A 57,671-nucleotide genomic window follows, 5' to 3' on the forward strand; every position below is an offset into this window, starting at 1 on the left:
ACCGACGGGACCGAATTTAAGACCAAGAGCACCTATGGTGAGCCAGGTGCCACCTTGCGTCTCGACATTGATCGCACCACCCACCCAGCATGGGTCGGCGGTAGCCAGCGCGCACGGGAAGGTGGCCAGCTGGCCAAGTTCCGCGATCGTTTTGCTGGTTTTGGTCTGGAAACCTAATAGGTTCCAGGGCTTACGCCCGCATTTCTTGATCAAGCCGTGAAATGCGCAGATAGAGCGCGCGGCTGCGATCCATCAAATTGGCCAGGCGGTCTGGGGTGAAGTCCCGGTCCGCCTGTTCTCTTTCCAGGGTATCGGCATCGCCGCCGGGCATCGCCCCATCGGTGGGCAGGGCATATTCCTCACTCTGCAGCGCCTCGGCCGGGATTTCACCGGCGGCCACCGCCTTACTCGCCATTAGCCAGGCCATTATCTGGGTCAACCGTGCCGTTACCTGCATAGTGTAATGGCTCAACCGCAGCCGCTGCTCTGGCTTAAGGTCACTACCCAACTCCCGATAACTCTTCGCGAAGTCTTTCGCATCGAGAAGCATCTCCATCGCCTCATCATAGGCGCTGTCGAGGGGCAGCATGCTTGCCGCTGCTGGTTGATCTGTATCCGCCATGAAGGCTCCTTCCGCACAGCTTACCCGGGGCGTTGGTTGGGCCTGTTCTGATCACAAATGATCGGGCCAAAGATTGCGCCCAGCCTACGATGGCCAAACGGTGATTGATAGCGTGGCAACGGTTAAGGATCCCGAAATTCAAGGCCGCAAAAGGCCAACCGGGTTTCATGGGCCCACCCTTGAAAAGCCAAAAATCCTCACTTTATCTAGCGTGTAGGCGATGCCGCTTAGCGGGTCGTGACTACACACCAAATGACCGGTGCCGAATGGTCGGGCCGGCCTTAAAACTTTGCTTCTTATGAAGGAGGTTACCCATGCGTACCTACGATCTATCCCCCCTATTCCGTTCCACCGTTGGATTCGACCGGCTCAACCGCATGCTGGAAAGCGCGGCTGGCCTTGATGAGGCCCCATCCTACCCCCCCTACAACATTGAGCGGCTGGGTGAGAATGATTACCGGATCACCATGGCGGTCGCTGGCTTTGGCCGCGACGACATCGACATCACGGTGAAAGAGCATTCCCTGACTGTCACCGGCAAAGGGAAGAACACCGGCAATTCTGACGGCGTTACCTACCTACATCGCGGCATTGCGAACCGTTCGTTTGAGCGGCGGTTTGACCTCGCCGAGCATATTGAGGTGGTCGATGCCGACCTTACCGATGGCATGCTGAACATCACGCTTCAGCGTGTGGTGCCAGAGGCGCTGAAGCCTCGCACTATTGAGATCAAAACCGACACCCCACAAAAGGTGCTCGACAATGATGGCGGCAAAAAAGCTGCCTAATCATCGATAAGCTAGAGACAGAAACGCCCGGGTCATGCCCGGGCGTTTTTCGTTGATCTCATGCCGTCGACTATCAGGCCACGAGCCCATCGATCATGGCGTCCAGGGTGTCATCTGGTGCCTCAATCATGACCATATGGCCGATACCTTGAAGCGTGGTGACCTTGGCCCCGCCAGGCACAGCTTCCATCGCTTTCGCCAGTTTCTGCCCTGCGCGGGCCGGGGTCATCTTGTCCTCAGTGCCTAGAACCAGGAAAGCGGGCTGGCTAACCGCCGCTGCCTTATCCATGCCACCTGAAAAATCGTTGCAGGCTTTGAGGTCGTGATAGAGCACCCCGGAAGAGGCACCGATAGTGTTCTGCATCAGACGCTGACCACCGCCCAGCATCCATAGGCCGGGACCACGATGGCCACCGAACTGCCCCGGCGGGCCAAAGCCCCAACCGGTGACCATATCGATCGCCTCTTGCTTATCCTCAGCCGCCGCATCTAAGAGCGCCTGGTTCACCGGCATATCCGCTGCCGTACCAACCAACCCAATTGCCGATACATGCTCTGGTTTCCGGGCTGCCAAATCCAGTGCGATGAGAGAGCCCATGGAGTGCCCAATCATGGCGCCCTGATCGATGCCAAGGGCCGCCATGGCACTAACAATCCAATCGCCCATCGCCTCAATCGAGGTTAATGCGGGCCCCTCACTCTTGCCATGCCCGGGCAGGTCCAGCGCCAGCACGTTGCGACCACGATGGGCAAAGTAGCGGGTCTGCAGCGCCCAAACGGAATGGTCCATGCCAGCACCGTGAATGAACACCACGGTTGGCTGCCCCTTCACAAGGTCACGACCGCCAGTGGCCGCGAAGGCCTGCTTGTTATCAACCTCAAACAACATGGCCGCTTACCCTTTCAACGCGGCGCGCAGGCCGTTCTTAAGGTCGGTGATGATGTCGTCTGCATCCTCAAGGCCCACGGATAGGCGGATCATCTCTTCACCGATACCGGCCTTCTGCAGCTGCTCTGGCCCCATCTGGCTATGGGTCGTGCTGGCCGGGTGAATGACCAGGGTCTTGGCATCGCCAACATTGGCCAGGTGGGAGACAAGCCGCAGCGCCTCAATAAACCGGCGACCGGCAGCACGGGCATCGCCATCAGCACCGGCCTGGATGCCAAAGCTGACCACCGAGCCCGCACCTTTCGGCAGCAGCTCTTGCGCCAGTTTGTGATCCGGGTGGTCAGGCATGGTTGGGTGCCAGACCCAGGCCACACCCTTCTCATCCGCCATCGCCTTGCTCAAAAACTCGATCACCTTAGCGGTATTGGATTGGTGGCGTTCCATTCGCACCGGCAAGGTCTCAATGCCTTGCAGCAGGGTGAAGGCCGCATGGGGGTTCAGCGCTGGGCCAATATCGCGGAGGCCCTCAGCACGGGCGCGCATGCAGAATGCCTGGGGTCCAAACTCTTCCCAGAAATTGAGGCCGTGATAGCCGGCGTAGGGCTCGGTCAGGGTTGGGAACTTACCGCTCGCCCCCCAATCAAAGGTACCACCATCAACCAGCGCACCACCCATGGAGACGCCATGGCCACCCATCCATTTAGTCAGCGAGTGAACCACTAAATCAGCCCCCAGCGAGATTGGTCGCTGCAGGTAAGGCGTCACAAAGGTTGCATCGACCATCAGCGGAAGGCCGGCATCATGGGCAACTTCTGACAGGGTCGGGATGTTACTAACCTCGAGCCCCGGGTTACCGATAGATTCCGTGTAGACTAATCGCGTCTCTGGCTTAATCGCCGCCTTAAAGCCCTCAATATCATGGGGGTGGACGAAGGTGGTCGTGATGCCAAAGCGGGGCAGCGTGTGGGTAAAGAGGTTATGCGTCCCACCGTAGAGCGCATGGGATGACACGATGTGCCCTCCCTGGCCCATCAGGGTCATGATGCCAAGGAACAGGGCGGCGTGACCCGTCGCAGTACAGACCGCACCAACACCGTGATCTAGGGCGGCAACACGTTCTTCCAACACTGCAACGGTCGGGTTTGAGATGCGGGAATAGATGTGGCCAGCACGCTCAAGATTGAACAAGGCCGCGGCATGATCCGCATCCCGGAACACATAAGAGGCGGTCTCATAAATCGGGACGGCGCGTGCACCATGCACCGGGTCTGGGCGCTGGCCCGCATGCAGGCTCAGTGTCTCCATTTTGAGGAATTGGTTGGCGGTCATTGGAACCCCACTCTTGGCTTGTTCGATGTTGCCCGCACGCTAGGCGGCAGGGGGCAACAGCGTCAAGCACAGACCAGCGAAACCAACCTGGGGACCATGCAGCGAACGTCAGAGGGGGTAGGACGACGCACCATGATCCTTGGGGGTGCAGGAGGGGGGATAATGCCAACCACGGCGCGTCGTCTGATCACAGGCTAAGACGCAACCCATTGATGATTGGTAAATCACCACACGAAAAAGGCCGGAATGTAAGGCTGGGGTACTCAGCGGGCCGTTTGAGTGCCTTGTCTAGGCAGCGCCGATCTGCTCATGCGGCGGACCAAAGGATTGGAAGCGGAGGCGTCGCTCATCCTCATTGTCTTCCGGTGGGTTGTCCCGCAGCTCTTCATACTCAGCCAGGGTGGTCTTATGACCCGACCATTGCTGGTCATCCAAGACGGGGAGGTCATCCGTTGCCACGGCCAGCTGAGGCGCCAAGGTGTTAAAGAGGCGGAAGACAGCCGCATAGCAAAGTTTCGCCATATCATAGCGATCGGCACCGGCCGGTACCTCAAAACGCTCAACGCCGATAATCGGCCCTGCATCAACCAGCGCCTCAACCTTATGCGAGGTCGCACCAAACCACCGGGCCTTACGATAAACACCCCAAGCCTCTGGATAGCGGCCAGGGAAATTTGGTGGGCCGGGGTGGAAGTTGTAGGCGGTCTTCTTGAACTTATTCAGCAGGTCACGCTTGATAATCACACCGGTGGTGAAAGCAATCACCCGTGCCTCATAACCCGTCTGCTTAGAGAGATGCTCAAGCTCTTCATGAGTCTCGGCATGGTGCAGCTTAACCTTTGGGTTCAGCTTGGCCAGATGGTTTGCCAGCGCTTTGTATTCGCGGCTGCCGGTGAGGAGGATGATATCGGTCAACATGATGCCGCTAGCAACCATATCCGTATCCCGGGTTCAACCGAGAAACCGATAATGGTGTCGACTTTCTGATAACGGTTTATGGAAGCGCGCGGCGTTGGACCGGTGCTTCTTCACCTGGGGCGACAGGCTCGGCCCCGTTCTCGCCCAACCGAACTGTGGGCAAACGTTTCGGCTGATCACCCAGTGCTTCAGCAGCAGCGCCGCGCAGGCGGCCCCAACGATCATTATCGTTGCCGTTCTGATCAGGCTCGCCGCCCTCATTCGGGCCCATAACCAGCTTGGATCGGCCAAGATGCTCAATCGGGTTAGCCCAGTTGGCTTCCCAGGTGCTCTTCTTCCCGACCTGCGGCGCATCTTCCTGCAGCCAAGCATCAGCAGCGCGGCGGCCCAACATCTTGAGATCTTTTAAGAAGCTAGGGCCCGTATTGCTCTTCGCTGTACGGCTGTACCGGCGCATTTGTTCGGCATCAATGATGCGGTGCATGCGTTGTGGGCGCACATCTTTCGTGGGCTTCAACATGCCGGCATCAAACAAGTGATTCAGCTGCTCAATGGCGCGTAGCTCGGCAACCAGCGCCGAGTTGAACATCAGCCTGTTTGCCGTATTCGCAATATCGCTTTTGCTGGTTGGTTTATCATCCAACCGGAACGAATTGATCTGAACTAAGACAATATCGTCGGTGTCATCAAAACGGAGCGCTTCCAGGGGTGGGTTAACCATGTACCCGCCATCCCAGAAATACTCGCCGTTGATCTCAACGGGATGGAAAACGTCAGGCAAGGTTGCCGACGCCATAACCGCATCAACGGAAATTTCATCCCCGTGGAAAACCTTTGGCTTGCCCTTGGTGACATTGGTGGCACCAACGAAAAGCCGGTCGCTTCCCTCTTTGCTCAAAGCATCGCGAAGCACATCGAAATCGATCGTGTCTTCCAGCAAGTCGCGAAGCGGGTTTTGGTTCAGCGGGTTGAACTGTTGGGGTGACAGCACGCCCTGCCACATCTCAATCCATTGATGGACCGGGTTGTGATCCAGATCCGGGCTGCCCGTTAGTTGGGTTGAGATCTCATGCAGCGTGCTGAGAATGTTGCGCCGGGACACGCCCGTCCAGAAATCGTCGAGAAGCTTGCGCGTCCCCTCTGGGCCTAGAGTTTCAAGCCCGTAGACCAGAACCGCGGCGTTCATGGCGCCTGCGCTGGTGCCACTAACGGATTTGATATTGATCTCGCCGTTTATCTGCGCTTCCAGCAGGCGATCAATCACCCCCCAGGTGAAGGCACCATGGGAGCCACCGCCCTGCAGTGCGAGGTTTACGTCGCGCGCTGTGCTTGGCTTATCGGCGATCGCCTTGCGGACTGTCTTGCGCTTCATGCGCGCACCCCGCCTGTCGCGGGCTGGTTGATGCCGGATGGCTCAACTGAGATTCCTGGTGCGCCAATAGCCACTGGGTGGGCTTCCTTGCGGATCCGCGTTTCCTCCAACATCCAAATCAGCGCGAGATCGAACGCGATAAGGATGGTCTGCCAGGCCGGTTATTTTTTTGTGGGGGTAGGCCCGGGCCGACAGTCCCTACAACCTATCGGGCTAAGATGAAAGAGCGCATGATCAAGCCCAGCAATCACGCAAAAATGTGAACAAAGGCGAGGGCCAAATCAGCTTTTGAAAAAGGCGTCGGCCGCTGATTTTTGCGAGCGTTTCTTGGTGATCTCTGCCTCCAGCCGCTCAATCTCAGCCTTGAACTCTTCAACCATCTCTTCCAACTCACCGACTGAGACGGTGTCTAACGGCATGCCAACGGTGAGGGTTGGCTTCGGCTTTGGCGGTTCATCCCAGCTCATGGATCGCGAGTCCTGTTGTTCATATTGGTCATCTGACGTCGAGAAACTTGATCTTATCGTCGTAGATGTCGATAACAACCGCCATCCATGACAGCTCAACCAAGCGCTGTTTTAGCGTAAGCCGGTGGCACCCCCGCCGGCGGCCCTGGAATTTGAAGGAATGACAGCAATGTCCAAACCACTTATGCCGAAAGCGACGGCCGTTTGGCTGGTCGACAATACGACCCTGACCTTTGATCAGGTTGCGGCATTCTGTGAGCTACACCCGCTGGAAGTGCAGGCCATCGCCGATGGTGATGTGGCCGGTGGCATTAACGGCGCCGACCCAATTGCCAATGGCACCCTGACCGCTGAAGAGATTAAGCGCTGTGAGGAAGATCGCGCGAACCGCCTGGTGATTGCCAAGCGTGACCTGCCCAAGCCATCCAGCCGACCAAAGGGTCCGAAATACACCCCGGTTGCCAAGCGCGGTGATAAGCCCGATGGCATTGCCTGGTTGGTGAAATTCCACCCTGAGCTGAAGGACAGCCAGATCGGCCGCCTGATTGGCACCACCAAGCCAACGATCACCGCCGTTCGTGAGCGGACCCACTGGAACAGCCAGAACATCAAGCCACGCAATCCGGTTCTCCTAGGCCTTTGCACCCAGGCAGACATGGATAAAGAGGTGATCAAATCCGGTGGCAAGACGGATGCTGAGCAGCCACCAGAAGATAAGATCGATAACTATGTTGAGGATGTGCCGATCGATTACTAATCGGCACTTGGCCCCTAAACGGGCCTGAAAATTCGATCCAGAAAAGCAAATGGCCGGTCTCCGAACCGGCCATAGGCTTATCTAAACCTAGTCTTGAGCGATGCCCGTCAATGGGTCCCTAGCCGCTCTATCTCATCTTTAATTCGGAGCTTTTCGCGTTTTAGTCGACGGACCGTCGTGCTGTTTGGCCATGGGCGCTGTACTTCCGAGGATAGTTCCTGATCCACCACAGAGTGCCGTGACCGCAGAGTCTCGATCCGTTGAGCAATCGACATTACGCGCCTCCTTCTCGTTGTTGACGACAGTTTATTCTTGCTGGCGCGGACGCGCCTGGATGGCATTTGTTTCCCGCAAAGACCATCTTGCGAAATAGTATAGCTACAGATTGGGTATCGACGCCATATTCACAATGGCGACTCGGCTTTTCGCACCCGCGAAGGATTGGGGATAAGCTGTGGATGGAATCCAGGCGCAAGCAGCTGGACCGCTGCCTTAACAGGCGCAGATGCCCATTGCTGCACCGCCCAATACGACCGGGATTACAGCAAGATATAGCAAAAAATTAGCGGGACTGATTTAGCCAGTTTCGGCCAGTGGCTTTGATGGCGCCATATCACCCAGGCAGATACCAAGGCCACGGGCGGTCTGTACTAGGCCGCTTTCTGGGTCGACAGCTTGGTAATGGGCGATGGCATCTTCGATGGCCACATCTATCACCTGACGGTTTTGCCAAGCGACCATGCGGTCCTCTTTACCCTCGGCGATAAGGTCGACGGCGCGGGTACCAAAGGCACTGGCAATCATCCGATCCTGCCAGCTTGGCTGGCTGCCACGTTGAACGTGGCCGAGGACGGTAACCCGGGTCTCTGCGCCAGTAGCGGCGGCAATCTTCTCACCCAGATAATCACCGATGCCGCCCAGGCGACGCTCACCGCCGGTGTACTCGACTTCCAGCTTCTCGCCCTCAACGGTTTCAATCGCCTCAGACACGACAACCAGTGAGAAGTTCCGGCCACGCTGGCGGACTTGCGCGATCTTCTCGGCAATATGCTCAAGCTTGTATGGGATCTCTGGGATAAGGATCACATCTGCACCACCGGCGATACCGGCGGATAGGGCGATGTGACCGGCGTCACGGCCCATCACCTCAAGCACCATCACACGGTCGTGGCTGGCAGCGGTTGGCTGCAGACGGTCCATTGCTTCGGTCGCAACGGAAACTGCGGTATCGAAGCCAACGGAAACTTCCGTCAGGCCAAGATCGTTATCAATGGTCTTTGGAATACCAATCAGCTTAATGCCACCTTGCTGGGCCAGCTGACGCAGGATGGCGAGGCTACCATCGCCACCGATGCCAATCAGGCTATCGAGGCCAAGCTCTTTAAAGCCCTCAATGATCTCACCAGAACGGTCCTTCTTGCTGCCATCAGGCATTGGGAAGGCAAAAGGGTTACCCTTGTTGGTGGTGCCGAGAATGGTCCCACCGAGGCGCATAACATGGCCATCAAAGTCACGGATGTTCAGGTTCTCATGCCGCGTTGGGCGGTCGAGGAGGCCGGCGGTGCCGTTATGAAGGCCAATCACATCCCAACCATAATGGTAGGCGCGATACACCACGGCGCGGATCACCGCGTTCAAACCGGCGCAATCGCCACCACTGGTCAAAATTCCGATGCGTTTCGGGGCCGACATCTTGTTGCTTTCCTCGATTAATATTAGGCAAGCGCATTGTTAAACACTGCCGCTTTAGACTGGGCAGAGGGCGCGCCGCTTGGCTTGTAAGAGGGCGAGCCGGATGGGTCAACTGCCGAATGGCTTGATGGCCCCAAGGTTTAGCAGAACTGTTTCTGGCGTTTCGGCCGATTTTTCACTATATACCGGGCACCCTTTTTTAGAGCGCATCATGACCCACCTAACGCCAATCGACACCACGGACGAGCAGGACAAAGTCCATGCCCGCCTCGAGGAACTACGGTCTGAGCACCGCGACCTCGATGATGTGATTGAGCAGCTGAGCGCGGAAGGGCCGTTCAACCAGCTACAAATCCAGCGGCTTAAGAAGCGCAAGCTGATGCTGCGTGATCTGATCGCCCGCCTGGAAGATAGCCTCGTCCCGGACATTATTGCGTGACATCCGACAATCTGAATCGCGATCCGGTGCCCTCCCCCGACGGCGCGCCGCAGATCGGTATTATTATGGGCAGCCAATCCGATTGGCCGACCATGCGTGCCGCCGCCCTCTCACTCGCTGAGCTGGGTGTGCCGTTTGAAACGCGGGTCGTGTCAGCCCACCGCACCCCTGACCGTATGTTCGACTACGCCAAAAGCGCGAAGGAACGCGGCCTGCAGGTGATCATTGCCGGTGCGGGTGGCGCCGCCCACCTGCCAGGCATGGTGGCCAGCATGACTACCCTGCCCGTCTTTGGCGTGCCGGTGGAGAGCAAGGCTCTCAGCGGCCTCGACAGCCTGTTATCAATCGTTCAGATGCCCGGTGGCATTCCGGTTGGCACCCTGGCCATTGGTACAGCAGGCGCCAAGAATGCGGGCCTTTTGGCAGCATCAGTGGTCGCACTCAATGATGAGGCGGTCGCCGCCAAGCTTGAGCAGCATCGCGCCGCCCAGACCGCCAGCGTCGGCGACGATCCAGCGGGCTAAACCCATGGCCAACACAATGGGGCACAAGCATCTAGCCCCCAATTCAACCATTGGCATTCTAGGCGGTGGCCAGCTGGGCCGTATGGCTGCCCTAGCCGCGGCCAATCTTGGTTACCGCTGCCATATCTTCACGCCTGAGGCTGATAGCCCAGCCGCCCAAGTCTCAGCCGCTGCGACGGTTGCCAGCTTCGATGACCACAATGCGCTAACCGCCTTTGCCCAGGCGGTCGACGTGGTGACACTTGAGTTTGAGAACGTGCCACCGGCAGCGGTTGAATTTCTGGCCCGCACAACACCGGTTCGCCCAGGCGCCGATATCCTCCGCCTAGCCCAGCATCGGGCGCTTGAGAAAACTGCGGCTGTTGAGCATGGCCTGACCCCCGTACCATGGAAGCCAGTCACAAGCCTGGCCGAGCTTGAAGCCGCACTGACCGATATCGGTGCACCGGCGGTCCTAAAGACCTCCCGCCTCGGCTATGACGGTAAGGGACAGCGGATGATTGAGACCGCTGAACAGGCCGCTGACGCTTGGCAGGCACTCAACACCGATGATGCTGTGTTGGAGAAACGGATCGATCTTGCCGGTGAGATCTCTGTCATCACTGTCCGTGGCCTCGATGGGACGGTGCTCGCCTACCCGCCTGGTGAGAACATTCACAAAGACCATATCCTGGACACAACCCGGGTCCCGGCACAGATCCCAGATGCGCTGGTAAGCAAGGCAACTGAAGATGCCAAGGCCCTGGCTGATGCCCTCGGCTACATCGGCGTTTTGGGTGTTGAGTTCTTCATCGCCCAGGATGGGTCGCTATACTTCAACGAAATGGCGCCACGCCCTCATAACTCGGGCCACTGGACCATGGATGCCGCCATTACCAGCCAGTTTGAACAGCAGGTTCGCGCGGTCGCCGGACTGCCCTTAGGGCCGGTTGATCAGCGCTGCCCGGTGATCATGGAAAACCTGGTCGGTGACCCCACCGAGCGGGCCGAGGCAGCAACGGCAGACCCACGCGGTAAACTGCACCTCTATGGCAAAGCCGAGGCGCGGGCCGGACGTAAGATGGGGCACATCAATTGGCTCGATTGCCAAACCGTACCGGACACGCCAGGCACGGAATAAGCGCCATGCGCACCGCCCGGCTGGGCAAGGGCGCAGGATTGCAATAAGATTTCGCAATGCAGCACATGAATGCAAACACGTTGAGCGGCCAAGATCCGGCCATTGCCGCCGAGATTGGCGAGACCCGCTCCGTCTGGATTTCAGACCTTCACCTTGGCACCAAAGGCGCCAAGGCTGAGGCCGTGCTGCAATTCCTTAACAACCTAGACGGGGTTGAGCGGCTTTATCTTGTCGGCGACATCGTTGATGGCTGGCAGTTGCGCAAGCGCTGGTATTGGCCAGAAAGCCATGAGGCCGTTATGGCGCGCATCCGCGATATGGCTACCGCCGGTACTGAGATTGTGTACCTGCCTGGCAATCACGACGATTACCTGCGTCGCTTCCAGCGTGACCCTAACGGGCTGTTGGTGGCCGATGAATACGTGCATGAGGCAGCCGATGGCCGCCGCTATCTGATCCTGCATGGTGATCAGTTCGACCTGATTGTCCGCTATGCCAAATGGCTCGCCCATCTTGGCGACCGCGCCTATGTCTTCCTGCTTTGGTTCAACCGTTGGTTTGAAACTGGGCGGCGACAGATGCAGGCCAGTGCCCGCTGGTCTCTCTCCGCTTATCTCAAAGGCCAGGTGAAATCAGCCGTTGAGTATGTCAGTCGCTACCGCAAGGCGTTGAAGCTGATTGCCAAAGACCGGCAGGTCGATGGCGTGATCTGCGGCCACATCCACCGCCCTGAAATTCGCGATTTGGGCGGTGTCCTCTATTGCAATGACGGCGACTGGGTGGAAAGTTGCACCGCCCTGGTGGAACGCCCAGACGGCCAAATGGATCTAATCCGTTGGCATGAGGTGCTAAAACAAGCGGCAAAGCGTTCAGAGCAGCTCGCCGCGTAAACGCCGACCGGCAACACACTCGTTAGCACCAAGCATCTCTTAAAGGCCCCTGATCCCGTGCGTATCATCATCATCTCCGATGCCTGGCGACCGCAGGTCAATGGCGTGGTGCGCACGATTGAGCGCACCATCGATGTGATCGAAGCTGAGAGGCATGAAGTGCAGGTCATTGGCCCCAGTCTGTTTAAGACAATGCCAATGCCAACCTATCCTGAGATTAAGTTGGCGCTGTTCCCCTACCGCAAGCTTGCCCGCATGCTGCGCGACATGCCGCGCGCCTATACCAAGATCCATATCGCGACCGAGGGGCCGCTGGGCTGGGCGGCGCGCCGGTTCTGCCTGAAACACGGCGTGCCGTTCAGCACCGCCTATCACACCAAATTTCCTGAATATGTTGCCGCCCGCATTCCGGTGCCACTCGCCTGGACCTATGCGCTGGTCCGGCATTTTCACCGCGCCTCGGTCAGTGTCATGGTGGCGACGGACACTCTTTGGCGCACGCTGGAATCCTATCGCTTTAAGAATCTTAAGCGCTGGACCCGCGGCGTTGATACCGAGATGTTTCGCCCGCTACCGCCGGTGGATGGGTTGGACCTACCCCGTCCGATTGCGACCTATGTTGGCCGGGTGGCGGTTGAGAAGAATATCGAAGCCTTCCTCGATGCCGAGTTTGAGGGCAGCAAGCTCGTTGTGGGCGATGGCCCCGCGCTTGAAGATCTTAAGCGCCGCTACCCGGACATCACCTTTGTTGGCGCCAAACATGGTGAGGAACTGGCGCGCTACTACTCCATGGGCGATGTGTTCGTCTTTCCGTCCCTGACCGATACATTTGGCCTTGTCATGCTTGAAGCTCTGGCCTGCGGTGTGCCGGTGGCTGCCTTCCCCGTCACTGGCCCGTTAGACATCTTGAAAGACAGTGATGTGGCCGTCCTCAACGACGATTTAGCCCTTGCGATGCGCGAAGCACTGCCACTGGACAAACAAGCCTGCCGCGACTTTGCCATGGGATACTCCTGGGAGGCGGCGACGGCACAATTCCTGAGCAACCTTCCACCCGCCCAACCGATTGGTGAAGGCAGTCCATGACCGCACTTCTGTCCATCTATCGCGGTGCGACCAGTGCCAGCGCGCCAGCGCTGAACTGGCTGCTACGCCGTCGGGTGGCGAAGGGAAAGGAAGTGCCGACCCGGCTGAACGAACGCCGGGGCATTAGCGACAAGACAAGACCAGACGGCCCGCTACTCTGGTGTCATGGGGCCAGCGTTGGTGAGGCGTTATCGGCCCTACCCCTGCTGCACCGCCTTGCTGAGGCACACCCACAACTGACGCTATTGGTGACCACCACCACCGTGACATCAGCTCAACTGATGGCTGAACGGCTACCAACCAGCGCTATTCACCAGTTTGCCCCTTGGGACCACCCGACTTGGGTCGCCCGCTTCATGGATCACTGGCAACCCGATGCCGTGTTGTGGCTGGAGTCAGAGCTCTGGCCAAACGCACTAGCCGCGATCAAGGCGCGGCAAACGCCGGCCATGCTGCTGAACGCGCGGATATCTGACCGCTCATTCTCCCGGTGGCAGTACCTATCGGGCACGGCATCAGAGATGTTGAGCAGCTTTAAGGAATGCCTGCCCCAGTCCGATGCAGATGGGCAGCGGCTAGAGGCGCTTGGGGCCCAATCAGTATCCAGCCTGGGCAACCTCAAATTCGGCGCCCCGCCATTGCCCGTTGATATGGCCGCACTGGACGCCATGCGCGGGGCGATTGGTGGGCGAACCATCTGGCTTGCGGCCTCAACCCACCCAGGGGAGGAAGAGGCGGTCATCGCCGCGCACAAACAGCTGGCGAAGAAGCATAGCGATATCCTGACAATCCTGGCCCCCAGACACCCACAACGTGGTGGTGAGATTGCCAACCTTGTTCAACGCTCCGGTTTGACCGTTGCCCAACGCAGCACCGGCGCCCTCCCCCAACAAGACACTGGTATCTACCTCACCGATACGCTGGGCGAGATGGGCACGCTGTTCACCCTATGCCCTGTCGTGTTTATGGGCGGGTCCCTGGTTCCCATTGGTGGCCACAACCCGATTGAGCCAGCGCTGTTTGGCTGCGCCGTTCTACACGGCCCGCATATGGAGAACTTCCGCGCAATCCGCGATGCAATGGCGAACGCCGATGCCGTGGAGGCCGTGGCCAACGACACCGCGCTTGGTAACAGCCTGGCTGCCCTCCTAGACAATCCCCAGGCCGTCGCCGATCTCGGCAAGCGCGCCAAGTCGATGGCACAGGATGAGGCCACCGTACTTGACCGGGTTGAGGCCCGCGTCACCTCAATGCTTGCCCCATTGCTGCTGAAGACGGCGGCAGCATGAGCCTGACCACCCCATCCTTCTGGTACGCACCACCTGGCCTGCTAAGCACCTGCCTGGCCCCTTTGGGTTGGATGTATGCCAGCGTGACCGCACATCGACTGAAGCGCCCAGCACAGCGCCTAAGCGTCCCGGTTATCTGCGTTGGTAACCTAACCGCCGGTGGCGGTGGGAAAACGCCCCTCGCACGTTTTGTGTATGGGCGGGCTAAGGCGTTGACGCCTGATGCGACGCCCCATTTCCTAAGCCGAGGCTATGGCGGCACCCTTCCCGGTCCAGTCCAGGTCAATACCGAGCGGCATACCGCCGATCAGGTGGGCGATGAACCACTACTGCTCGCAGAGAACGGCCCTTGTTGGGTCGCAAAGGACCGTCATGCCGGCGCGCAAGCGGCAATTGACGCAGGTGCCTCACTGATCATTCAAGATGACGGCATGCAAAGCCCAGTGCCGCCAAAGGATCGCACCCTGCTGACCGTAAAAGGCCATCGTGGTTTTGGAAATGGCCAGGCCATCCCGGCGGGCCCGCTGCGTGAGAGTATGGCGAAGGGTATAGCCCGAGCCGATGCCTTAATCTCAGTTGGTGAGCCGGAGCATTCAAGCTTACTTGGTCTGCAGCTGATGGTTGGCCAGTATCAGGCCGATCCTGACGCCATCGCTCGACTTCAAGAGGGACGCTGGGTCAGCCTTGCTGGCATCGCTGACCCGGCGAGCTTTGCCAACCTACTTACGAGCCAAGGTGTCGATATTGTTGATCGGATCGAATTGGCAGATCACGCGCCACTCTCCGATGCCGATATGACGGCCTATGCCAAGCGCGCTAGCGAACAAAATGCCAAGCTGGTGGTGACCGAGAAGGATTGGGTACGCCTAAGCCCCGAATGGCGGGCACAGGTTAAGCATCTACCAATCTCTTTGGTTTTTGATGATGAGGCCTGCCTCGATCACCTGCTGAAGCCCCTACTATCTCCAGCGATGGAGGCTCAGCATGGCACGTGATGGCAGACGCCCTGTAACACCAGTTGAGCGGTGGGTGACCTACCCCCTGCAGGCAATTCCTGTTTATCTGCTGTTCGGCTTTTTCTGGTTATTGCCGACCGATTGGGCGTCTGCCCTTGGCAGTTGGCTGGGACGAAAGATTGGACCACGCCTGGGCGTCACCAAACGCGCACGTCGCAACCTGACACGCATGATGCCAGAGATTGAGGAGGCCGAGCGCGAGGCCATCATCCTCGGAATGTGGGATAATCTAGGCCGCACGGTTGCCGAATACCCGCATCTGAAACGCATCTGGGATCAGGCTGAAAGGCGGATCGAGCGGGTTGGTTTTGAGCATCTGAACAAGATTACTGAGAACGCAACCCAATGCGTCATGGTCTCTGGCCACCTAGCGAATTGGGAGGTGGCCCAGGTTGGGGCACGGCGCTACGGCATCGAACTCGGCTTCATCTATCGACGCCTCAACAACATCTACGTGAACCCGCTGCTACTGTGGCTACGTCGTCATGCCAGCCGCATCTTCTTCTTCAAAGGCGCAGAGGGCGGCAGGCAGGCCCTGGCCCATTTGAAGAAGGGCGGCAATCTCGCCCTGCTGATCGATCAGAAGCTGAATGAGGGCATCCCCGTACCCTTCTTTGGCGTGCCGGCGATGACCGCACCAGCGGTTGCCAGCTTCACCTTCAAGTTTGAGACCGCCCTGCTAATGATCCGGACTGAGCGGCTAGAGGGTTGCCGGTTTCGGGTAACCGTCATGCCACCGATTGAGCCAGAGGTCACCGGTGACCGGCAACACGACACGCTGGTCCTGATGACCGAGCTGAACGCACAGCTGGAAGAGTGGATTAAGGAGCGGCCAGAACAGTGGCTGTGGCTTCACAACCGCTGGCCCGCCGAGGCGTTTACGGAGCCGAAGGCATCAGTCCTCGACGGTGACACCGAAAAGGTCACAGAGGAAGCGTAGCTCACCGCTAAAGCCGCGACCGAGGGCGCGGAAGGACCACTTATTCTCGCCGCTGCGCAGGATCTCTCCAAACACAAAGGCCGTCTCGGTGGATGACTCCTCACGCAGGTCATAGCGCGCGATTTCTTTGTTGGTCTGGGTGTTAACAAGGCGCACGAATGAGGCGCTGACCATCCCAAAATTCTGTTCCCGCTCTTCAGCCTCATAGATTGAGACCGCGATGGCGAGCTTTTGCACATCTTCCGGGATCATGGAGAGGTTCACGTTCAGGAACTCATCATCCCCATCACCCACACCTGTCCGGTTATCCTGGGACAAGGTGATAGAACCGCATTCTGATTCCATCTGATTGTAGAAGATGATGTCGGCGCTGGAACGCACGCGGTTGCCCGGCCCAAGCATGAAGATTGAGGCATCGAGATCGATCTCTTGCCCCTTCTCATCACTCGCATCCCAACCGAGACCAACCAGCAGGTCATTCAGTTCGGGATCGGCATCTGCCAAATCAATTTGATCGCCGCGGCTTACCGAAACAACCATAGCTCACACTCTCAATACCGGCCCAAGATCGGCATCACTGCCCAATCTCACTTAAACAATGGTGGCGTGATCCACCAACTCCAACATCGGCAAATCATGGGGTTTATTGCCATAGCCCCAAATCTCATCAAAGGGGCCCTGTTTGGCAATCCATGCCTCAACCTGCCGCTTCTTTTCTTGGCGGACACAGTTACCACCATCAAGCCGCCCCGTCAGGTTGCCTTTACCATCAACGGCTAATTCCGTTCCAATCACGGTGATATCTGATCCAAAGCGATGGGCAACGAAGTGCTCGGCCGCCAAACGGGCGGCACCCGTTGCAACGAGGACGGTTACATCATCCTGCTTGTGCTTATTGAGCGCGTTCGGCGCCAGCTGCTTCCAGCGCAGCCTCGGCGCTACCCGTTGGGCCATCGAAACTGCGTAATCAACCGGTACGCCAGACAGGCAGGGGATTTGGAGCGCTTCTTTAAACACGGTTCGGCGATCGGCGCCCTTAGGGGCAGTAAAACGTGCCCAGCTTGCCTGGCGCAAAGCTCGCGCAAAACGAAGGCGCCCGGCAATACCAACCAACCAGGGCACCAGCGTATCGCCCTTGGTTAGCGTGTTATCGAGATCAAAAACCGCCAATTGGCGCGCCATGATGCCAATCCCTGGATGGCTGTGCCTTGTACTGTCTCTCTAGCCCAGACCCAACTAACCACCAACCGCCGGTTGGACTGCGGTTGTGTAGTACTCAGCCCCGATAAAGCTCAGATATCCGAGGAGCATCACGATGCCTAACAGGCGCGGTAGATGTTGGGTCACCAACACCCAGACCGAGAAGGCGACAGTGGTGCCGACCATCACATAGAGGCTCAGACCGAGCAGGTGTGGATCAACGGCAATAGGCGCGACCAGCGAGGTAATGCCGATGATGGAGAGGACGTTGAAGACGTTGGAGCCAACGATGTTGCCGAAAACCAGGTCCAGCTCTTTCTTACGGATCGCAACGATACAGGTCGCCAATTCCGGCAGGGACGTACCGAACGCGACGACGGTCAGGGCAACCACAGATTCAGGTACGCCAATCGCGTTTGCGGAGACAATGGTACCGCGCACCAGCATCTCGGAGCCCAGGCTGACCCCAACCAAACCGAGGAACAGCGCCATCATACAGGCGCGCATATTGGGGAAATCCGCCTCATCCACCTCTTCCGGTGGCGGCAGCTTATTCTTCTGGGCCTCAACATACTGATAGATCACATAGCCGATCAGAGCGGCCAGCATCAGCCCGCCCTGCAGTCGGGTGATTAGGCCAGTAAACATCGCAATGACCAGCACCGCCGTTGCCAGCAGCATGACCACGATGTCCCGTGTGACCTCACTCCGCTTAACGGTCAGGGGGGCCAAAACGGCGGTTACGCCCAGGATAAGCAAGATATTGGCGATGTTTGAGCCGACCACATTACCGATAGCAATGCCGCCAAACCCCTTCAAATTCGCGTTTACCGAGACCAGCAGTTCAGGCAGCGACGTCCCGAAGGCAACGATGGTGAAACCCACCACCATCGGCGGAATGCCAAACTGCTTTGCGATGTAGATTGAGCCATCGACAACGGCACCACCGCCCTTAACCAACAGGTAGATCCCTAAACCAATCGCCCCTGCCGACAAGAACAACAGATCGGCAAAGCTGAGAGAGATACTATCGGGCATCTAGGGTCCTATCTCATCGCGCCGCTGCGACGGACATCCGTGGCAGGCTATGGGCTGGCGATGTGGTGTGTGGAAGAGTTCGTCGAGGAAACGACCGGCACAACATAATGTGGTGCCGTTAGTCCTTGCTGCCAATCTCCCAGCGGAGACCGAATCCATAATGCTCATCCAGATCCTTATGGGTCCGGAAATACTGGTTCAGCTTCTTCACTTCGAACGCGTTGTTCTTGTTCTCAAGCATGGCGATGGCGCACATGCCCCGATCACTCCGCGCATTCTCAAGCTCAACCATGATCGGCTCTTGGCTAGGGACCAGAACTTGGGCCAGGCAGTCGATCAACGACCAGTTCGGCACGCCGTCATAAATATAGGCAAAGATGCAAACCCGCTTGATATCGGCCCAATGGTCGCCATTGATGCGGATCGTCTCACCAGCGGAGCCGCCGGTCCGATCATCCTTATCCAACTCGATATATGGCTCAGCACCGAAGGCGCCATACATGTCGCCAAGCGCCTGAATGCAACCCAAATAGCCATCATTCAGTTCGAACAAGCAGCCCAAATCCAGGTCGATGTCAGAGCCCTTGCCCTTATCGGCCTTATCACTCCACATGAGTTTGACTTGAATTTCGCCAAAGGCACCGGCGGCACCCGATACGCTTACGCTTTGCCCTTGATCCAGGGTCGTGGTCATGGCGCGTCCATCGATTGTTAGAAAGCCGCCCGGGCGGATCGCCAGCGGTGCGGGATAGGTAAGACCCTGAAAGTTCTAGCAGTCACCGATATGCTTGTCATGCCTTCCCGTGCTGCACCGCAAGCATCGAAATAGGACAGCCAGTCGCAGGCAACGCAGCTAAGCCGTTTTGGTCATTGCCGTTTCCATGAAAGCGGCGCAGTCTCCGGCCCGATCAGCCATCGTAGATGCATTGCCGCCCAAGATGCCCCAGGGCCTGAAAGCCTACCTTCACTTTATCGCCAGCCACCCATCCTTGCTGGTTTTTGGGATGGCGATGACCTTCTGCTCCAGCTTTGGACAAACCTTCTTCATCAGCCTGTTCAATGAGCCCCTGCGCGAGGCGTTCAGTTTAAGCCATGGTGAGTTCGGCGCCATCTATCTCGCCGCCACCTGCCTAAGCGCCGCAACGATTATCTGGGCCGGATTGAAGGTCGATGATGTTGAGCTGCGCCGCTACACGACCATTGTCCTGCTGGGCTACACCGTGGCGGCGGTTTTGATGGCGACAGCGATCCATCCGATCATGCTGTTTATCGCCCTGTTCGGCCTTAGGCTGACTGGTCAGGGGCTGTTTGGGCATATCGCGACCGTGACCATGGCCCGTTATCTGGGCCCCAATCGCGGTAAGGGCCTCAGCGTTAGCGCCCTTGGCATGCCATTGGGGGAGGCATTTTGGCCGCCTGCCATCACGCTGCTACTGGTTAGTGCTGGCCTACATTGGCGTGCCAGCTGGTTGATGATCGCCGGATTTCTTGTGCTGATCATCCTGCCGGCAATCTGGCTGTTACTGCGGGGCCAGGGGCAACGTGATGCCGCCCTTGCCGCTGAACGCGCCGAGCAACCGAGTGAGGGCAAACGGATCAAGCAGAGCGAACTGATCCGTGATGGTCGGTTCATTGGCATCATGCCCTATATCCTGGCGCCACCCTTTATCCTGACCGGCATCTTCTTTCACCAACAGGCCCTGGCCACCGATCGCGGCTGGCCTCTCGCTGAGATGGCGGCCTTCTTTTCCCTCTACGCTGTGGGCTCCCTCAGCGCCTCACTCACCATTGGACCGATTGTCGATAAGCTTTCAGCCACCAAACTGGTGCCGATCACCTGCATCCCCTTGGCCCTGGGCATGACCATCTTTGCCAGTACGGATGCGAAGCTGGGCGGTGCCCTACTCTTCCTTTTGGCGGGCATCTCAACCGGGACGGCGATCCCGATCCTGAATGCCATGTGGGCAGAGGTTTACGGCCTTGCCGATTTGGGGGCCGTGCGGGCACTGGTCTCTGCCTTGATGGTGCTATCAACGGCAATTGCGCCGCCGATCTTTGGCATAGCTCTGGATTATGGCTATGGCGGCAGCGCGATTGTCGGCGGTGCCCTTGCCTATCTGGCCGGTGCTTACCTGCTAATGCTGACCCAATACCCAAGACTGAAGGCAGGTGCGGCCACCAGGGCTGCGAGTGCTTAAAGTAGCCAATACAGCAATCGATAAACCAAAGGCAAAAATCTATCTAATTTAGCCGCAAATATAGCACGCTTTACAAATGTTGCGCCGCGCCAATTACTAGGTCAAATAGATGATCTAGGCGTATTGGGGAGCGTTATGGATAGATTTTTATTTAATAGCCAAATATTTTGGCGCCTTGGCTTCTTGACCTTACTTCTACTGCTTGCTGGTCCCGTGCATGCACAATCGCTGCAGGACCCGTCCACGGGCGCAGAGCCCGCAAGCCTGGTCGCACCCACCGGCTTTGGCGATGATGACCTAACCGGCACCCGGTTACTGGAAGAAGAAGTAGAGGAAGAGCAGCCCGAGGTTATTCGGCGTATCCTTCGCCTCGGCCCCGCACAGGCCCGGATTGTTGAGCTACCCCGGCCAGCAGGTGCCGTGATCGTTGCCGCCCCTGACACGGTCAGTGCGGTGCTCGATAGCCCACAGCGGTTGCTGCTGATCCCACGCCAGCTCTCTGCGACCTCCCTCACCGTGCTTGATGACCTGGATCGCCCGATGCTCGAGGCACAGGTGATCATCTCTGGTCGGAATAACCGAAGCCTACGGGTCACCCGGGGCTGCCCAACCGGTAGCCGCTGCCCGGAATCCACCGTTGAGTTCTGTGCCGGTGATTGCATCACCCTGCCATTGCTGGCGACCGCGCCAGCCAACCCCAGCATCAACGGCACTGAACCCAACGCTGCCGCGAACAGCGAGTAAGGGGAAGAATGATGACCCATATCCAGCTGACACAGCCCCAAACCACTGGCCGGACCTGGCGCCGCAATGGTGCCGTGGCTCTGCTATTGCCATTGCTTGCCGCCTGTAATGCGGCGACCGCACCGGGTGAACGCTCTGGCCTCCACACCAACGGACCGGTCGGTGATTCCGACGGGATTTTCGCTGGCCCACCTGTGCCCGTGCCAGAGAGTAAAATCCTAGGCGATGCGTTCGAGCCGAGCGCCAACAGTGATTCTCTGCCGCCCTCTGAGGTGGCACAGGCCCTGCCCGGCGTGATTGAAGAGCAGGCCCGCAGCGCGGTCGCCCGCAGCGATTTCAGCGCAGCAGCCGCTTACTACGCGCTGCTCTACTACCGCGATCAACGGGATGAGCGGCTGGCCATCAAATATGCGGAGGCCCTGCGTCGCTCAGGCTCTGCCGATCAAGCCTTGGCGGTTCTTAAACCATTTGCCGAGCCAGAATCCGCGACGCCGCAGGCGCTGATTGCCTATGCCAAGGCAAACCTAAAGGTGAAGCGTCTGGCCGCTGCGGTTCAATCCGCCCGCTGGGCCGTTGATGCCGACCCCACCCTGGCTGAAGCCTACCATGTCCTGGCAACCACCCTGGACGCCATGACCAATCACCGGGAGGCCCAGGCGGCGTATCAGTCAGCCCTGGCCCATGGCATTGGCGATAGCCACCGAACCCTAAATAACCTCGCCATGTCCTACGCCCAGAGTGGGGAGCTAGCGATGGCGCAATCTAGCCTTCGCCAAGCGCTGCAACTGGCCGGTGATGACCCCACGGTTCAGGCCAACCTGCAGCTGGTCAGCACCATGGCAAGCCAGCAACGGCTGAAGCCCATGCTTGCGCTCAGCCTGCCAACCAGGACTAGCGGTGAGCCCGCCGAACCAACCCGCCATCCACGCCGTGAATGGGCGGTGGATCGGGGCGCAGATCCGCGCAGCTTCCAAACCGGAACGTTTGAGAGCTTTGATCGCCTGGTCCTGCCACGCCTGGCACCCGGCGCGATCAGTGTCGAGAATGATGATGGATTGGTAACGGTCAAGCTGCCCGCCACCATCGTCGCCAACCTGCCAAAACTGACCAAAGAGCTGGAGCGTTCGGTTGAGACGATCACCATGCAAGGTGACGCAAAGGGCATTGCCCTGTCCTTCCAGCTGAAGCCGGATGTGGCGATCTTTGAGCGGGCGGTGGAAGATCGGATGGCCATAGACTTCCTGATCGACCCTGCGGAAGCTAGCAGCAACCAGCAAGCATCCCGGTAGGCGCCGCTATCTGTCCGTGTTGGGCAATACCTAACTAGACGCTATGGTGCGGGGACCTCAATGACCGCCGCACCATGAGCTTGTTCAATGGATCGCTTCACGATCTTTGGCGACCGCCGATCCGGCAACTGCCTTAAAGTTCTCTATACCGCCCGACATTTGGATCTCAGCTATGACTGGGAAGAGATCGATATCATGGCCGGTGAGAGCCGGGATGAGGCCTTCCTTGCCATAAACCCATGGGGTCAGATACCGGCGGTGCGGTTCAGCGATGGCCGCGTATTAACCCAATCTAACGCCATCACCCTGCATCTGGCTGAGGGTTCTGCGCTGATCCCAAGCGAGGCTTTCGCCCGCGCCCAGATACATGAGTGGATGTTTTGGGAACAATACAGCCACGAACCTGCCATCGCGGTCCGACGGTTCATGAAGATCTATGCCAACAAGGCTGATGATGAGATTGAGCCAAAACTTCTGGATCGGGGCTATGCCGCCCTCGACCATATGGAAGCGAGCTTGAGCAAACGTGATTGGCTGGTTGGCGGTTCAATCTCACTCGCTGATATCGCGCTGGTGGCCTACACCCAATATGCAGGCGATGGCGGGTTCGACCTTGGCCGTTATCCGGGCATCAGTCGTTGGATTGCGCGCACTGGCAGCGTGATTGATCTCAGCGCCACGCCTTAACCCCTAGAAGGTCTGCATCACCTTGATGATGGCGGGGCCCAGGATGGTGACGAACAGGCCGGGCAGGAAGAACAGGATCATTGGTACGGTGAGCTTGGCGGGCAAGGCGGCAGCGATCCGCTCAGCCTTCGACATGCGCTGATCACGTAGGTCACCGGCGAGTGTCCGTAGCGCGCGGCCAAGCGATGTACCGTATTTCTCAGCCTGGATCAGGGTATTGGCGAAGGTGCGGGCCGAGGGTTCGCTGATCCTAGTGGCGAAGTTCTTAAACGCGCCAGAGCGATCCCCCAGCAGGGCAAGCTCAGCACTTAACAAGCCCAGCTCCTCCCCCAACACGGTGGATTGCTCCTCAATCTCATGGGCAACACGGTCGATGGCGGCCTCAACACTGAGCCCACCTTCAACACAGACCAGCATCAGATCGAGGGCGTCGGGGAAGTTGTTGGCGACCTCATCCTTCCGTTTCTGCGCGGCGTTAATCACGAACAGCAATGGCAGGAAGAAGCCGAATACAGCGGTAGCGACAATGATCCCCATCCGCTCGGTGTTCGAGATGTCAAAGCCAGTGGTGTAGATGAAGGCCAGGACCGCCATGATTGCCGGGGCCGCCAACCGGGCCGTCATGTAAATCAGCGCTGCACGCGGACTGCGATAACCAGCGGCGGCGAGCTTCTCTCGCGCGCTTGCAAGACCGGCATAGCGTTCGATCTGAAACAGCTCAGCCAGGCTCTGCGAGGCGTTGCGGCGGATCAGGGCGGCATTTGCCTCCATCTCCTGCCGCTGGGTGGCAGCAAGGTTGCGTCGCCGCTCAACCACCACGGCCTTTACCCGCTCGCGCTGATCAGCACGGTCCAGCAAGGGGAGGCCAGCATAGATAACCGAGATCATGGCCCCGGCAGCGGCGGCCCAGGTCCAGATCTCGCCGCTCTCAATGAACTCTGAAAAGAACTCAATCATGGGCGCCTAAACCTTGAAATGGATCATCTTAGCCATGACCCCGATGCCAATGATCATCCAGAAGATGGCACCGGCGACCAGCAGGTTGCCGATTTTGGTGTCCCACATCGGGTTCATGTATTCCGGTGCCACGGTGATGATGGCACCGGATAGGAAGAATGGCAGCGAGCCGATGATACCGGCCGAGGCCTTAGCCTCACTGGTCATTGCCTGGACCTTACGTTTCAACTTAAAACGCGCACGTATCACATCCGCCAAATTCTGTAGTGTTTCGGACAAGGAACCACCCGTTTGGGACTGGATCGCAAGCGCGATGGCCAGCATATGCATCTCTTGCAGCGGCATACGCTTGGCACACCGCTCCAACGCATCAGCAAGGGAGAAACCGGCCGCCTGTTCATCCGTCACGATTGCAAACTCGGTCGCAATGGGCCCCTTAAACTCGCGGCCAATCATGGCGAGCGCCTCGTTAACTGGCAGACCCGCCTTCAAACCCCGAACCATCACATCAAGGGCATCAGGGAGAGAGGATAGGAACTGCCGCATCCGGCGCCGCCCCAGGATGGTCAACACCATGAACGGCACGCCAAGACCCGCGGTAATAGACAGGGTTAGGGCAAGTTGAAGGTTCTGTTGCGCGGCATAGCCAACGGCCGCCGCTCCCAGTGCAAGGCCAGCCGCAATCTGCCAAAACTGTTTGACGTCAATCGGCAGACCAGCCTCGGCGATCCGGTCTTCAACCGACCGTGCCGCCTGTTCTTTCTCATCCTTCTTCTTCTCAGCGGAGCGCAGGCGCTTTTCGATGCTGGACAGGTCATTGGTGCGCGCCGCACCGACCTGGCGGCTTTGCCCGGCTGCCTTAACCACATTATTGATGCGATTGCGCAGATGCCAATAGCGGGCGAACCAGATGCCAGCACCGGTGCCACCGATGGCGATCAAGGCGGCGGATAAGGCAATGATTTCACGGTACCGTTCAAAGAAGGCGGTGATCAGTTGCCATTGCTGTTCTGTCATTGGCGCTAACACTTACTCTTGGCCGATTGGTGGTGCCAGGGCACCCGCATTAATGGGCCGCTTCCAGTGCCTCCAGCAGTTCACCATGCAGGCCGTAATACCGGGCTTTCTCCCAGAACTTTGGCCGCAGGCCGGTTGCAACATGACGGCCGACGAGGTTGCCGTCCCGGTCCTCGCCGGTCACCTCAAACCGCACTAAATCCTGCAGGGTGACCACATCACCCTCCATGCCCGCGACCTCGGTGATGTGGGTGACCCGGCGCGACCCGTCGCGCAGTCGCTGACACTGCACCACCACATTGATGGCGGCGGCAATCTGCTCACGAATGGCCGCAGGTGGGATAGAGATATTGCCCATGGCAATCATGTTCTCGACCCGGCTCAACCCCTCCCGCGGGTTGTTGGCGTGAATTGTGCCCATTGAACCGTCATGGCCCGTATTCATCGCCTGAAGCAGGTCAAACGCCTCGGGTCCACGGACCTCACCCACGATGATCCGATCAGGCCGCATCCGTAGGCAGTTTTTAACGAGATCCCGCATCAAGACCTCGCCCTCGCCCTCAAGGTTCGGGGGCCGGGTCTCCAGGCGCACCACATGCGGCTGCTGTAGCTGAAGCTCGCAGGCATCCTCGCAGGTGATAACGCGCTCGCCATGGCTGATGTAGCCGGTCAGGCAGTTGAGCATCGTCGTCTTGCCCGAACCGGTACCGCCAGAGATTAGAATGTTGCACCGGCTGGCGGCGGCGACACGCAGTACGGTGGCCGCTGCCTGGTCGACAGAGCCGTACTCCATCAACTTCTCAAGCGTCAGCTTCTCTTGCTTAAACTTACGAATGGTGAGGGTGGCGCCATCAACGGCGAGCGGTGGGATGATCGCGTTAACCCGGCTGCCATCGGGTAAGCGGGCGTCACAGATCGGGCTGCTCTCATCAATCCGTCGACCAACGGCCGAGACGATCTTCTGACAGATATTGATGAGGTGCTGGTTATCGCGAAACCGGATCGGCGCCTGGCTGATCTTACCCTCGGTCTCGATGTAGACCGTCTCAGGGCCGTTCACCATGATGTCCGCGATATCGTCACGGGCCAGCAACGGCTCAAGCGGGCCATAGCCGAGGATATCGTCACAGACTTCTCGGCTCAGGCTGAACTGCTCTGACGCTGTTAGGTCGAGGCGGCGGAAGTTGATGATGGTCTCAACCGCCGTCTCGATATCCTGGCGCGCCCGCTCACGATCCAAACGCACAAGGCTGGTGACATCAACACCCTGCCGAATGTCCTCAAAGACGATGTCCCGGGCAGCAATGTAACGCTCAGACAGGTCCGGTGCCCGGCTTGGTTGGAAGTCGCCCGTCCCTTTTGAGGCTGGCGGGCGATCATTGGCCGGCTTCGGCGCCGTGGCGGTCGGGCGGGGTTGTGGTGCTTGGGTCGGCTGTGGCGCTGGTTGGCGCGCGAACCCTGTTGGCTCTTCCCGTGCCTGCACGGCTGGCATTGCATCACCTGGTATCGGTGCATCAGCTGACTGTCCGGGCACACCGACCGCACCGGCTTGAAGGGCGGTGTTTAGATCCGGTGGCTCCTCACCGATGGGTGGGGTGCCAACCGTATCTTCGTTAGGCTCATCGACTGGATCGTCAAAAGGATTGGCGCTCGGGTAACTATCCGTTGCCGATGGCGTTTGCTGCGGTGACTGCGGTGGCGGGGCAATTGGCTCGGCGACCACGGGTGCAGAGCGCTCAACCGATGGTTCAAGCGGCGCAGGCTCGCTAAAGGAACGCCCAGCAGGTGGCGCGTCTGCCGGACGCATATCCTGCTTAAACGGATCCCTGACTGGGTCGGCGCGGCGGCCAAACATACGCTAACGCCCCCTACCTACGCCCGGCCGGGCATTAGCCCGCCCAATAGCGCGCCCAGCTTGCCCGAGGCGGGCATCAGCGCGGCAGCACTGCGCGACACCTGGTCATTGGCGATACGGCCAGCACTGGCGCTTTCTTTCTGGTAGATAGCGTCGATCAACGGGGCTAGATCGCGCAGCACCTTCTGGGTTGTTTTATCGTTGTCGAAATATTTCCCATTGGTCTCAGCGAGGGCGAACAGGTTTGGTGCGAAGGGCACGCTATGGACTGACTTCTGCTCCAGCGCGTCCTTGATCGCATCGACGGGCAAATCAGCCCGGTCATGGGCGCCCTGTTTGTTGACTAGCACACTTGTTGGCGCGTCGCTGCCCCGCTTCTGCTTTAACTCATCAAGCAATAGCCGCGCATTGCGAAGCGAGGTCAGAAGTGGCGTGGTGACCAGCACAACGTGATCGGCCATCGCCGCCACATGACGGGTCAGCGGATGCAAACCAGCAGGCAAGTCGACGATGGTCACATCAGCCAGGGTGCGGGCCTCGGCAATCAGCATCTCAACCGCCTCAAATCCATATTGGTCTGGCGAGGCAACACCGCGGCCGCCCGGTAATAGTTGGATATGGTCACCAACCTGGCTGACCACGCGGCTCAACATTTCCGCATCAAACTTGCCGTCGGCGATACTCTCTAGAAGCTCATCGAGCGAGCGCTTGGCTTCACATCCGAAGGCAATGCCGCTGGTACCGCCAAGGCCCTGCATATCGGCAAGGAAACTTGTCGCCTGTCGCTTCTCCCCCGCCAGCCAGGCAATGGCCTGGGCCATGCTGGTGGTGCCGACACCACCCTTGGCGCCGACGACGGCGACTAGTTTGCCGCTGGCACCGCTAACGTTGGCCAGGCCCTTAGCGAAGGAACCGATCAACTCCTCAGGGCCATATGGACCAACCAGATAGTCACTAACGCCCATCTCGGTCAGGCGCCGATACAGGCGGACATCATTGGTATGGCCGAGGACAATCGCACCGGTACCGGGACGACAATGGCCAGCCAGCTTATCAATCGCGCCCTCAACATCATTGGCGGCATTATCAAGCTCAACTGCGACCAACTCCGGTGACGGGGCCTGGCGATAGTGTTCCATCGCCTTGGTTAGGCCGCCATCCATGGTGTTGATTGTGATCCGCGCCATCCGCCAATCTTCAACGGTCGAGCGCAGCGCCTCCGCCGTTGCCGGATCGGTGAAGAATGCATCGATCGTCGCCCGTGGAAGTAGGGTCTGTTGGATCGCTGGATTACCCATAAAGTGCCTCCTATTCGGTCCTAAGCTGCGCCCGGTCTTGCGCGATCAACGCGCCGCGTCAGTGGTTTGAAGAATGATGGATTGTGGCGGCGGCGGTGGATCACCGGTACGCACGCGTTCAACGGCCAGCACACTCGGCTGGCTGCCAGATGTCGCCAGGCGGTCATTACCGGCCAGATCAGCAGGGCGGGCGGCCATCCGGCCAATCTGCTTATCCAGCGAACAACCAAGCGGTGAGCTCGCCTGCATTACATCTGGACAGTTGGGCAGCACCACATCCAAACGACGGAAGGTAGCGACAGCCCCATAGGGCTGGGCCGCGACGCCGGTGATGACAATGCGGTCACCGCTGATACCGGCATCCATGAATGCCATACGCAGCATGCGGGCATAGCGCTCTCGCTGATCACTGCTCTCGGTCGCCACAATCACATGGAGGCGGTTGCCGCCATGGCGATCATACTCATTGGCGATGGTCTTAACCGCCTGGAATAGGTCATCACCGCCAGCCTCAAGCACCGGCTCAGGGATGGCCATCCGCTGGGCGCTTGGGGCCAGGTCCAGATACTGGTTTGGCGTGACGGTTTGATACTTCTCCTCAACCCCAGCGCAGGCAACAATTACACCGCAGAAGAGTAAGGCGAGGCAGGCACGCAGATATTCCATGGTCTGATCCTCCTTTAATCCAGCAGATAGCCAGGGGCATCGGTGGCGGCAGGGCCATCGAGACCGGTTAGTGCCTCATCGCCATAGACGGTCTTCAACCGGTCCATCATTCCAAGCTCAACGGAAGTGCTCCGTGGCGCGCTGGCGACCGGCTGCGCAATGCCATTGCGGTACGGCTTCACCAAGATCGGGGTGACCATGATCACCACCTCGGACTCATTGCGAGAGAACGCATCAGAGCGGGCAAGCTGGCCCAGCACCGGCACGTCTTTAATGCCCGGCAGACCACTCGCGTTCTTCACCCCCTCTGATTGGATCAGGCCAGCAATCATCAGGCTGCCACCGCTACCCATCTCAACCACCGTCTCAGCACGGTTTACGGTGAGTGAAGGAACTGTGGTGCCTGCCAGAACAATGGCGGCCTCATTACTAAGCGCTGATACCTCGGTGCCGAGGCGCAGTGAGATGCGGTCCTCGCTCAACACCGTCGGGGTGAAGGCAAGGGAGACACCAAAGGGCCGGAATTGAATGGTGACCCCGTCATCATCGGAATCAATCGGGATCGGGAACTCACCACCAACCAGGAACTGCGCCGTCTCGCCGGTGATCGCCGTCAGGTTTGGTTCTGCCAGCACCTGGATCAGGCCATCCTGCTCCAGGGCATTGATGATGAGGGATAGCGGGCCAAAGCCACCGGGTGAGAACAGCAACTGGCCAATACCAAACGGCGTGGCGGACAGGCCGACCGCGGGCAGTGCGTTAAACAGGAAATCGACTGAGTTGTTTGGATCTAGGCCGTCACCAAAGTTCAGCTCAGTGCCCAACTCATAGATCGCCTCACGGCTCAACTCGACAATCCGGACCCGCAGCAGGACCTGCAGCTCACCAGCAACATCCATCATGTCGACGACATTCTCATCCGCCGTCACGAACCGGCGGGCAACCCGACGAACACGATCTGCAGCGGCGGGGGAGCTAACACTGCCCGCCAGGATCACATCGCCATTTACCGTACTAATCTCAAGCTCACGCTCTTGCGGCACGAGGCGTTGCATCGTGTTGTTGAGGGTAAGCTCATCAATCCGCACATGGATCTCAAGCCGGGTGATGATCTCCCCATCCGGGTCAAAGACGAAGACGGTGGTGTTGCCCAGCTGACGACCCAACAGATAGATGCGACGAGGGGACGGCACACGGGCATCGGCGATGGCGCTGTCACCGACCAATATCTCGCCAGCATCGCGAGACAGCTGAATGACTTCGGCCTTGCCAAAGGTCAGCTCAATCGTTCGGAAATCGCGCGAGCCCTTGGCGAAATTGGCTGCGTGGCTATCACCAACCAGGGCGAAGAGTAGGAAGGCCAGCGCCAGAAACCCGACGGCATAGCCAAGGCCACGATGAACCCGGCGCCAGATTGTTGTGAGCGCATGATCATGCATCAATGAAGGATCGATATGCAGGATCTCTAACCTGTTTCCCATCGCCTGTTGGTTCTGCATTAGCCGCCTTCCCTTCTTCCCCTAAAACTTACTACCGATCAGTACCGCTCAATTGGTCAGCCGGACCCGCTGAACTGAGGATCCGTGATAGACCCGCACCGATGGCCCCGTGCCCGCAGACACGTAATCCTCACCGCCTGCCTCGGCTAAAGCGTTCAACCGCGCAGCCTGGGTTGCAGCTTGCAACGCTTTGGCAATACCGATGTCAGACGTGAACTTTTGACTATCTGGCCGACCGGCATCGAGGACCTGATCCGCGCTCAACGCCCGCAAGGACAGGCTTAGATCGCCCATCTGCTGTGCCAGGGTTAGCTTCTCCGCCTGCTCCTGGGTGACTGCAACGGTGACAGAGCGCGCTGGCGCTGCATCCCGGCTATCCGTCACCACCTGATCAACGGCGAGGATGCGAATGCGCTCCAGGACAGTTTCAGAGGCATGGCGGGCAACAACGGTCTGTGCGGCTTGACGATCTTCACGGTCACCTTCAATGCGCACACTGTAGGTCATCAGGACATCAACGAAGTCACCCGGGCGGACAAAACCACCGGCTGAGGTTGTAACGGAGACAGGGATGCTGATGGCACGCTGATTGGGCTCCAACGTAGCGGCCAGGAAACCAGCATCCTTATCCTTGGAGACCAGCATGCTGGGGAAGATTGGCTCCCCCTCCAATACGGAACGGCGGAGGCGCATATTCTCAAGATTATCGACAATCTCATCACCCTTCCGGATTGCATGGCGTGGCACCAGCTCAGCCGGCCAATCCTCCCAGGTGAAATCTCCCGTGCCGAGGCCGGCGCCTGTACCCAGATTCTCATCGGCGATCATCACCGGGACCTTGGGCAGTTCAGCGGGGGCTTCCTCGCCGCTATTGCCGAGGGCCAGAACAATCATGCCAACACCGGTGCCAATTCCGATCAGTAGTGCCATGCCACGACGCATCGTTGCTCCTCCGTCAGCTCAATAGGGTCAAAATGTTTGGGATGGTCATGGCCAGCGCGCCAGCGGCGATCGCCACACCATAGGGAACGCGCCGCATGCCAAAGCGGAAGCCGCCATCAATACCCACACCTTCCAGCCAAACCGGCAGCGGGCGGGTAGCGGATAGCAGAACAACAACTGAGAGAACGCCGCCGGCAATTGCCATCGCGATAACAAATGGCAGCGCCAAGGTTGGACCAAATAGCAGCATCAAGGCACTGATCAGCTTGCCGTCACCAGCACCCAGCCAGGTGCGTGTGAACATGAAAAAGCACACTAAGAAGGCTGCCGCCGCAACGCCGAGATGGCCGATCACCGCTCCCATTGGAATAACCCCGGTGATAACAGCCAGCGGAAACAGGCCAGCGGTTAGCATCACCAAGCGGTTGGGAATTCGGAAGCCGCTAATGTCGTACCAGGCAGCCGCTACTACGGCAGCGCTGATCAGCAGGCTAATGGCAATCGGAAACAATTCCGGCATCAATCAAGAACTCGCAAAGGTTGTTCGGTGGCTATTCGCAAATCTGGAAACTAGAAGCCCGGGCCCCTGAAGCAGGCGACCCGGGCCAATAGTGTGGTCGTTAAACCGTTTGGGTGATGGGCTTAGGTGCCATCACCACCGCCGCCGCCACCGCCGCCAGCTTGGGCGCCTTGGACTTCTTCAGCGATACCGGTGAATGTCTCTTCGAGGGCCGGGCCAAGTAGCTGCAAGCCGCCGAGAACGGCCAATGACACCAGCGCCACAATTAGTCCGTATTCAATTGCTGTGGCACCATCTTCTTGTGCCAAAAACTGTCTTAATGACGTCATTTACTTTCTCCACACATGTCATGCAGGGGGCTCTGCTTCGAGGCTCTTATGCATTTGCTGCCGACCTCATGAACACAGGTAACCATTGTTTAATGGGATCGCCAAATATTTTTATTTTTTGAGTATTTACCGGTTTTTTTATATTTTTTATTTTGTGAATAATTTGAAATAAATCGATCTATAACCGTCATTATTTATCTAGCGCGCACAGAAAAGTGGCGGCGAAACCAAGGGCTTAGCCGGTGGAACAAACAAGTTTATTGAAATTGGATGGAGTGCGGTGACGCCGCTGGCTCAGCGTTCGGTGTTACCGCTGGCATCACCAAGGCCACCAGCGCTCGGGTTCATCCCGGCTTGTGGGGCTGGTGCCACTTGTGGCTGGGCACGCGACATGGCGGCCGCACTAACCCGTTGGAACGCGGCAACCCGCTTATCAATCGCGACCGAGGGACCGGCATCAAGTGCGGCCTCATATGGGACCTGCCGGATACCAGCTGACATCGCCTGCTTCATATCGCGGACAGCGGCGATGGTTTTGTTAAGCGCCTGCTCAAGGTGTTTACCTTGCTTCTCGCGCTTTTTAACTTCCTTACCAGCTTCACCGATCGCCTTCTTGACCTGTTTGGCGGCATTCTTGAAGCCATTGTCTTTTCGAAGGCTGTTCCAAATACCGAATAGCTGCTCTCGGCTGTTCCAAAGCGCCTCATCCTCGGCAGAGGCAGCGCCCTTCTTCTTCCGGCGTTTCTTCGGCTGGCCGGTTTCCAAATCCTCTGGCTTTGCCTCCCCATCCCGCACGCGGTCAAAGCGGTCTTCTGCTTCCTGGAGCTGACCCTCAGACCAAATCTTTGCCAAACGATGGGGATTGGACAGGCGGCGATCGGCACGGCGACCGACATAGCTTAACTGGTCTTGGTTCCTATCAGCCTCACGCTGAATCTCGCCAACCAGACGGGTGGCTTCCTCAACCACCTTATAAAGCTCGATATTCTTGCCTTGAGGTTTCGCCATAACCGGGCACCACGCCTAACTACCGTTAATAGAGAACGGGCGCCGCATCACCGGTAATGGCGCGAATGCGGGGCTGATTCTCTAGCACCCAGTTAACGTAACGGCTGGCGCCGAAACAATCATCATCGGCGCGATTATCCTTCCAAAACTCCATGATGCATTTGTCGCTGTGGTCGCACTCCATGCATTCAGGGTTCTGGTTACGCAGCACTTGCCGGCGCAGGTAACGACGGCGCGCTGGTGAGGTCAGGATCTCTTCAAAGTCCTGCTCAAAAATATTGCCAAACTCGCGCATGAACTCTTTCCAGCCATCGCGGTAGTCCGGCAGGACAAAGTCGCCATTGGGCAGCAGGAACAGCGTCTGGCCAGCGATATTGGCCAAATGCGGTGTCTCGGCCTGGTGGGCGATGAAGCGCATCTGCCCGATCTCTGGCGCCGGCACGCCATCCTTGCGCAGCTTCAGCCAGTACTCGGACAGCCCGATCATGAAGTCGCTGTATTCATTCATGCGCGGAGCAAAATCACCGTAAGCGCCCGTGGAGTTCTGATCATTCCACATGAAGGGAAGCCAACTGGTTTCCGCCACACCGATATCGGTGAGGTAATCCAGGGTTTCTTCCGGCCCCTGATCAATTAGCTCACGGTTAACAACGCTGATCGTTGAGAGGCGTAGACCGGAATTCACAACCGCGCGGGATCGTTCATCCCATTTGCGCATATAGCCCTTACCGCGCATAAGGCCGTCGTAAGAGCTTTGAACCTCGCCCTCACCATAACGGTCAAAGAGGGCAAACCAATCATCCTTCACCCCAACCAGGGCAGTCAGAACGGTATGCTTGGTCCGATATCCTTCAGCTTCTGAGAAGACGCCATTGATCGCGTCAGCCGCACTGGTGAAATAATCCTGGCCCATAGAGGTCGGCTCACCGCCATACCAATAGCCCACCACGGTTTTCTGGGCGATCTGCTGGTCACGGTAGTATTTATCGACCTTCTCACAGGTCATCCGCAGGTTCTCGACCGTCATCACGGTCTTATCCTTGCGTTGCTCAAGGCTGAGGTAGCAATGCGGACAGCGGAGCTTACAAAACAAGCTCGGCATCAGCGTGAAGATGAAGTAACCCTGCTCAATACTCACCAATTGGCGTTGATCGCCGGTCCCGCTTAAGGGGGATGGCGCGACGCCAGGCATGGGCTGGGGCGTGTTTAAGCCAGTTTCAGCAAGGAAAGGGCTATTGCTTAGCTGTGGGGTTGGTCCACCAAACGACACTGTCATGTCAGACCGGTCACCCGTTAAGCAGGTTGCTGATCGGTTTCGCCACCGTCAGCGGGTCCACCATTACCCGAGTACTGATCGACCAGATCTTTCGCACAGGTTTTGGTGAATTCGTGGATTTGAGCGGTCATACGGCGCGCAAACGCCTTGAACTCTGCCTCACCACCGAAGATGGCATAGATGTCCGCACGCAAACGATCCTTAAACGCGATCGTAAAGTCGGCATCTGACAGCGCCGACAGCCGTTGCAGGATATACGGGTCACTCACCTCAAACTCATGATCGTCGCCGAGCAAGGTTTCGACGAAGAGATACTCGATGAAGTTCGTAACCGGCGCGAGGAACTGGCCAAAGTTGCTTTGACCAAAATAAACCTCAGCGAATGCTTTCAATCGTTCGAAATAGGCCTGGTCTGCCTCGTCGCTGCGTTCTACCGGCGGCAGTAGAGAGAGGGAAAAGCCGGCATTAGCGGCGACGGAGACCATGTATTTCGGATCGATATCTGACTGCTCTGCTGGGATTTCCAGCACAACCTCAACGCCTGCGAGACCATAAGAGATGATGACATCCATCAAGGTTTCGTCGATATCCCCATCCTCACCTTTGAAGATCAGGGAGATATGCTTGAGGTCAGCCGGTGGCGAGAAACTATCAACGTCAACCTCAACACCGTAGTGGAAAGGCTGGGCCGACAACTCCGCGTTATCGACAATCTCACTGAGAGCAGTCATTCAGCAATCACCAAACAAATAGAATGATGGTTACGCGTTAGCGCCAACCGCGAGAGCCGTGGCAAGCACCGTGGCACGCACTGTGGCAGTTGCTGTAGCAGCTAAAGCTGTTGATCGTGCCCGACTGGCTCAATAGACCACCCGTCGCACCGCCGCCGCCGCCGAGGACCGCATCACCACCGCCAGTCACCTGGCCGCCGACACCACTCTCATTCTGCGCGACCTGCCACTCACCAATCGACTTGCCGTCGAAATACTCGTCGGCGATGGACTTGCCGTCGAAGGTTAGGTTGCTGGTGAAGATGTCCAAGCTTTCGCTGACCGCTTCACGAACGCTGCGCTTGCTGACAGCGCTAGCAATGGCACGGTCAAGCTCATCGGACACGCCCGTGTCCGTGCTGACTTCAACAGCCTCATAGCTGGCCGCATGCGCAATAGCGCTGGTGGCGATTAGGGCCAAAGAGGTCGAAACGGCGACCGGGCCAACCTTAATGGCTGACTTCTTGGCTGTGCTGCTATCACCCGAACCATTGGATGGGTTTGGCATCTGGATATCGTCTGGCATTGTGCCCCCCCTCTAGAACTGCCTTACATCATCCGAACAGCAAAAAACGACCAAAATCCGGATGGATTAAAACTAACTACCACCAACAATACACGATTTATAAATATCTCGCACGAAATTACCTGATCACAAATACGCGCTTTGAGGCATTTTGCGGCGGTTTTAGGCTACATCTTCGTGTGATGGCGCTGCGACCAAATCCCAGGTCTGCTGGAACAAACGCTGCCCACCTGAGCACTCACCGGACCCATCATCGTAAAGGCTCGCCAAACAGCCAGAGGAGCAAACCTTACGGAACTGGCAGGTTTGGCAGTCCCATTGGCGCTCTGCCCGCGCTTGCTCATAGTCACCAAAGGCAAGTATTTCGGTCGCGCGCTTATTATCGATCTCAGACGTAACGGCAGTACAACCGGCCTTGTAGCCATTAGCATCGATCGTGTGGAACTTAGTGTCGCAACTACCAGACCAACAGCCATAGCCCCCGGCTTCACCGGCCTGAAGACGATTAATGCTCTGAATCAGACCATCTAGCGGCGAGACATGTAGACGATCGCTCGCCTCCACTTGTTCGCGCGTCTCACAATAGCGCCAATAGGCCCGCATAAAGCGGTTCATCGCGGCGCTGTATTCAGCATTATTCAGGCCAACGCGGTCCCAGTTCTCTCGCGCGTAGCCGGTTTTGGTGACACGCTCGAGATGTACACGGCGTACACCTCGCTCTTCCATCATCTGGAAGAACCGATAAGGGTCGCGGAAATGCTCAACAAAGGTACGGGTAAAAGTCACGACCATATAGGGGTCGAGGCCATCAGCTAGCAGCCGCTCAAAATTATTCCAGAACCGAGATTCATAAACCTCGTTGGATTGCCGATCATTGGCGCGTAACAGCCGAATTTTGGGGTCCCAAGACACCCCAACCTCGCCGCCAAAGTACTTCTTGTAAACCGGGATCCAAGGATCGCCATAGGTCATCAGGTTGGTCTGGATACCGTGCTGCCATTGATAGTCGCCACCAGCGGCCTCAACCGTATCAATCGCTTCCGCAAGCCATTCAGCACCGAAGATTGTCGGCTCACCACCATGCCATTGCAGCAGGATATTCGAGCCCTTCGGTGCGAACTTGGTCAGCTGCTCTGGGATCGCGGCCAGATCATCCTTACCCATCTTCTTGGGGTTGGAAGGAATAAAGCAGTGCTCGCAATGAAGATTGCAGCCCTCAAAAACCCGAACGTAAACCAGGTGGTCAAAGGCTGGGGCGAAAGGCAAACGTCCACTCATGCCGCTGCCCCTTCCTTGGTCTTATCGCCTGCCTTATCCGCGGCCGCTGCACCGTCGGTATCAAGCCCAGCCTGAGCGGCAGCATAGATATTGCTCGCGGCACTGAATTTCTCGCGAAGCGCTAAATCCAGATCCAAATAGGCAAGCAACGGTGCCTGCCCGCGATCCGTAATGAACTGCCGGATATGGGTCAGGAATGTTTTGTAGCCGGAGCACTCCACCTCACCATCTGGAACACCATTCGGTGTGATGGGGCAGCCAGAGTGGCACCAATTGCTGTTCTCACAACCATGGCAATGGTCCCGCTTATGGCCATAGCTCTGCATGCGAAGCCATTTGCGCCGGAACGAATTCTTGGCAAAGCCTTGGAAGCCACCTTCCACATTGCCGTAATTCTCTTCCACCGTTGATTTATCCGGGCAATTATTGAGGGAGCCATCTGGCTCAACAACCACGAAGTCAGACTGGCAGGTGGTGCCCCAACGATCACCAGGCGCCTGGAACAGCACGCCCATAATGCCGGCTTTCACAGCGCCGATGATTGGCGCCTTACCATCCCGCTCCATCCGCTCCATCACGGCATCAAAGAGGCCCATGAGGAAGTAGGAGTGCTCAAGGTTATTGGGACGATCATCAAAATACGTCTGATAGGAGTTGTAGCGGTCCAAATTGACCACCTCGAACTCGCGCTCAACAAACCAATCTACTAGCTCTTGCTCGCGGCCCAGCTCCTGCCGTGTCGGCACAACGCCAGGCACCACATTGATCCCATCACCGCGCACGCGCTCAACCTTTTGCATCCAAAGCTTGTGGTAGTTCTCCACCGAGCCCTTGATCTGCCGTTGGCTGAAATCAATTGAGGAGCCAATCTCACGGCCACAACGCTCAATCACCCAATCGCGATACTCATCACGCCATGGGATAAGGGATGTTTGGATCGCCTGGAAGTTATCGGGCAGGACCTTGTCCAACACCTCACCCGCTTCCCAGTACCATTCAACTGGAACCGTTAGCGGCTCACCACCATGCCAGAGGACGAGCGACGCATCCTTGCGCTGGGCCTTCTGCATATCGGCGATCAGGGTGCCTGCCTTGGCCAGCACGTCATGGCTCATCCGGAATTTATTGGCGCGCACGATCTCCGGCAGGTAGCAATGGGTGCATCCCACATTGCAGTAATTTGTCGGCTTCACATAAGCGACAATCATGCGGCGATCTCGCGGTTCAGGTTGCGCTTGCGGCGCACCTCCTCGGGGTCCAGGCCGTATTTGCGGATGGCGCCATCCGCCTCACCATTGCGCACGGTCTCTTTGATGCGGTCAAAGACCATCATCCAAGCATGGCAGTAGTGGAACTTGCCGCCCAGCCCATGATTGTACAGCACAGCATCGCGCATGCAGCCGCCCTCACACTCACCGAAGTGGCGGCAGCTTTGACAATCGAGCGGAAGGTCGACGCGACGACGGCGGATCATGGCGGCCGCCCGTGATTTCATCAGCTCCGGAATGGTCATCTCATTGAGATTGCCAAACATGAACTCTGGATCGCCCAAATCCGCAAACTCTGAGCAGTTATAGGTATCGCCATTCGGCTCCAGGCCCAGGAAATGACCGCCGCAGGATCTGGTCCAGGGGCAGCGATTAACCTCAAGGGCAATCACCTTCTTCAGCATCTCATCGAGCGGGGTAATGACGAAAACCGGCAGGTCTACGATCCAGCGCTCATAAAGCTCAAGCAGCATCGTGCCGTAATCATGGGGGCTAATCATTTCCCCATTACCCTCATCCCGCCCCGCCGGATACCGGTAGTTGAAGCGGAGATGCGGCGCCTTATCGCCATAGGCTAGGCTACGGTCATACATCTCATGCGCCATGGGCGCGGTTTCGGTGGTGTAGGTGCCAATGATCTTCGGATAGAAGCCATCGTCGAGCACCTCCTCTAGCCGCTTATAAAACAGGCGGGTGTAGAGGGCTGCCGAGCCCTTATAGATGCGGTTGGTTTCATCCGGATCGAAGGATGTTGAGACCGAACCGTTGAAGATGTCTTTAAAGACGTCATACCAACGGTTGTGGTTATAGCTCAGCAGGTTCGTCTGGATTGAGAAGTTGATGTTGGGGTTCTGCGCCTTGGCATACTCCCAAGCCTGCTCATAGAAGTCAGGGCCAAGCAGCATGGGCTCACCGCCATGCCAGATAATGTAAGCCTGGTCGGTTAGATGCGGGCCAATCTTATCGAAATACCGCTTAAAATCGTCAATCGACCATTTCGGCACCCCGTCAGGGGGCGCACTGCAATAGGTACAGGCCGCATTACAAACCTTCGTTGGTTTGGCGATTACGGTAGAGATCATGCCTAACCCCATCCCTTCCCCAATATGACGCCCTCCATTTGAGCGTTGGTCCGACTGACCTCGGCAACCACCAAAACACTAGCGGTTGCTTAAAAATTTCCCCAATTTCAACAGGATAAAAGAAATGAAAACGGGCGACCAGCATTTTCGGCCTGGTCGCCCGTCACATAAATGTTTGCTCGCCCTAACCCACGGGCAATCGCATTACAGCTGGCAGTAAACCGTCACAACCGCAACGCCGTTTGTCATCTGACGCCATGGTGCCAGATCATTCTTCTGACGCGCTTCCATGACAAGGGTGCCACCGCCGGTCATATACACACGACCCTGGGTGTTGTTGTCATAGTCACCACCGGCAAGCTCAGTACCATCAGCTGGATTGATGTCGTCGATATCGGTAACGCGAATGACGTCATCCTGGGCCGTACCGGCACCATCACCATCCTGAAGCTGCGTGATACGGGTCTGCGCAATCATGACCGGCGTCACCCACCATGCTGGGGTTGCAGCGTAGAAGATGGTGCCTGCGCCACCACCCGTTGGGGTCAGGCAGCGATTTCGAAGCGTTGCACTAACGGTTTGACCATCACTTAGGACCTCAACGCCAGAAACAATCAACTGCTCTGAGACGTTGGTGTCGCTCAACCAAACATCACGGCCGCGAAGATAGATATCATCAACGTCCAGGTAAGACTGATCAGCACCAAGTGGTGATGCACCGACCAGCGCACCAGCACCAAGCTTCAAGGCACCATCGGCCGCAGCTGATTCAGTAAAGAACCGCATCCGGTTTCCACCGGCAGCATTGTTCACAATGAGCGATGGCTGGGCGGCATCGCTCTCACCGCGCAAGACCACACGGTTGGTACCTGCCTGATCAAGGATCCGAACGACATTCCGGGTCGCATTTGAGACGATCTGCATCGTGTCGGTCGCTTGACCATTATTGCGAATACCGAAGGTGTTGTTGCCATCGGAGTAAGCAATCCGACCGTCATAGTCCGCGCCGAGTGAACCGGTCCCCTTAAAATCAATGAAGGAGGTTTGGTTGTTACCGCTACCGATCTCAACACCGCCATCATTTGGATCAACGAGGAAATAGCCACCTGCGGTTGGCGTATTCGCATCAGCAGCGGACAGGCGGAACTGACCATTGTTGCTGTTCACGATTGCACGCTCGACACCATCAGCAGCACGCCAGTCCTGGACCCCGCTTGCGGTGTCAAATTGGCGCCGAAGGTTACCGGCAGCATCGTTCAACCGCTCTACACCTGCAGCGGCGTCGGTCTCGAATTCATAACGAACCGTTCCGGCAGTATCACGAACCCGAACAAACGCGCTGTTACCAGAACTCACAAACTGATTGCGGTTCCGGCCAGCTGAGTCAGACATAACCACATTGGTATCAGTGGCATTATAAATGGCAGCGAGACGATTATTGGTACCGTCCGAGAACACCAGATTACCATCGGCACCAAAGTAGTCGGTACGGAACCGGTCATTAGCACCGTCATTCAACTCCAAGCGCCCCGAGCCCGCCCCATAGTTAGCGGCAAAGCGTGAGTTCGCGGCTGTATCGTTCCCAATGGCAATCTGACCCGTTGTTGCATCGTAATCAGCAAGAAGCCGGCGGGAACCGCCATCATTCATCGACAAGCGACCCGTGAGGGCAGTGTAGTTGGACACGAACCTAGGATCGACACCGGTTGTGTCATTACCAATAGCAATCTGACCTGTACCCCCAGTGTAGTCGGCAAGCACGCGCTGGTTGCCACCGACATCGGCCAACTCGACACTACCGGTTGCAGCGTCATACTGGTTCATCACCCGTTGGGTCGCCCCATCATCACGCATGATGTTCTGACCAACATTCCCATCATACCGAGAGACAAAACGCTCTGCATCCGCAGCCTGGTTGACTTGATCGCGAACTCCAAATCGACCAGCGGTTGGGCTGTCATATTGCTGAACAAAGCGCTCAACGCCGGTTTCGTCACCAACACGAACCAAACCACGAGCGTTGCTAGCGGCTGTACCAGCAGCATCGAGGCCAAACTCTGACCGCAGACGCTCGTTATTCGCATTGTCGCGCATAACGAAGGTGCCGGCCTCTGGAATGACGCCGTTACCGGCACGGTTCTGGCCATAATCGAACTGCACACGATCCCGGACACCACTGGCATCGGTCATGGTGAAGTTACCAGCATCAGGGAGAACGTTACCGGCACGGTCAAAGCCGTAATCCAGACGCATCCGCTCTTGCAGGCCGTCGTTGAAGAACGTCACGCCCCGGGCGTTACCACCTTCAGAGGTGTAAGACGTCTGGGCACGTGGGGCCGCAGCAACACCATCGCGAAGGGTAATGTTACCGGCAGTTGGCTCACGAGCGTTCAGCTCATCAAGCCCGTAATTCAGCTCAATCCGGCGGGTTGCCAGGGCGCCGGTATCGGTACCCGCGCTGATTTGGCCAGCTTGGCTGCCCGTATCGTCAAAGGTGAAGTTCCCACGCTCTATGTTGGCCGCATCATAAAGCTTAAAGCCTGGGTCGGTAGATCGAACACCAGCGGCTGGTGCCACCAGTGCGACTTCAACACCATCCACATCGAGGCCGGAATCCAGAATCGCACGCTGACCATTCGGTAGGGCACGATTTGCAGCCTCAACCCGCTGCTGGGCGCGGACACGCTCTTCAGCATCGACGAAGCCAAAGATTGCATCACCACCAACGATATTCACATTGCCGCGGGCGTAAGCAGCGTTGGCACCAGTCTGGTTGTCGTTACCAAATCGAATGACGTTCTCATTCGTTCCGGCCCCAACAGCTGGATCGAAGTTACTATCCAGTTCACCATCAGCGTTCAAATCAACACGCGGCGCTGCAGCCGGGGCAAACACGGCAGGTGCCGGCAGTGGCACTGTATTTGTCTGGAGGCCGTTTTGCCCAACTTCCGGGTTGCCATCCTGGGCGAGCGCAGCACCATTCAGCGGCGCACCAATTTGGGCCACGTTGGCCAGGCCAAACTCACCCATATTGATGTTGGCATTCATCTGCTGGGCTTCTGGCTGCCCTGGAATGCTGTTCCGGTATAGGAAGTCGGCAACGACGCCACCTTCACCAAAGAACGCCATGGCGGCTAGGCCACCACGTTCTGGTGGAACACCGAGATCTGCGTTATCCAACTCCCAACCACCGAACGCACCATAGGTGGTGTTATCGGCATACACCCCAGAGACATCAGAGCCGAAACCAAGTTCGGTCGGGTCAGCAGCACGCCAACCGGCGTCGGCGCCAACGGCAGCCGCGATCTGGGCCGCAGTTGTCGGCTCAATATGTTCATAACTGCCGGTGCCGTCATCCTCGGACACCACCTGCACCCGCAGACGCTCACCGCCAATGTTCAAAACATATATATTGAGGTCGTGGCCAAAGGCGTTCTTGCGGATATCCGCGCCATCAAAGAAACGGGGATCCAGATAACCATCAAGAGCATCATCATCCAACTGCTGGGCCGCACCGCCGGCAACCGGGTCACCGATATCGGCATTACCGCCATCGATGATGTCGCCATAATTATCGATAACGTACGCGGCGGCGGCATCACGAACAGCGGCCAATTGCTGTGCCGTTTGTTCAGCCTTAACGCGCCGGAGGTTATCAACCTGCAGATTAGCAATCGCGCCAAGCCCAATACCAAGGGTTGCAACGCCCAGTATCGCTTCAGTCAAGCTGATACCGCGCTGCCCAAGAGGCTTTTGAGAGTTAATTTTTTTACTCATTTCCAAATCCCTCAAACGAGAAGGTTAATCGCAGAAACCATCGTCAAATTCATCGCCGGTCCCCGGCAGCCCATCGGCACCAAGAACATCATCGGCTTTCTTACACACCACGTAAACCGGCACCCCATCAGGGATTAGGTTGTTCCCACCACGATCGACGAGCGGAATGTTCACGATCGCTGAAATCTCATTCGCATCCAGCGTACCGTGATCCATCGCATCATCTGGCGGATTTTGCAGATCAAAGGAACGGGCCAGCTGAATGTGCTCAACCCCACGACGGGTTAATGTACCACCATCATTGATGCCGAAGTTAACCGTACCATTGAATGCCCGGCGAAACCCCTTAGCGAAATCATCAACGCTGACCGTCTCCAGAAAGTTCTGCCCGCCAGGTGTGCGCGGCACGTTTTCGACAAAACCGATAATTGCCGCCACTTCACCAGTACCGGCGCCTAGGGCATCAACCTGCTCAATAACAGCGACACGCCATGGGCCGTCCGCCGTATAGTTGGTTGGCAAAAACCGACGAACAGGATCCGCAGGCCCGAGAAAAGCCGGATCAGTTACCGCAGCGTCTGCGTAGTCGGAATTGGTCAGGAACGTCTCGAAATCGGCGACATCCATTACCCAATAACCAGCACTTGGGTTACCGGGATCGGCAAGCTCAGCCGCAATCTCAGTCTGTGCAAGGGCAATTGGCGGACCGGGAATAGGCCAGGTGCGTTGATCAATCGCATAAGTTGAGAGGGCCGACTCAACCGAAGCCACAAACCGGGCCATGTCACGGCCTAGACCGTGAGAGTAGGCATCATGCGGCTTCTCATAAACCAGGGGAGCATCACCTGGTGATTTCGCTTGGAATGGGTTGCTCAACGATAGGTAAAACGCGGCAACCACTAAGGCGATCAACAACGCATACATATCAGCACCTCCCGATCACAAATCGGTGGCTGAAATCGCTGGAAAAACCTGTGTTCACCCTGATCACTAACGGGACCCCCATCCCACAACTCGGACACACAACACTGCCACAAACCCCATGGGCAGCACTAAATCATCCGCTAAAGCACGGGGCACTGCAACTTAAAAGTTTGTTAAAATTGTATCGTTAACGCAATTTGCGGCAGGTTTGGCGCAGTCACCGGGAGCAAAGCAAAGGCTTTAATTTCTGCGGATTTTGGCAATCGCCGCCCCAAAAACGGGCATGGCGCTATCCCGCGCCGCAATATTCCTGCGACAGACAGATGACGATGGCGGGGGCGTTTTGGGTCGTTTGATCGAATGGCAGCCCGCGCAAACGCCCAAAACCACGCTCAACCCCAGGATGGGTAAAACTGTCGGTTAACAGGGAGCCTTGGCTAAGCAAACCAACCGTTACTTGGCCACCAGCGGTCAGTCGAAGGCCCCTCGCAATATCAACGGGCCGCATGGTTCGCGGCAGATTTGCCTGGTTCACATAGGCAACCACGGCGCCAATGCCTGGATCCGTTTCGGTGGCGGCAACCCCACTTCCCGCCTCCTTCACCGGCAGAAGATAGGCACGCCATGGCATTGTTGGGTTGTAAGAGGCTGGCAAAACCGGGGCATAGCGTGGGTTTTGATCCAGGGTCGCGACCGTAACGGCGTTCGGATAACGCGGCAAACTCTCCGGAAACTGGTTCAGCCGCGCCATTACAGCCTCGGCAAATACCGACAGGCTATGGGCGTGCACCTCCGCCTCCGCGGTTGATGCGGCCGCCGGTGGGTTCATAAAGGCAAGCTCGTCAAACGCCTCCCGGTCGGCTGGCAACATAAGCAGCACGAACAGCGAAAACATAAGAGAGATCATGACCGGATACATGGGGTGAGCTTATCCCAGTTTACGCCCCGACAAAATGGCGATTAGGCACGCTGTGAGGCGTCGGACTGACAGAAGTTTCATAGAACAGTCACAGAAACTTTCCGGCCTAGCGCGTAGTACAAACGCGAAAGGTCGCGTATCTTAAAGACAGATAACGCAGCCTCAAGTGACTGACGAAACGACAAAACATCGATCACATGGCGATCCTAGGCCGCACACAGCTTATCCCAATTTCGACCGGCAATCCCGGCGCGCACCAGCCGCTTGCGAGCGATTTTCCTGAGATGGTGGTGCTCTGCAAAAAGGATGAGGATGGGCAGTCCGTCTTTCCCAACCGGAAAGAGTTCTATGATGCCGGTAAAGAGGGGCGGATGGAGATGGCGACCGAGCCTGCCATGACCCTCGATGATCACCTAACCGCCTTCCTCGCCGATCAAACCCATGCGGATCAGAAGCTTAAACTGATGGCCGCAACGGTTATCTCACGGCTGACCGACCGTGGGGCCTTCGATGTCCCTGGCAAACCGGCGGTTGAGATTGTGGTGCCGCGTAAGGCCGCCACCGATGGCAATATCGCGGCCGTTGTTCTGGGTGAGCATGTCGCCGACCGCCTAACCAGGCTGGCCCCTCAGATTGAGTGGAGCGTGGCCTATGATGTGGTCCATCAGGCACCAGAGAACGTCACCAAACGCGAAGGCGCGCGGCGCGATCCAAGCTACCGTAAGGGCAAGCTGTACATGGCGCCGGACAGCTTCTTTGCCGATGACCGGGCGAAGTATGTAGTCGCGGTTGATGATGCGACCCGGTATGGCGGGTCATTCCGCGATCTAGACCTATTCGCCAAGCAAGGCGGTAAAGAGCTGTTGGCGGCCGCCGTCTTTGAGGCTTATGAGACCACCGATCTGCGCCCAACCGCGCAAAACATTGCAAAGCTGCGCAAAGCTTTTGGTCCGGAAGGTCTTGCCCAGCTAGACCAGAGCCTGCATGCGGTGAACCTAAATGTCAGCGTGCTGACCAACGCAGAGGTTGAATTCTTTGCCGAGGGCCCAATCCCAGGGCTCGAGCAGGCCGGATCACGGGCAGAGGCGGCTATCACCTATCTTGCAGAGGAAGCGGCCAACCGGCAGGAGCCCATGGTTCTCCGCACCTCCGACCCATTTGTGCAGTCTGTCGCGAATGGTGAAACCGCGCGCGTCTCGCGGCGCCCCGCGCTGGCTGGTGCCAAACCAGAAATCGCTGACAAATCAGCGCCTAAGGCAAGCCAAAGAGCTGAGGGCGGCCCTGCCTTCGGTGGCGGCCCGGTCCCCGCCTAACCCTTATTCAGCAGCGCCGATACGCAGGGTTTCTTGGCGGTCGTCCAGATCGATGACCAGGATTTCATCGCGCCCATCAGCACCGGTAAACCAAACAGCCAGATTATCGCCGTCGAGTTCAATCTGACGGATGTCTGCGCCCGCTGGTAGTGCCACCTGACTCTTAGATTCGGACAGGTCAGAAGTTTCACCGGTCGGTTTTGCGGTTGCACCGATGGCATCGGCCGTCACATCGGCGGCGAAGTTTCCGGCCCGTTTGGCAACCTCAACGCCCAAGATGATCAAGCAAACCACGATGGCGATCCCCATCCCGACGATGGAACCAATGAGCAAACGTTGTTGGGCCATGTTGGACCTGTAATGAATGGGTGGCGGGCGTTCAAATCTGGCGGTGATCCATAACCACAGTTTGGGTTGAGGCCAAGCCTCTAGCATCAGAAACCCAGTTCGACATTGACGTAGGCCAGCGGATTGGCCACCAAGCCAGGCATGACTGACGAGCACCAAACAGATGAAGCGCTTACCGATGACCTCGCCGATGAGGATGCGTCAGCCATTTCGGTTGAAATCGGCGAGGATCAGATTGGCAATCGCCTCGATAAGGCGCTGGCCGGGACACTTGCAGATATCTCCAGGTCCCGCCTTCAGGCCATCATCAATGATGGCGGATTGGTGGATACCGATAGCGGCACAACAATCACCAACCCGGCGCAGAAGCTTACCCGGGCTCTTAAACTGCGTTTAACCCTACCTGAGGCCGTAGAGGCAACGCCTGAGCCCGAGGATATCCCCCTCAACATCGTCTTTGAGGATGAGCATCTTTTGGTGCTGGATAAGCCAGCCGGCATGGTAGTTCACCCAGCGGCGGGCCATGGCCGCGGGACCCTGGTGAATGCCCTTCTCCACCATTGCGGCGATAGTCTTTCCGGCATTGGTGGGGTTCGTCGCCCCGGCATCGTGCATCGCCTCGATAAGGATACGAGCGGCCTGATGGTGGTCGCCAAGAGCGATCAAGCCCATCAAGGCCTGGCGGCCCAGTTTGCTGACCGATCCCTCTCCCGCCGTTATACCGCGCTGGCCTGGGGCACACCATCGCCGCGTGAGGGGCAGATTGACGCCGCAATTGGTCGTCATAACCAAGACCGCAAACGCATGACGGTGCTTGAGCATGGCGGCAAACCAGCCATTACCCATTACAAGGTGACGAAGGTTTTTGGCCTGCTTGCCGCCGCCGTGGAATGCCAATTAGAGACCGGTCGAACGCACCAGATCAGGGTGCATATGACATCAATCGGTCACCCAATTTTAGGAGACCCGCTTTACGGTGAAACAAGAGCCGCCCGAAAAGCCCTGAAACGGGCACCAGAAGCGGTTCGCAAGGCCATTCCAGAGGGGCGCCAAGCCCTTCACGCCCACGCGATTACTTTTCACCATCCGATCACGCAAACCCGCCATGATTACACATCGCCGTTACCCGACGATTTGCTCTTGCTAATGGACCAGCTGCTCACCATGTAGGAGGTAAGCGTTTGCCGAGGTGAGCCGCACGTTGTTGCGTCAGAGCGTCAGCGGTGATGATCCCGGCTAAACTGAACTGACCATTTGGGGGCACACCTGCCATGAGCAATATCTCGGTTCCTGTTCTTACCGCTGAGAGCAATCTCTCTCGCTACCTCGCCGATATCCGTAAGTTTCCAATGCTCACTCCTGATGAGGAGTTCATGCTCGCTAAGCGCTGGCAGGAGCATGAGGATGTCAACGCAGCCCACAAGCTCGTCACCAGCCATTTGCGCCTCGTCGCCAAGATCGCCATGGGCTATCGCGGCTATGGCCTACCGGTCGCTGAGCTGATCTCTGAGGGCAATGTCGGCATGATGCAGGCGGTTAAGCGGTTTGACCCGGATCGTGGCTTCCGCCTCGCCACCTATGCGATGTGGTGGATCCGCGCCTCTATTCAGGAATATATCCTGCACTCTTGGTCGCTCGTGAAGATGGGCACCACCGCTGCACAGAAGAAGCTGTTCTTCAATCTGCGTCGGCTTAAGGGACAGATGAAAGCCATTGAAGATGGCGACATGACGCCTGAGCAGGTCGAGGAAATCGCCACCAAGCTCAACGTCTCAGAAGATGATGTGATCATGATGAACCGGCGCCTGTCTGGCCCGGACAACTCACTGAACGCACCGCTTCGCGCGGATAGCGAGGGTGAATGGCAGGATTGGCTGGTCGATGACCGCCAGGTTAGCCAAGAGACCGCCGTGGCTGAGGAGCAAGAGCTGACCCAGCGTCGGCAGATGCTGCAGCTGGCGATGCAGACACTCAACGACCGTGAGCGGCACATTCTCACCGAGCGTCGCCTGCGTGATGATCCGCTGACCTTGGAAGAGCTGAGCCAGCAGTACGACATCAGCCGTGAGCGGGTTCGTCAGATCGAAGTGCGCGCGTTTGAGAAGCTGCAGAAATCCATGCGGAATGCCGCGGTTGATCAACGGATCAGCGCGTAAGCAGCGAACATAATATTAAAAAACAAAAGCCCCGGTCATCGCCGGGGCTTTTTGCTTTGCGTTCCGTGGTTGGCTCTAAGCTGCCGCTGCCTCATTGGCCTGCTCACGGACCCGTTGCGCTTCTTTCAACGCCTCTCGAGTTTCTCGCCGCTCAACCTCAATACGGTTAAGGTCGGCCCCCCATTCTTTGAGAAGGTCAGCCCGATTACGGCGCAGCTGCTCTAGGCGCCGCTGAGCGGATGACACCGAGAGATACGAGTAAAGCGCAGGAATGCCATAGAAGATCAACCAGCCAACAGCTGCGGTTGAGTACATGATCAGCCAGTTAACTGGGTCGGTGATCAGGAATAGGGCCAAATCATAGCCATGGCCACGGATCCACAGATCCATAAGTACCGCAGACACGCCGACCATGTTCATGCAGCCAACCGTGACGGCACCCAGTTTTTTGGATTCCGTATCACTGTAGAAGGCAACGATGGTTGGCAACATACCGGGGACCAGGATCATGGTGGTCGGGTAGAACGCCATGGCAGCGGCTATCGTGCTCAAGCCCAACATGATTTGGGTCGGCGTAAGTTTACGCTTCTTCCGGCCCTTCTTCTTGGGCTTCATGGCACCCATCTTGCCCTGATCGTTGGCGGCTAGATTGGTCATCAGATGCCCCCAAACATATAGTAACCAATGACACCAAAGGTGCCGAGTGCGCCGAGCATGCCTGAAACAACCGCCGCTAGCTCACGTCCAAAGCCACGGGCCAGAAGGTCAGGATCGCTGATCTCTTCCTCAAGCTTGGCAATCTCATCAACGATTTTGGCGAACTTTGCCTGGGCCTTACCGTATTGAACCGCATCCTGGTTCATGGTCGTCGGGTCATCCAAGGCCTGGGCGATCGGCGTGATCATCCCTTCCTCGGCAAGCTCTTCGACCTTTGCCTTAAGCTTCTTGCGAGCATCGTGGTTGTGGAGGCGGTCAATCGCCGGATCAGCCAAACCGACAATCCATTTCGACAGGCCAGGCAGCTTCTTATTGCCCAAACGCTCTTGCATCGAGCCTAGGATCTGGGCCATCGCAACGACCGAACGCCCGGGATCCAGCTGATCATTCAGCGACTTAAGCAGCCAATCTTCCAGCTTTCGGAAGCGAACCATCAAGAAGGCCGCGATATGGGCATCGATCGGCATGCCATGGCGGCTTTTGACCGGCGCCAGGCGCTCAAGCGCCCGTAAAAGATCATTAGGCGTCAGCACATAATGCTTATCCAGCATCGGGCTTTGGCATGGGATGCTGTCATCAAGCTCATATAGCGCCCGCTCCAGCCCAAACCCGAACCCAGACCGCTCAAGCAAGTTACGCAGCTGCTCCAAATCCATCGGCTTGGAGGATGGCTCAATCTTGTGCTTCTTCTGAAGCATGCCCCAGTGGCCAGACATGCCAGCCAGGATCATCTGCACCGGCGCTGAGGGATCGCGCTTATTCACCACGGCCTCGGTTAGCAAGCCACCAATGCCACTTGGGAAAGCAGCGCGGCCTCGCAGCCGGATTGGTCCATCCGGCGCCATCGCAATACCGCAACGGGAAACAACAACCTCAGGCTCACGCTGGTTGCGCGGCGCGTTGCCAGCGGCCTCTAACTCGGCCACAACAATCTCGGTGATATTCTTCTCACCCAGCGCCCGGCGCATCCAGGCCTCAACCTCGCCCTGCTCATAAAGCCGGTGGGCGGTCGCCGGATCGCGGCTCAGCACACGGGCTAAGCCACGGGCTTCCCAAGCCACATGGGCGCCAAACTCAAACGGGCGAACAGCCTTACGCGGCGGCTCAGGTGGGCGTGGACTGAGGCGTCGTCCACCTAGCCAACTCTCGATATCCTCAAGCGTCCAACGCTCAAATGGATCATCGTTCAGCAAACCACGCAGTGGCTCCAACATATTGGTTGGTACCCGGCTCTTCTGAACCAGCGCGTAGAAGCTGCCATAGACTAGCTTACGGTCGAGGATGTCTTCATCACTCATACCCGCCAGCGGCGGCTCACCCTGCAGCAGGGTGAGAATGGTCATACCGAGCGCATAGAGATCATCACTGGTTGCCCCAACGCCGCGACCGGCAGGATCTGCCATGCCGCGCTGCAGGGTTTCATAGAGAACAGGTTGGTGATAACCGACCGGTTGGGTCACGCATTCGCCGAGTACGACGCCTTCCGCTAACCCCTTGGGCGCAAACATGTTCGATGGTCGAATGGCACCGTGGCAAATCTTCCGGGACTCAAGGTCACGCAGAACGGACACCATCGGGGCAATAAGCTTTTGGGTGACCTGATCGTGGGTCCAAATCTCCCCACGGCCATCCTCACCGGTCAGGCGGCTGCCAACCGGGCGTTGGAACAGCATCACGACCCGCTGCACCTGATCCGGTGGCCAAACCACGATGCCAGAATGGGCAAGCTTGATCAGATGGGCGTTGTCCAGGCCCACCATCGACTGCAGGATTGGTAGCCGAACCGGCATTGGCCCCTGACAAACCAGCGCGAAAAGCTGCTTCTTAGGGTCGGTTTTACTACGTGCCTCAAAGGCCTTTGTGCCCGGGCTTGAAAGTGCTGGAAGCGGCTTTTTCGGATCGACCTCGTAAGCGCCGCCGATGGCGACCACAGCGTTTGAGCCAGGCGCAGAGCCGCCCGGCGCCTTACCGGCACCGGCATTCTGATCTGGCTTGGTTTCCGCCTTTGCCTCGCTCATACGCGCAGCTTGGTCCCGCTATGCGGCGCCCAGGAAAACAGGCCGCAAACAAGCGGCATAATTCACCGGCTCCGCGAATTACTTAAAATTCGATCCTTTAATCTAGCAAAAACCCTGCCGTCCCGCAGCACCGCGCAACGCTTTCACGCAAAAAGCCAAAGCGGTGGCAGAACTCCCTCAGAATTGGGCAATTTAAGGCTGATGGCCGTCAGACCGCGAAAGGATCGGTCATCAGGATGGTGTCATCCCGCTCTGGGCTAGTGGACAGCAACGACACTGGCGCCTCGATCAACTCTTCGATTCGCCGGATATATTTGATTGCTGTCGCCGGCAATTCAGCCCAGCTTCGCGCACCTTGCGTACTCTCAGACCAGCCCTCAAACGTCTCATAAATCGGCTCAACCGCCATTTGGAGCTTATGGGCCGCGGGCAGGTAATCGATCACCTCACCATTCAGCTTATAGCCCGTACAGACTTTGATCTCGTCCATGCCATCGAGCACATCAAGCTTGGTAAGCGCGATCCCGGTGATGCCGTTAATCTTCACAGCCTGGCGAACCATGACCGCATCAAACCAACCGCAACGACGCTTACGCCCGGTGACCGTACCGAACTCATGCCCTCGCTCACCGAGCAGCTGACCAACGTCATTGTCTTGTTCAGTTGGGAATGGTCCGGCGCCAACACGGGTCGTGTAGGCCTTGGTGATACCCAGCATGTAGTTGAGTGAGTTCGGCCCCATGCTGCCACCCGTTGCCGCCTGGGCCGCAACGGTGTTGGAGGAGGTGACAAACGGATAGGTGCCGTGATCAACGTCAAGCATGGCGCCCTGGGCACCCTCGAACAAGATCCGTTTACCCTCAGCGCGCAGTTGATCCAGGCGACGCCAGACCACATCGGCATAAGGCAGGATTTGATCGGCCAGCTCTGTCAGCTCACTGACCACCTGATCAACTTCGAAGGTGTCGGCGTCATGGGCCGACAGCACGGCGTTGTGGTGGGCCAGCAGCAGCTTCACCTTCTCTTCTAAAACCTCTCGATCAGACAGGTCACAAACCCGGATCGCCCGGCGGGCAATCTTATCCTCATAGGCCGGACCAATACCGCGACCGGTGGTGCCCAGCTTGTGTTCGCCGCGCAGACGCTCTTTGAGCGCGTCAATTGCGCTGTGGATCGGCAGGATAAGGCAAGCATTCTCAGCCACCTTTAGGCTGGTGGCATCGATCTTCAGCCCCTGCTCACGCAGCCGGTCAATCTCAGCCAGTAGCGCCCAAGGGTCGACCACCACACCATTGCCGATGATGGAGAGCTTGCCTGGGCGTACAATGCCTGAGGGCAGGAGGCTCAGCTTATAGACGGTGCCGTCAATGACCAGGGTATGGCCGGCATTGTGCCCCCCTTGGAAGCGCACCACCACATCGGCCCGGCTGGACAGCCAGTCAACGATCTTGCCTTTACCTTCGTCGCCCCATTGGGAGCCGACAACCACCACATTTGCCATCGCCGTATTCCTATCGCCTTGGCTTGATTAATCTGTCTTCGTCACTGGCTTGGCCTCATTGCCTTGCCAAAAATGGGTGCAGCGTTGGGCCACTGCAAATGCCGCAAGTTCATCCGGTTGATCGCCCAGATCGCGGATCACAACCCAACCCTCAGCGGACAGCTTTTGCCGCTCTGCTAAGGTCAGGCTAGCCGGAACGGCAAGGCGCTTTTCTTGGTCAGCAGCAGGCAGCGCCCGCATAATTGAATCCATAAACAGGGTGAAGCCAACGGCAGGTTCACCGAGGGTTGCGAGACGATTGGCCGCCTCCCCCTCAACCCGTTTAACCGGTTCTGCCCCCATCACACCGGCGGAGCGGTAACGCCCGCCGCGCCCCAGCTCACCCCGGACATCGCGGGCAAACAGGGTGAAACTCAACCCCGTCTGATACTCAAAACCGCGCCGCTCCAGCGGGTCGACGGTAATGGTGAGATCGGGCAGATCGCGCTGAACCAACTCAACAACTGAGATCAGACGCTGTACATCGCCCTTAAGGCCCGATGGCATCTCAACGGCCTGCAGTGCCGGAAGAGCTGTTGATACGGGGCCTGACGCATTCAGCAAGTCGGCAAGCACTCGGCTAACTGGGCTCTCAACCGTCAAAACCGCCTCACGGTCACGGCGTCGGACGGCCTCTGCCAGATCCGCCAAATCGTCACCCGTCAGCCCGCTGCCACGTAGGAAATGTGGCTGCAGCGTGGGCAGGCATAGATCGATGGAGAGGCCCTCAATATCGAGCTGGCGGAGGGCGGCAACCGCCATGGTAATGATCTCAGCATCCGCACTGGCCTCAATGGCACCGATTAGCTCTGCGCCCACCTGACAAAACTGCCGCTCTGGTCGCAAGTCAGTGCCATTGACCCGCACCACCTCACCGGCATAGGCGAGACGTAAGGGGCGGGCATGGGCCTGTAGGCGTGAGCCAGCGATGCGGGCAATCTGCGCGGTGATGTCAGCGCGCAGGCCCAGCATCTTGGACGACACCGGGTCCATCAATCGGAAGGTCTGGGGTGCTAAAGCGACACCGGGGCCAGACATAAGCCCGGCCTCAAACTCCATCAGAGGCGGCTTAACCAGCGCAAAGCCGAAGCCCATATAGGTGTCGATAAGCCGATTAACCGTTGACCACTCAGCAGCGGCCATCGGCGGCACAAGATCGCTCAGCCCGTTGGGCAGCAGGGCGGGATGGGTGGTTGGTTCCACGGGATTTGATGCAGGTAAGAGGTTGATCAGTAGGCCAGAACTATCGCAAGTCGGCGCACATCAGACGATGCAGTCCCCTCTTGCGGGAGTGTTCTACTGAATAAACACTGAAAGCGATAGTACCGAGTTGTCCTCGAGGCCCAAGGTCAACGCATCTTCAATCCACAGGATGTCAGTCTTGACCGGTGACGGTAGCTGTAACTGGCCGATTTCAACCAAATCCCGGCCATTCATGGTCATCACACGAAGGGCCCGGCGATCCAGGGCTGGAACGATCAAATCGGGTCGATTGTCACCGGTAATGTCGCGAATAATGTTCATCGCCGTTTGCGGTGAACCATGGGCGTGGTTTGAGAAGCCAGTCATCCGCGCCAACTCTTGAAACCGGCCATTGCGGAACTGGTGGACCGATAGGACCCCCTCAATATGCGGCAGGTGAACGACCGCAATCTCGGGATACCCATCCTGGTTGAAGTCACCGACACCCACCGGGTTCAACCAACGGTTCTTGCGACCGGTACCCAGCCCCTCACCGATCATCTGGAGGCGGGTCACGCCATTACCAAGATCAACTGGCTTATAGATCTGCAGCACGCTGCCACGCTGGGCGTTTGAGTTGACCACCAGCACCTCATCGGTGCCATCACCGTCAACATCACCGATTGTTGGCTGCAAACCTTCGAAGACGGATCCATCGCTCAACCGAAAGGCTGACACCGCACCATTCTTCAAGATTACCCGCAGGGCGCCAGCTTCAATATTGTCGCCAAGGGCGCCATGGGGATAACGGCTAGTTGGCTGGATTAACCAAGCCTCCTCGATTGTGTTCTGCCCCTTACCGGCGCGGCCATCGGGGATCACATCACGGGCTGGCAGAATGATCTCAGACTGTTGGGTTAGTGGGCGGATCGCCATGCTGTTGAACGTGCGCTCAAGCACGAACTCACGCCGGGTGTCAGCGACCACGCGCGGCTCACCGGCATCGGTGACATAGATTGACCGCAGGCCCGGGCGAATGATCACCGACCGACCGCGGGCGACCACCTTTGGCTCCATGTTCCGACCCGCGCGGTTTAATGGCTGCGGGTCGTTCATCTGTTCATTCTGGGTCGCCGGTATCTGCTCTGTTTGCGCCACGGCAGATGGGGCCAAGAACAGGGTGAAAGCGAACAGGCTGGGGATCAGAAGACGTGAGAGCATGATGGCAATCAGGCTTGAGAAATGGAAAACGGCCCAAGCGATACGCCCAGGCCGTTTCAAGTCTAGTGACGGTAGAAGGTGAGTCCAGATACCCCGGCTTAGAAGCTGAGGGTACGTGCCTGGATCACATTCGGCAGTTTGGAGATGCGACCCAACAGACCTTCATCAATCCGTTGGTCCACGGCGACGATACAGATGGCCTCATCACCCTCTGCACGACGGCCGAGGTCGAAGCTGGCGATGTTGATATTGGCGTCACCCAGGGTACGGCCGAGATTGCCGATGAAGCCTGGCTTGTCGTCGTTGCGCACGAACAGCATGTTGGAAGTCACTGAGGTTTCGACGGAAACGCCTTCGATCTCGACAATGCGTGGGCGATCACCGGCCATGAGGGTGCCGGAAACACGGCGCTTACGACGGTCGGTTACCACCTCGATTGAGATCAGGGTTTGGTAATCCTCAACCTTCTCAGTCCGGCTTTCGGTGACCTTGATATCCCGCTCTTTTGCCAGCACGGGTGCGTTGACCATGTTCACACTCTCAAGCAATGGGCCGAGGAGTGACTTCAGAATAATTTGGGTCAGCGGTTTGATATTCACCTCAGCAGCAGCACCGGCATAGGTGATTTCAACAGATTTGAGGCCGGATTCGGTGATCTGACCGGCGAAGCCACCCAGCTGCTCAGCGAGCGACATATAGGGCGCCAAGCGCTTTGCATCCTCGGCCGAGACCGATGGCATGTTGAGCGCGTTAACGATCGCACCGTCGAGCAGATAGTCAGACATCTGTTCGGCAACCTGCAGGGCCACATTCTCCTGCGCCTCATTGGTTGAGGCACCGAGATGCGGTGTGCAGATCAGATTGTCATGGCCGAATAGCGCGTTTTCCTTGGCCGGTTCTTCAAGGAACACATCCAGTGCAGCGCCAGCAACATGACCGGCATCGAGGGCAGCCTTAAGCGCCACCTCATCGATCAAGCCACCACGGGCACAGTTCACGATGCGAACACCCGGCTTCATGATGTCGAGTGCCTTGGCATCGATGATGTTGCGGGTCTGATCGGTCAGCGGCACATGCAGGGTGATGAACTCTGAACGCTTGAACAGGTCTTCCAGTTCAACCTTCTCAACACCGAGGTCGAGGGCGCGCTCTTCCGACAGGAAGGGATCAAAGGCGATGACCTTCATCTTCAGGCCTTGGGCGCGGTCGGCGACAATTGCACCGATATTGCCGCAACCAATGACGCCAAGGGTTTTGCCGGTTAGCTCAACACCCATGAACCGCTTCTTCTCCCACTTACCGGCATGGGTGGATTCATTTGCCTGGGGGATTTGACGGGCCAGGGCCATCATCATGGAGATGGCGTGCTCAGCCGTGGTGATTGAGTTACCGAACGGCGTGTTCATGACCACGATACCGCGTGCGGTCGCGGCAGGGATCTCGATGTTATCGACGCCGATACCAGCGCGCCCGATAACTTTGAGGTTATGGGCCGCTTCAAAGATGTCGGCATTTGGTTTGGTGGAAGAGCGGACTGCGAGGCCGTCATAGCTGCCGATGATTTCCTTCAGCTCTTCTGGCTTCAGGCCAGTTTTAACGTCGGCCTCAATGCCGCGCTGTTTAAAGATATCGACGGCCGCTGGGCTAAGCTCGTCAGCGATAAGGACTTTAGGTGCCATTGATTTGGTTTCCTTCAGGAATTTGGTCAGCCGCCCAGCCGCCATGCCCACGCGTGAAGGGGCATGACGATCTGGTGGCGAAATGAGTTGGGTTACGCGGCGGCGCGGGTTTCGCGGATGGAGGCTAGCGCCCAATCCAGCCATGGCAGCAGGGCGGCCATGTCGGCTGGATCAACCGTTGCACCACCCCAAAGGCGTAGGCCTGGAGGCGCTGCGCGATAGCCAGCGATGTCGTGGGCGACACCCTCGGCATCCAGCGTGGTCGCAACCTGCTTCGCGACAGCGGCCTGAT

The 57,671-nt window shown here is 57.8% G+C and carries 57 protein-coding genes (1 of these 57 running past the window's edge); 18 read left to right on the forward strand and 39 right to left on the reverse strand.

Annotated features, from left to right (window positions below; translation table 11 throughout):
• Positions 1–177 (forward strand): 50S ribosomal protein L31 (gene rpmE / locus KI792_10070; GenBank protein ID MBV6633358.1); only part of this gene is annotated, 177 nt, incomplete at its 5' end.
• Between the two features lie 13 nt (positions 178–190).
• On the opposite strand, the gene KI792_10075 is transcribed toward rpmE, so the two are convergent.
• On the reverse strand, positions 191–622 hold the full coding sequence (locus KI792_10075; protein ID MBV6633359.1) for a DUF1465 family protein: 432 nt from the start codon (positions 620–622) through the stop codon (positions 191–193).
• Positions 623–936: 314 nt separating this feature from the next.
• Here KI792_10075 and KI792_10080 point away from each other — a divergent pair, with 314 nt between their 5' ends.
• The gene (locus KI792_10080) at positions 937–1,410 is read left to right on the forward strand and encodes an Hsp20 family protein (protein ID MBV6633360.1); all 474 of its coding nucleotides are present in this window, start codon (positions 937–939) and stop codon (positions 1,408–1,410) included.
• Between the two features lie 73 nt (positions 1,411–1,483).
• Here KI792_10080 and KI792_10085 read toward each other — a convergent pair whose 3' ends face one another.
• The 5 genes from KI792_10085 to KI792_10105 form a co-directional block, all read right to left on the reverse strand.
• On the reverse strand, positions 1,484–2,299 hold the full coding sequence (locus tag KI792_10085; protein ID MBV6633361.1) for an alpha/beta hydrolase: 816 nt from the start codon (positions 2,297–2,299) through the stop codon (positions 1,484–1,486).
• Positions 2,300–2,305: 6 nt separating this feature from the next.
• On the reverse strand, positions 2,306–3,628 hold the full coding sequence (locus KI792_10090) for an O-acetylhomoserine aminocarboxypropyltransferase (GenBank protein ID MBV6633362.1): 1,323 nt from the start codon (positions 3,626–3,628) through the stop codon (positions 2,306–2,308).
• A 288-nt stretch (positions 3,629–3,916) separates the two neighbouring features.
• The gene (locus KI792_10095) at positions 3,917–4,546 is read right to left on the reverse strand and encodes a hypothetical protein (protein MBV6633363.1); all 630 of its coding nucleotides are present in this window, start codon (positions 4,544–4,546) and stop codon (positions 3,917–3,919) included.
• Positions 4,547–4,622: 76 nt separating this feature from the next.
• Complete coding sequence (locus tag KI792_10100) at positions 4,623–5,918, reverse strand: patatin-like phospholipase family protein (protein MBV6633364.1); 1,296 nt, start codon at positions 5,916–5,918, stop codon at positions 4,623–4,625.
• A gap of 281 nt (positions 5,919–6,199) precedes the next feature.
• Positions 6,200–6,385 (reverse strand): DUF1192 domain-containing protein, encoded by a 186-nt coding sequence (locus tag KI792_10105; protein MBV6633365.1) that lies wholly within the window; start codon positions 6,383–6,385, stop codon positions 6,200–6,202.
• A 169-nt stretch (positions 6,386–6,554) separates the two neighbouring features.
• Between KI792_10105 and KI792_10110 the strand changes: the two genes are divergently transcribed.
• Positions 6,555–7,142 carry a DUF1013 domain-containing protein gene (locus KI792_10110; GenBank protein ID MBV6633366.1) on the forward strand — a complete coding sequence of 196 codons (588 nt, stop codon included), beginning with the start codon at positions 6,555–6,557 and terminating at the stop codon, positions 7,140–7,142.
• 107 nt (positions 7,143–7,249) lie between these two features.
• Here the strand turns inward: KI792_10110 and KI792_10115 are convergent, their stop codons facing one another.
• A complete protein-coding gene (locus KI792_10115) occupies positions 7,250–7,417 on the reverse strand; it encodes a DUF465 domain-containing protein (GenBank protein MBV6633367.1) in 168 nt (55 codons plus the stop codon).
• 301 nt (positions 7,418–7,718) lie between these two features.
• Entirely contained in the window at positions 7,719–8,834 is a 1,116-nt protein-coding gene (locus KI792_10120) for an ATP-dependent 6-phosphofructokinase (protein ID MBV6633368.1), read from the reverse strand.
• A gap of 211 nt (positions 8,835–9,045) precedes the next feature.
• On the opposite strand from KI792_10120, the gene KI792_10125 reads away from it, so the two are divergent.
• The 8 genes from KI792_10125 to KI792_10160 all read left to right on the forward strand — a co-directional run bounded on the left by KI792_10125 (position 9,046) and on the right by KI792_10160 (position 16,138).
• Positions 9,046–9,273, forward strand: a complete 228-nt coding sequence (locus KI792_10125; protein MBV6633369.1) for a DUF465 domain-containing protein — start codon at positions 9,046–9,048, stop codon at positions 9,271–9,273.
• Positions 9,274–9,338: 65 nt separating this feature from the next.
• Complete coding sequence (gene purE, locus KI792_10130; protein ID MBV6633370.1) at positions 9,339–9,797, forward strand: 5-(carboxyamino)imidazole ribonucleotide mutase; 459 nt, start codon at positions 9,339–9,341, stop codon at positions 9,795–9,797.
• 16 nt (positions 9,798–9,813) lie between these two features.
• The gene (locus tag KI792_10135; GenBank protein MBV6633371.1) at positions 9,814–10,917 is read left to right on the forward strand and encodes a 5-(carboxyamino)imidazole ribonucleotide synthase; all 1,104 of its coding nucleotides are present in this window, start codon (positions 9,814–9,816) and stop codon (positions 10,915–10,917) included.
• Between the two features lie 65 nt (positions 10,918–10,982).
• Positions 10,983–11,807, forward strand: coding sequence for a UDP-2,3-diacylglucosamine diphosphatase (locus tag KI792_10140; GenBank protein ID MBV6633372.1), 825 nt, complete (start codon positions 10,983–10,985; stop codon positions 11,805–11,807).
• A gap of 57 nt (positions 11,808–11,864) precedes the next feature.
• On the forward strand, positions 11,865–12,893 hold the full coding sequence (locus KI792_10145; GenBank protein MBV6633373.1) for a glycosyltransferase family 1 protein: 1,029 nt from the start codon (positions 11,865–11,867) through the stop codon (positions 12,891–12,893).
• Positions 12,890–14,182, forward strand: coding sequence for a 3-deoxy-D-manno-octulosonic acid transferase (locus KI792_10150; protein ID MBV6633374.1), 1,293 nt, complete (start codon positions 12,890–12,892; stop codon positions 14,180–14,182). The genes KI792_10145 and KI792_10150 overlap by 4 nt, the downstream gene beginning before the upstream one ends.
• 2 nt (positions 14,183–14,184) lie before the next feature.
• Positions 14,185–15,177 (forward strand): tetraacyldisaccharide 4'-kinase, encoded by a 993-nt coding sequence (lpxK, locus tag KI792_10155; GenBank protein ID MBV6633375.1) that lies wholly within the window; start codon positions 14,185–14,187, stop codon positions 15,175–15,177.
• Complete coding sequence (locus tag KI792_10160; GenBank protein MBV6633376.1) at positions 15,167–16,138, forward strand: lauroyl acyltransferase; 972 nt, start codon at positions 15,167–15,169, stop codon at positions 16,136–16,138. Before lpxK ends, KI792_10160 begins: the two co-directional genes overlap by 11 nt.
• Here the strand turns inward: KI792_10160 and KI792_10165 are convergent.
• From KI792_10165 to KI792_10180, 4 genes are all read right to left on the reverse strand, one after another.
• On the reverse strand, positions 16,094–16,678 hold the full coding sequence (locus KI792_10165) for a TerD family protein (protein ID MBV6633377.1): 585 nt from the start codon (positions 16,676–16,678) through the stop codon (positions 16,094–16,096). The two genes, KI792_10160 and KI792_10165, sit on opposite strands and share 45 nt — an antisense overlap.
• Before the next feature lie 51 nt (positions 16,679–16,729).
• Positions 16,730–17,320: an HAD-IB family phosphatase gene (locus tag KI792_10170; protein ID MBV6633378.1), complete on the reverse strand. Its 591-nt coding sequence runs from the start codon at positions 17,318–17,320 to the stop codon at positions 16,730–16,732.
• Positions 17,321–17,374: 54 nt separating this feature from the next.
• Positions 17,375–18,376: a calcium/sodium antiporter gene (locus KI792_10175; protein MBV6633379.1), complete on the reverse strand. Its 1,002-nt coding sequence runs from the start codon at positions 18,374–18,376 to the stop codon at positions 17,375–17,377.
• 118 nt (positions 18,377–18,494) lie between these two features.
• Positions 18,495–19,070: a hypothetical protein gene (locus KI792_10180; protein MBV6633380.1), complete on the reverse strand. Its 576-nt coding sequence runs from the start codon at positions 19,068–19,070 to the stop codon at positions 18,495–18,497.
• Positions 19,071–19,314: 244 nt separating this feature from the next.
• Here KI792_10180 and KI792_10185 point away from each other — a divergent pair, with 244 nt between their 5' ends.
• From KI792_10185 to KI792_10200, 4 genes are all read left to right on the forward strand, one after another.
• The gene (locus tag KI792_10185) at positions 19,315–20,574 is read left to right on the forward strand and encodes an MFS transporter (protein ID MBV6633381.1); all 1,260 of its coding nucleotides are present in this window, start codon (positions 19,315–19,317) and stop codon (positions 20,572–20,574) included.
• Positions 20,575–20,757: 183 nt separating this feature from the next.
• Positions 20,758–21,318: a pilus assembly protein N-terminal domain-containing protein gene (locus tag KI792_10190; protein MBV6633382.1), complete on the forward strand. Its 561-nt coding sequence runs from the start codon at positions 20,758–20,760 to the stop codon at positions 21,316–21,318.
• 11 nt (positions 21,319–21,329) lie between these two features.
• Positions 21,330–22,607: a hypothetical protein gene (locus KI792_10195; protein ID MBV6633383.1), complete on the forward strand. Its 1,278-nt coding sequence runs from the start codon at positions 21,330–21,332 to the stop codon at positions 22,605–22,607.
• Positions 22,608–22,694: 87 nt separating this feature from the next.
• Positions 22,695–23,294 (forward strand): glutathione S-transferase family protein, encoded by a 600-nt coding sequence (locus KI792_10200; protein MBV6633384.1) that lies wholly within the window; start codon positions 22,695–22,697, stop codon positions 23,292–23,294.
• Between the two features lie 3 nt (positions 23,295–23,297).
• Here the strand turns inward: KI792_10200 and KI792_10205 are convergent, their stop codons facing one another.
• The 19 genes from KI792_10205 to KI792_10295 form a co-directional block, all read right to left on the reverse strand.
• Complete coding sequence (locus KI792_10205) at positions 23,298–24,251, reverse strand: type II secretion system F family protein (GenBank protein MBV6633385.1); 954 nt, start codon at positions 24,249–24,251, stop codon at positions 23,298–23,300.
• Between the two features lie 6 nt (positions 24,252–24,257).
• Positions 24,258–25,268, reverse strand: coding sequence for a type II secretion system F family protein (locus KI792_10210; GenBank protein ID MBV6633386.1), 1,011 nt, complete (start codon positions 25,266–25,268; stop codon positions 24,258–24,260).
• Positions 25,269–25,317: 49 nt separating this feature from the next.
• Complete coding sequence (tadA, locus tag KI792_10215) at positions 25,318–26,760, reverse strand: Flp pilus assembly complex ATPase component TadA (GenBank protein ID MBV6633387.1); 1,443 nt, start codon at positions 26,758–26,760, stop codon at positions 25,318–25,320.
• A 380-nt stretch (positions 26,761–27,140) separates the two neighbouring features.
• On the reverse strand, positions 27,141–28,421 hold the full coding sequence (locus KI792_10220; GenBank protein ID MBV6633388.1) for a hypothetical protein: 1,281 nt from the start codon (positions 28,419–28,421) through the stop codon (positions 27,141–27,143).
• A 45-nt stretch (positions 28,422–28,466) separates the two neighbouring features.
• Complete coding sequence (locus tag KI792_10225) at positions 28,467–29,087, reverse strand: hypothetical protein (protein ID MBV6633389.1); 621 nt, start codon at positions 29,085–29,087, stop codon at positions 28,467–28,469.
• A gap of 14 nt (positions 29,088–29,101) precedes the next feature.
• Positions 29,102–30,586: a type II and III secretion system protein family protein gene (locus KI792_10230; protein MBV6633390.1), complete on the reverse strand. Its 1,485-nt coding sequence runs from the start codon at positions 30,584–30,586 to the stop codon at positions 29,102–29,104.
• A gap of 48 nt (positions 30,587–30,634) precedes the next feature.
• Complete coding sequence (gene cpaB / locus KI792_10235; protein ID MBV6633391.1) at positions 30,635–31,516, reverse strand: Flp pilus assembly protein CpaB; 882 nt, start codon at positions 31,514–31,516, stop codon at positions 30,635–30,637.
• 25 nt (positions 31,517–31,541) lie between these two features.
• Positions 31,542–32,048 carry a prepilin peptidase gene (locus KI792_10240; protein ID MBV6633392.1) on the reverse strand — a complete coding sequence of 169 codons (507 nt, stop codon included), beginning with the start codon at positions 32,046–32,048 and terminating at the stop codon, positions 31,542–31,544.
• 122 nt (positions 32,049–32,170) lie between these two features.
• A complete protein-coding gene (locus KI792_10245) occupies positions 32,171–32,377 on the reverse strand; it encodes a Flp family type IVb pilin (protein ID MBV6633393.1) in 207 nt (68 codons plus the stop codon).
• Positions 32,378–32,671: 294 nt separating this feature from the next.
• On the reverse strand, positions 32,672–33,385 hold the full coding sequence (locus KI792_10250; protein MBV6633394.1) for a hypothetical protein: 714 nt from the start codon (positions 33,383–33,385) through the stop codon (positions 32,672–32,674).
• A gap of 25 nt (positions 33,386–33,410) precedes the next feature.
• A complete protein-coding gene (locus KI792_10255; GenBank protein ID MBV6633395.1) occupies positions 33,411–34,577 on the reverse strand; it encodes a radical SAM protein in 1,167 nt (388 codons plus the stop codon).
• Between the two features lie 101 nt (positions 34,578–34,678).
• On the reverse strand, positions 34,679–35,392 hold the full coding sequence (locus KI792_10260; GenBank protein MBV6633396.1) for a hypothetical protein: 714 nt from the start codon (positions 35,390–35,392) through the stop codon (positions 34,679–34,681).
• 37 nt (positions 35,393–35,429) lie between these two features.
• Entirely contained in the window at positions 35,430–35,957 is a 528-nt protein-coding gene (locus KI792_10265) for a hypothetical protein (protein ID MBV6633397.1), read from the reverse strand.
• Between the two features lie 162 nt (positions 35,958–36,119).
• A complete protein-coding gene (locus KI792_10270; GenBank protein ID MBV6633398.1) occupies positions 36,120–37,235 on the reverse strand; it encodes a 4Fe-4S cluster-binding domain-containing protein in 1,116 nt (371 codons plus the stop codon).
• The gene (locus tag KI792_10275; protein ID MBV6633399.1) at positions 37,232–38,443 is read right to left on the reverse strand and encodes an SPASM domain-containing protein; all 1,212 of its coding nucleotides are present in this window, start codon (positions 38,441–38,443) and stop codon (positions 37,232–37,234) included. Before KI792_10275 ends, KI792_10270 begins: the two co-directional genes overlap by 4 nt.
• A complete protein-coding gene (locus KI792_10280) occupies positions 38,440–39,585 on the reverse strand; it encodes a radical SAM protein (GenBank protein MBV6633400.1) in 1,146 nt (381 codons plus the stop codon). Before KI792_10280 ends, KI792_10275 begins: the two co-directional genes overlap by 4 nt.
• Before the next feature lie 204 nt (positions 39,586–39,789).
• Positions 39,790–43,362 (reverse strand): hypothetical protein, encoded by a 3,573-nt coding sequence (locus KI792_10285; GenBank protein MBV6633401.1) that lies wholly within the window; start codon positions 43,360–43,362, stop codon positions 39,790–39,792.
• Positions 43,363–43,386: 24 nt separating this feature from the next.
• On the reverse strand, positions 43,387–44,286 hold the full coding sequence (locus KI792_10290; protein MBV6633402.1) for a hypothetical protein: 900 nt from the start codon (positions 44,284–44,286) through the stop codon (positions 43,387–43,389).
• A 289-nt stretch (positions 44,287–44,575) separates the two neighbouring features.
• On the reverse strand, positions 44,576–45,181 hold the full coding sequence (locus KI792_10295) for a hypothetical protein (GenBank protein MBV6633403.1): 606 nt from the start codon (positions 45,179–45,181) through the stop codon (positions 44,576–44,578).
• 221 nt (positions 45,182–45,402) lie between these two features.
• Between KI792_10295 and KI792_10300 the strand changes: the two genes are divergently transcribed.
• The gene (locus KI792_10300; GenBank protein MBV6633404.1) at positions 45,403–46,518 is read left to right on the forward strand and encodes a hypothetical protein; all 1,116 of its coding nucleotides are present in this window, start codon (positions 45,403–45,405) and stop codon (positions 46,516–46,518) included.
• 3 nt (positions 46,519–46,521) lie between these two features.
• Here KI792_10300 and KI792_10305 read toward each other — a convergent pair whose 3' ends face one another.
• Complete coding sequence (locus tag KI792_10305) at positions 46,522–46,866, reverse strand: hypothetical protein (protein ID MBV6633405.1); 345 nt, start codon at positions 46,864–46,866, stop codon at positions 46,522–46,524.
• Positions 46,867–47,007: 141 nt separating this feature from the next.
• On the opposite strand from KI792_10305, the gene KI792_10310 reads away from it, so the two are divergent.
• Together KI792_10310 and rpoH are read left to right on the forward strand one after the other, a co-directional pair.
• Positions 47,008–48,036 carry an RluA family pseudouridine synthase gene (locus KI792_10310; GenBank protein MBV6633406.1) on the forward strand — a complete coding sequence of 343 codons (1,029 nt, stop codon included), beginning with the start codon at positions 47,008–47,010 and terminating at the stop codon, positions 48,034–48,036.
• Positions 48,037–48,137: 101 nt separating this feature from the next.
• On the forward strand, positions 48,138–49,022 hold the full coding sequence (rpoH, locus tag KI792_10315; protein MBV6633407.1) for an RNA polymerase sigma factor RpoH: 885 nt from the start codon (positions 48,138–48,140) through the stop codon (positions 49,020–49,022).
• A 75-nt stretch (positions 49,023–49,097) separates the two neighbouring features.
• Here the strand turns inward: rpoH and KI792_10320 are convergent, their stop codons facing one another.
• From KI792_10320 to KI792_10350, 7 genes are all read right to left on the reverse strand, one after another.
• Positions 49,098–49,679, reverse strand: a complete 582-nt coding sequence (locus KI792_10320) for a hypothetical protein (GenBank protein MBV6633408.1) — start codon at positions 49,677–49,679, stop codon at positions 49,098–49,100.
• A complete protein-coding gene (locus tag KI792_10325; GenBank protein ID MBV6633409.1) occupies positions 49,679–51,757 on the reverse strand; it encodes a hypothetical protein in 2,079 nt (692 codons plus the stop codon). Before KI792_10325 ends, KI792_10320 begins: the two co-directional genes overlap by 1 nt.
• A gap of 208 nt (positions 51,758–51,965) precedes the next feature.
• Complete coding sequence (locus tag KI792_10330) at positions 51,966–53,258, reverse strand: adenylosuccinate synthase (GenBank protein MBV6633410.1); 1,293 nt, start codon at positions 53,256–53,258, stop codon at positions 51,966–51,968.
• A gap of 27 nt (positions 53,259–53,285) precedes the next feature.
• On the reverse strand, positions 53,286–54,440 hold the full coding sequence (locus tag KI792_10335) for an ATP phosphoribosyltransferase regulatory subunit (protein ID MBV6633411.1): 1,155 nt from the start codon (positions 54,438–54,440) through the stop codon (positions 53,286–53,288).
• A 153-nt stretch (positions 54,441–54,593) separates the two neighbouring features.
• Positions 54,594–55,700 (reverse strand): VCBS repeat-containing protein, encoded by a 1,107-nt coding sequence (locus KI792_10340; protein ID MBV6633412.1) that lies wholly within the window; start codon positions 55,698–55,700, stop codon positions 54,594–54,596.
• 98 nt (positions 55,701–55,798) lie between these two features.
• Positions 55,799–57,379 (reverse strand): phosphoglycerate dehydrogenase, encoded by a 1,581-nt coding sequence (gene serA, locus KI792_10345; protein MBV6633413.1) that lies wholly within the window; start codon positions 57,377–57,379, stop codon positions 55,799–55,801.
• 92 nt (positions 57,380–57,471) lie between these two features.
• Positions 57,472–57,671 carry the 3' portion of a phosphoserine transaminase gene (locus tag KI792_10350; GenBank protein ID MBV6633414.1) on the reverse strand. It continues 973 nt past the right edge of the window, so only the last 200 of its 1,173 coding nucleotides appear in the window; its start codon lies off the right edge, out of view; it ends in the stop codon at positions 57,472–57,474.

This window comes from Alphaproteobacteria bacterium SS10 (genome assembly GCA_019192455.1).
Taxonomy (GTDB): domain Bacteria; phylum Pseudomonadota; class Alphaproteobacteria; order TMED2; family TMED2; genus TMED2.

Excerpts from the sequence above, each read along its gene's own strand:
- KI792_10075 (MBV6633359.1), bottom strand. The coding sequence starts at position 622 with ATGGCGGATACAGATCAACCAGCAGCGGCAAGCATGCTGCCCCTCGAC.
- KI792_10080 (MBV6633360.1), top strand. The coding sequence starts at position 937 with ATGCGTACCTACGATCTATCCCCCCTATTCCGTTCCACCGTTGGATTC.
- KI792_10085 (MBV6633361.1), bottom strand. The coding sequence starts at position 2,299 with ATGTTGTTTGAGGTTGATAACAAGCAGGCCTTCGCGGCCACTGGCGGT.
- KI792_10090 (MBV6633362.1), bottom strand. The coding sequence starts at position 3,628 with ATGACCGCCAACCAATTCCTCAAAATGGAGACACTGAGCCTGCATGCG.
- KI792_10095 (MBV6633363.1), bottom strand. The coding sequence starts at position 4,546 with ATGTTGACCGATATCATCCTCCTCACCGGCAGCCGCGAATACAAAGCG.
- KI792_10100 (MBV6633364.1), bottom strand. The coding sequence starts at position 5,918 with ATGAAGCGCAAGACAGTCCGCAAGGCGATCGCCGATAAGCCAAGCACA.
- KI792_10105 (MBV6633365.1), bottom strand. The coding sequence starts at position 6,385 with ATGAGCTGGGATGAACCGCCAAAGCCGAAGCCAACCCTCACCGTTGGC.
- KI792_10110 (MBV6633366.1), top strand. The coding sequence starts at position 6,555 with ATGTCCAAACCACTTATGCCGAAAGCGACGGCCGTTTGGCTGGTCGAC.
- KI792_10115 (MBV6633367.1), bottom strand. The coding sequence starts at position 7,417 with ATGTCGATTGCTCAACGGATCGAGACTCTGCGGTCACGGCACTCTGTG.
- KI792_10120 (MBV6633368.1), bottom strand. The coding sequence starts at position 8,834 with ATGTCGGCCCCGAAACGCATCGGAATTTTGACCAGTGGTGGCGATTGC.
- KI792_10125 (MBV6633369.1), top strand. The coding sequence starts at position 9,046 with ATGACCCACCTAACGCCAATCGACACCACGGACGAGCAGGACAAAGTC.
- purE (MBV6633370.1), top strand. The coding sequence starts at position 9,339 with ATGGGCAGCCAATCCGATTGGCCGACCATGCGTGCCGCCGCCCTCTCA.
- KI792_10135 (MBV6633371.1), top strand. The coding sequence starts at position 9,814 with ATGGGGCACAAGCATCTAGCCCCCAATTCAACCATTGGCATTCTAGGC.
- KI792_10140 (MBV6633372.1), top strand. The coding sequence starts at position 10,983 with ATGAATGCAAACACGTTGAGCGGCCAAGATCCGGCCATTGCCGCCGAG.
- KI792_10150 (MBV6633374.1), top strand. The coding sequence starts at position 12,890 with ATGACCGCACTTCTGTCCATCTATCGCGGTGCGACCAGTGCCAGCGCG.
- KI792_10160 (MBV6633376.1), top strand. The coding sequence starts at position 15,167 with ATGGCACGTGATGGCAGACGCCCTGTAACACCAGTTGAGCGGTGGGTG.
- KI792_10165 (MBV6633377.1), bottom strand. The coding sequence starts at position 16,678 with ATGGTTGTTTCGGTAAGCCGCGGCGATCAAATTGATTTGGCAGATGCC.
- KI792_10170 (MBV6633378.1), bottom strand. The coding sequence starts at position 17,320 with ATGGCGCGCCAATTGGCGGTTTTTGATCTCGATAACACGCTAACCAAG.
- KI792_10175 (MBV6633379.1), bottom strand. The coding sequence starts at position 18,376 with ATGCCCGATAGTATCTCTCTCAGCTTTGCCGATCTGTTGTTCTTGTCG.
- KI792_10180 (MBV6633380.1), bottom strand. The coding sequence starts at position 19,070 with ATGACCACGACCCTGGATCAAGGGCAAAGCGTAAGCGTATCGGGTGCC.
- KI792_10185 (MBV6633381.1), top strand. The coding sequence starts at position 19,315 with ATGCCCCAGGGCCTGAAAGCCTACCTTCACTTTATCGCCAGCCACCCA.
- KI792_10195 (MBV6633383.1), top strand. The coding sequence starts at position 21,330 with ATGACCCATATCCAGCTGACACAGCCCCAAACCACTGGCCGGACCTGG.
- KI792_10200 (MBV6633384.1), top strand. The coding sequence starts at position 22,695 with ATGGATCGCTTCACGATCTTTGGCGACCGCCGATCCGGCAACTGCCTT.
- KI792_10205 (MBV6633385.1), bottom strand. The coding sequence starts at position 24,251 with ATGATTGAGTTCTTTTCAGAGTTCATTGAGAGCGGCGAGATCTGGACC.
- KI792_10210 (MBV6633386.1), bottom strand. The coding sequence starts at position 25,268 with ATGACAGAACAGCAATGGCAACTGATCACCGCCTTCTTTGAACGGTAC.
- tadA (MBV6633387.1), bottom strand. The coding sequence starts at position 26,760 with ATGCCAGCCGTGCAGGCACGGGAAGAGCCAACAGGGTTCGCGCGCCAA.
- KI792_10220 (MBV6633388.1), bottom strand. The coding sequence starts at position 28,421 with ATGGGTAATCCAGCGATCCAACAGACCCTACTTCCACGGGCGACGATC.
- KI792_10225 (MBV6633389.1), bottom strand. The coding sequence starts at position 29,087 with ATGGAATATCTGCGTGCCTGCCTCGCCTTACTCTTCTGCGGTGTAATT.
- KI792_10230 (MBV6633390.1), bottom strand. The coding sequence starts at position 30,586 with ATGCAGAACCAACAGGCGATGGGAAACAGGTTAGAGATCCTGCATATC.
- cpaB (MBV6633391.1), bottom strand. The coding sequence starts at position 31,516 with ATGGCACTACTGATCGGAATTGGCACCGGTGTTGGCATGATTGTTCTG.
- KI792_10240 (MBV6633392.1), bottom strand. The coding sequence starts at position 32,048 with ATGCCGGAATTGTTTCCGATTGCCATTAGCCTGCTGATCAGCGCTGCC.
- KI792_10245 (MBV6633393.1), bottom strand. The coding sequence starts at position 32,377 with ATGACGTCATTAAGACAGTTTTTGGCACAAGAAGATGGTGCCACAGCA.
- KI792_10250 (MBV6633394.1), bottom strand. The coding sequence starts at position 33,385 with ATGGCGAAACCTCAAGGCAAGAATATCGAGCTTTATAAGGTGGTTGAG.
- KI792_10255 (MBV6633395.1), bottom strand. The coding sequence starts at position 34,577 with ATGCCTGGCGTCGCGCCATCCCCCTTAAGCGGGACCGGCGATCAACGC.
- KI792_10260 (MBV6633396.1), bottom strand. The coding sequence starts at position 35,392 with ATGACTGCTCTCAGTGAGATTGTCGATAACGCGGAGTTGTCGGCCCAG.
- KI792_10265 (MBV6633397.1), bottom strand. The coding sequence starts at position 35,957 with ATGCCAGACGATATCCAGATGCCAAACCCATCCAATGGTTCGGGTGAT.
- KI792_10270 (MBV6633398.1), bottom strand. The coding sequence starts at position 37,235 with ATGAGTGGACGTTTGCCTTTCGCCCCAGCCTTTGACCACCTGGTTTAC.
- KI792_10275 (MBV6633399.1), bottom strand. The coding sequence starts at position 38,443 with ATGATTGTCGCTTATGTGAAGCCGACAAATTACTGCAATGTGGGATGC.
- KI792_10280 (MBV6633400.1), bottom strand. The coding sequence starts at position 39,585 with ATGATCTCTACCGTAATCGCCAAACCAACGAAGGTTTGTAATGCGGCC.
- KI792_10285 (MBV6633401.1), bottom strand. The coding sequence starts at position 43,362 with ATGAGTAAAAAAATTAACTCTCAAAAGCCTCTTGGGCAGCGCGGTATC.
- KI792_10290 (MBV6633402.1), bottom strand. The coding sequence starts at position 44,286 with ATGTATGCGTTGTTGATCGCCTTAGTGGTTGCCGCGTTTTACCTATCG.
- KI792_10295 (MBV6633403.1), bottom strand. The coding sequence starts at position 45,181 with ATGTTTTCGCTGTTCGTGCTGCTTATGTTGCCAGCCGACCGGGAGGCG.
- KI792_10300 (MBV6633404.1), top strand. The coding sequence starts at position 45,403 with ATGGCGATCCTAGGCCGCACACAGCTTATCCCAATTTCGACCGGCAAT.
- KI792_10305 (MBV6633405.1), bottom strand. The coding sequence starts at position 46,866 with ATGGCCCAACAACGTTTGCTCATTGGTTCCATCGTCGGGATGGGGATC.
- KI792_10310 (MBV6633406.1), top strand. The coding sequence starts at position 47,008 with ATGACTGACGAGCACCAAACAGATGAAGCGCTTACCGATGACCTCGCC.
- rpoH (MBV6633407.1), top strand. The coding sequence starts at position 48,138 with ATGAGCAATATCTCGGTTCCTGTTCTTACCGCTGAGAGCAATCTCTCT.
- KI792_10320 (MBV6633408.1), bottom strand. The coding sequence starts at position 49,679 with ATGACCAATCTAGCCGCCAACGATCAGGGCAAGATGGGTGCCATGAAG.
- KI792_10325 (MBV6633409.1), bottom strand. The coding sequence starts at position 51,757 with ATGAGCGAGGCAAAGGCGGAAACCAAGCCAGATCAGAATGCCGGTGCC.
- KI792_10330 (MBV6633410.1), bottom strand. The coding sequence starts at position 53,258 with ATGGCAAATGTGGTGGTTGTCGGCTCCCAATGGGGCGACGAAGGTAAA.
- KI792_10335 (MBV6633411.1), bottom strand. The coding sequence starts at position 54,440 with ATGGCCGCTGCTGAGTGGTCAACGGTTAATCGGCTTATCGACACCTAT.
- KI792_10340 (MBV6633412.1), bottom strand. The coding sequence starts at position 55,700 with ATGCTCTCACGTCTTCTGATCCCCAGCCTGTTCGCTTTCACCCTGTTC.
- serA (MBV6633413.1), bottom strand. The coding sequence starts at position 57,379 with ATGGCACCTAAAGTCCTTATCGCTGACGAGCTTAGCCCAGCGGCCGTC.